Consider the following 57671-nt stretch of genomic DNA (forward strand, 5'->3'; position numbering starts at 1 on the left):
CGCGGTCCTGATTTCCGCCGGTGCGTTTCGGCCTTTCGGCTTCTGCGCGGTTCCAACCTTACCAGATCCGTTCGGCGTTTCCGCTTTCCGTTTCCGGCTTTTCCGACTCTATCAGATTCGATTCGCAGTCCGTTTCCGGATCGATTTCGTTTCCGATTCCCCGTCGGCGGGGTTTTGCCTTTCGGCTGATTCCGACTTTATCAGATTGCTCCGGGCCGGAATTCCGCACCGGTCGGGACCGGTCGGGTCCCCGCCGGACGCGTTGACGTACCGGGGTTCCCCTTCGAGCGGAGCCGTAAACGTACTGGAGCGGGGCGCCCGGATGCAAATCCGGTTGCCCCGCTCACCGTACGGGTGTACGCGCGCCGGTGAGGGTCAGACCTCGACGACGACCGGAAGGATCATCGGGCGCCGGCGGAAGTTGTCGGAGACCCACTTGCCGACCGCGCGGCGGACCAGCTGCTGGAGCTGGTGGGGCTCCGCCACGCCGTCCTGCGCGGCCTTCGCCAGGGACTCGTCGATCTTGGGGATCACGGCGGCGAAGTCCGAGTCGTCGATGCCGGAGCCGCGGGCCTGGATGTGCGGACCGCCGACGATCTTGCCCGTACTGGAGTCCACGACCAGGAACACCGAGATGATGCCCTCGTCGCCGAGGATGCGGCGGTCCTTGAGGGAGGACTCGGTGACATCGCCGACCGAGAGGCCGTCGACGTACACGTACCCCGCATGGACCTTGCCGACGATCTTGGCGACGCCGTCGACCAGGTCGACGACCACACCGTCCTCGGCGATGACGATCCGGTCCTTGGGCACGCCGGTCAGCGCGCCCAGCTCGGCGTTGGCGCGCAGATGGCGCCATTCGCCGTGCACCGGCATGAGGTTTTTCGGCTTGCAGATGTTGTAGAAGTACAGCAGCTCGCCGGCCGAGGCGTGGCCCGAGACGTGCACCTTGGCGTTGCCCTTGTGGACGACGTTGGCGCCCCAGCGGGTCAGGCCGTTGATCACCCGGTAGACCGCGTTCTCGTTGCCGGGGATGAGCGACGACGCCAGGATCACCGTGTCGCCCTGGACGATGCGGATCTGGTGGTCGCGGTTGGCCATCCGGGACAGCGCCGCCATCGGCTCGCCCTGGGAGCCCGTGCAGACCAGCACGATCTCGTCGTCCGGCAGGTCGTCGAGGGTCTTGACGTCGACGACGAGCCCGGCCGGAACCTTCAGGTATCCCAGGTCGCGGGCGATGCCCATGTTGCGGACCATGGAGCGGCCGACGAAGGCGACCCGGCGGCCGTACTCGTGCGCCGCGTCGAGGATCTGCTGGATGCGGTGCACATGGCTGGCGAAGCTGGCCACGATGATGCGCTTCTGCGCGCTCGCGAAGACCGTGCGCAGCACGTTGGAGATGTCGCGCTCGGGCGGTACGAAGCCCGGGACCTCGGCGTTCGTGGAGTCCGACAGCAGGAGGTCGATGCCCTCCTCGCCGAGCTTCGCGAACGTCGGCAGGTCGGTCAGGCGACGGTCCAGCGGGAGCTGGTCCATCTTGAAGTCGCCGGTGTGCACGACCATGCCCGCGGGGGTGCGGATCGCGACCGCGAGGGCGTCCGGGATGGAGTGGTTGACCGCGACGAATTCGCAGTCGAAGGGGCCGAGGGCCTCCCGGTCGCCTTCCTTGACCTCCAGCGTGTACGGCCGGATGCGGTGCTCCTGGAGCTTGGCCTCGATGAGGGCGAGGGTCAGCTTGGAGCCGATCAGCGGGATGTCCGGCTTCTCGCGCAGCAGGTAGGGGACGCCGCCGATGTGGTCCTCGTGGCCGTGCGTGAGCACGATGCCGTCGATGTCGTCGAGGCGGTCCCGGATGGACGAGAAGTCCGGCAGGATCAGGTCGATTCCGGGCTGCTCCTCCTCCGGGAAAAGCACTCCGCAGTCGACGATCAGCAGCCGGCCTCCGTACTCGAAGACCGTCATGTTGCGGCCGATCTCGCCCAGGCCGCCGAGGGGGGTGACGCGCAGGCCGCCCTTGGGGAGCTTCGGCGGCGCGCCGAGCTCAGGATGCGGATGACTCAAAAGACTCTCCTCACCACACGCGCCACGTCGCCCTGGGGCACACGTGGCGCGCATGACATTCGTGCACTTGCGGTTTGGCGGTTGTTTTCCGTATTCAGTTGTGAAGTCTGTGACTACAGATGTACCCCGCCGGCGGCGAGATCGCGCTTGAGCTGCTCCGTCTCGTCCGGGGACAGCTCCACGAGCGGCAGGCGCAGCGGACCGGCCGGCAGGCCCTGGAGTCCGAGCGCGGCCTTGGTCGTGATGACGCCCTGGGTGCGGAACATGCCGGTGAAGACCGGCAGCAGCTTCTGGTGGATCTCGGTGGCCTTGGTGACGTCACCGTGCAGATGGGCGTCGAGCAGCGCGCGCAGCTCCGGGGTGACGACATGACCCACGACCGAGACGAAGCCGACGGCACCTACGGACAGCAGCGGGAGGTTGAGCATGTCGTCGCCGCTGTACCAGGCGAGGCCGGAGCGGGCGATGGCCCAGCTGGCGCGGCCGAGGTCGCCCTTGGCGTCCTTGTTGGCGACGATGCGCGGGTGCTCGGCCAGGCGCACCATCGTCTCGGTGTTGATCGGGACGCCGCTGCGGCCGGGGATGTCGTAGAGCATGACCGGCAGGTCGGTGGCGTCCGCGATGGCGGTGAAGTGCCGGAAGAGACCTTCCTGCGGGGGCTTGCTGTAGTACGGCGTCACGGCGAGCAGGCCGTGCGCGCCGGCGTCGCGCGCGGCGCGGGCCAGCTCCAGGCTGTGGTCGGTGTCGTTGGTGCCGGCTCCGGCAACGACGAAGGCCCGGTCTCCGACCGCGTCCACCACGGCCCGGACCAGCTGGGCTTTTTCCGCATCGCTGGTGGTCGGGGACTCGCCGGTGGTGCCGTTGACGACGAGACCGTCGTTGCCGGAGTCCACCAGGTGCGCGGCGAGCTGCTGCGCGCCGTCGAGATCGAGAGCGCCATCCGCCGTGAACGGCGTGACCATGGCGGTCAGCACCCGCCCGAAGGGGGTCTGCGGTGTGGAAGTCGGAGCCATGGGTCCCACGCTACTCGTAGCGCACCTCGGGTCGCGCCCCTGGGGAGCCGGGATGTGGACTCCGGCACTGCTTGCTCGGGGGTTCAAGCAGTGCCGGGTCCGTTTCTTCAGCGTAGATGAACTTCTCAAAATGCCGCAATACGGACACTTGGTACGTCTGTGCGGTCCGGTACGGCTCCGGCGGACGGCGGCCGTCCCGCACAGCGGTCCGGCGGGCCGCCGCGGGGACCGGTGCCTTACGGGGCGATACGGCCGTTGGCGTTGAACGCGGCGTAAGTGAGCGGCATCAGGCGCGCCCAGTGGGCCTCCATCTGCTCGCCGACCATCTCGATCTCGCGCTGCGGGAAGGACGGCACGGCCGCCAGCTCGTGCTGCGTGCGCAGCCCCAGGAAGTGCATGAGCGAACGGGCGTTGCACGTCGCGTACATGGAGGAGAACAGGCCCACGGGCAGGACCGAGCGGGCGACCTCGCGGGCCACACCGGCGGCCAGCATCTCCTGGTATGCAGCGTACGCCTGGCGGTAGGAGTCCTCCATGGTCTTGGTGGTCAGCGCGTGCTGCTCGGGGGTGCCCTCGACGAACTCGTACTTGCCGGGGCGGCCCTGCTGGACCAGCTTGCGCGACTCGGAGGGGACGTAGAACGTCGGCTCCAGCTGGCGGTAGCGGCCGGACTCCTCGTTGTACGACCAGCCGACGCGGTGCCGCATGAACTCGCGGAAGACGAAGATCGGCGCGCTGATGAAGAAGGTCATCGAGTTGTGCTCGAAGGGGCTGCCGTGCCGGTCCCGCATCAGGAAGTTGATCAGGCCCTTGGAGCGCTCGGGGTCCTTCTGCAGCTCCTCCAGCGACTGCTCGCCGGCGGTGGAGACGCGGGCCGCCCACAGCACGTCGCTGTCCGCGGCGCTGTGCTTGACCAGCTCGACCGTCACCTCGCTCCGGAAGCTCGGGGCCGTGCTTTCGGAGCTTTCGACGCTCTCGGCGGGGGTAGGGGACACCAGCGGTTCCTTCCGTTCATTCCACGTGGCGCGCCCCAGCCTACGGCCCGCCACCGACAGTCCAGGGATTGCGGCGGGATACCGCGTAACGTACAAAAACGGACACTGTTCCGTCCGGCTCGAACCGCGCGCGATATTTTTCACAGAAGTTGCGGAAAACGGGCACCAAACGGACGCGACAGTCGTCTAACCCTGTGACAGTGCCCACTTCGAGGTTCCAAGGAGAGCCCGCTCATGTTCCGCCGGCGAGAGCCCGTGCCGTTCGCCTTCGTCGCCGAGGCCGACCGGTTCCGCAGCAATGTCGCGCCCCCGCCCCGAGAACGCGTCAGTCGTGCCCAGCTCGCGGGCCGCTCACTGATCGGCCTGACGGTCGTCGGCGGTCTCGCCGGCGCCCTGCTGTTCGGCGTTCCGGCTCTCCAGCAGGAGACCGCCGGTGTCGGCACCCACCAGTCCGAGGCGGCGCACGGCCGCTGATCCGGCCGGGCGGTCCACGCATGCACGTCGCGCGTGCCGCCCGGCACGAAGTGGTTCCGGCACGTAAGTCCCGATAACCTCACCGGTCACAGCCTTCGTCCGCGTGCCCTGGAGTGAGGACCCGCCGTGCCCCTGACCTTCCTGACGGCCGACCGCGACCTCGACGACCAGGCCGTCGATGCGGCACCGCTGCCCCATGCGGGGCCCGACCACTGGCGCCGTCCCTATCGTCCGGGCCCCGGGCGGGTGGGGACGGCGGCTCTGTTTCTGCTGCTGGCCTCGTTCGTCCTGCTGTCCGCCGTGATCATCGTCGCCGCGGGCGCGCTGCCCGCCGCCGCGGTCTGCACCGGTGTCGCGCTTGTGATCATCGCGCTGGCGGTGCGCTTCCTGCGGGTGGGCGTGTGGGTCAGCGCCCACGGCCTGCGGCAGGTGGAGCTGCTGCGCACCACGACGCTGCGCTGGAGCGAGGTGGCCGCCGTCCGTACCGTCCAGCGCCCGGTGCGCTGGCTGGGGCTGCCGCGGACGGTGCAGGGCCAGGCGCTGGTCGTCGAGCGGCGGGGCGGCGCCGCGCTGCGTACGCTCGTCACGGATCACAACGGGGACTTCATGGGGCGGCCCGAGGCGTTCGAGCGGGCCGCTGACGTGCTGGAGGCGTGGGCGGCGGAGTACTGCCGGTAGACGCGCGCCGGGGCCGGTCCCTGGCTCGGAACCGGCCCCCGGCCGACGGTCACGCCCGCACGCCTCGGGCCGCGCCTGTACGCCCCAGGCCGCACCCGTACGCCCCGGGCCGCGCCGTACGCCTCAGGCCCGTACCGGCTTGCCGTCGTGCAGCGCGATGGCCCGCTGCATCGCCTTGCGGGCCCGCGGTGTGTCCCGGGCGTCGTGGTAGGCGACCGCCAGCCGGAACCAGGCGCGCCAGTCGTCCGGCGCCTGCTCGGTCTCGGCGCGCCGCCGGTCGAAGACCTCGTCGGCGGAGTCCCGGTCGATACGGCCGCCCGGGGTGCGCTTCAGCTCGTCGACCGGCAGCCCGCCCTCGGCCTCCAGTTCGCGCGCCAGGCGGCCGGCCTTGCGCGCGAACTGGGTGGTGTGCCAGAGAAACCACAGCCCGATGAACGGCAGGATCAGGACGGCCACGCCGAACGCGACGGTCAGCACGGTGCCCTGCTCGATGAGCAGGACGCCGCGGCTGCCGACGAGGACGAAGTAGACGACCAGGACCGCCGCGAGGACGCAGTAGGTGATCTTTGCTCGCACCGTCGTGCCCCGTCAGTCCAGGTCGAGGAAGTTCTCCAGGCCCACGGTCAGGCCGGGAGTGGCCACCACGCGGCGCGCGCCGAGCAGGATGCCCGGCATGAAGCTGCTGTGGTGGAGCGAGTCGTGGCGGATGGTGAGGGTCTCCCCCACCCCGCCGAGCAGCACCTCCTGGTGGGCCAGGAGGCCGCGCAGCCGTACGGAGTGCACGGGGACGCCGTCCACGTCCGCGCCCCGTGCGCCGTCCAGCGCGCTGCTCGTGGCGTCCGGCTGCGGCGGGCAGTCCGCGGCGGCGCGGGCCTCGGCGATCAGCTTGGCCGTACGGGCCGCGGTGCCCGAGGGCGCGTCGGCCTTGTTCGGGTGGTGCAGCTCGATGACCTCGGCCGACTCGAAGAACCGGGCCGCCTGCTGGGCGAACCGCATGGTCAGCACCGCGCCGATGGAGAAGTTCGGGGCGATGAGCACGCCCGTACGGGGCGACGCGTCGAGCCACCCGCGCAGCCGCGCCAGGCGCTCGTCGGTCCAGCCCGTGGTGCCGACGACGCCGTGGATGCCGTTTTGGACGCAGAACTCCAGGTTGTCCATGACCGCGTCGGGGTGGGTCAGCTCGACCGCCACCTGCGCCCCGGCCCCGGTCAGGGTCTCCAGCGAGTCGCCCCGCCCGAGGGCGGCGACCAGCTCCATGTCCTCGGCGGCCTCGACCGCCCGTACGGCCTCGGAGCCGATGCGCCCCTTGGCACCGATGACCGCCACGCGCAGCTTGCTCATCGTTTCCCGCTCTCTTCCTCTTCGCCCTGGTACGCCTGATAAGGCAGGTCAGGCGACCGCGTCCTGCAGCCGCTGCGCCTGCCGGTCCTTCAGCGGGCCGATCACGGACAGCGAGGGACGCTGCCCCAGTACATCGCGTGCCAGCTCCCGGACCTCGTCCGGGGTGACCGCCGCTATCCGCGCCAGCATGTCGTCGACCGACATCTGGGCGCCCCAGCACAGCTCGCTCTTGCCGATGCGGTTCATCAGCGCGCCGGTGTCCTCCAGGCCCAGGACCGTCGAACCGCGCAGCTGTCCTATCGCGCGGCGGATCTCGTCGTCGGTCAGGCCCTCGGACGCCACCTGGTCGAGCTGGTCGCGGCAGATCTTCAGTACGTCGTCGACCTGGCTGGGGCGGCAGCCCGCGTACACGCCGAACAGGCCGCAGTCGGCGTAGCCGGAGGTGTACGAGTACACGCTGTAGGCCAGGCCGCGCTTCTCCCGTACCTCCTGGAAGAGGCGGGAGCTCATGCCGCCGCCGAGGGCCGTGTTCAGCACGCCCATCGCCCAGCGGCGCTCGTCGGTGCGGGCCAGGCCCGGCACGCCGAGGATCACATGGGCCTGCTCGGACTTGCGGTTGAGCAGTTCCACGCGGCCGGCCGTACGGATCCTGCGGGAGCCGTCGCGCGGGGCCGTCGGGGTGGCGTCCGTACGGTCGAGGGCGCCGGCCTTCTCGAAGGCGGCGCGCACCATGCGGACGACCTTGGCGTGGTCGACGTTGCCGGCGGCGGCGACGACCAGGCGGGTCGGGTCGTAGTGCTTCTTGTAGAAGCGGCGGATGCGCTCGGGGGTGAGGGCGTTGACCGTGTCCACGGAGCCGAGGACGGGGCGGCCGAGGGGGGTGTCGCCGAGCATGGTGTGCGCGAACAGGTCGTGCACGCAGTCGCCCGGGTCGTCCTCGGTCATGGCGATCTCTTCGAGGATCACGCCGCGCTCGGCCTCGACGTCCTCCGGCTCGATGAGCGAGCCGGTCAGCATGTCGCAGACCACGTCGATGGCGAGCGGCAGGTCGGTGTCCAGCACCCGCGCGTAGTAGCAGGTGTACTCCTTCGCCGTGAAGGCGTTCATCTCGCCGCCGACCTCGTCGATGGCGGCGGAGATGTCCAGCGCGCTGCGCTTCCTGGTGCCCTTGAAGAGCAGGTGCTCCAGGTAGTGGGTGGCGCCGTTCAGCGAAGGGGTCTCGTCGCGGGAGCCGACGTGCGCCCAGATGCCGAAGGTCACGGAGCGTACGGAGGGCAGGGTCTCGGTGACCACGCGCAGGCCGCCGGGCAGGACCGTCTTGCGGACCGTACCGGCGCCGGCGGTGCCCTTGAGAAGCGTTTGGGTACGGGCGACGGCCCGCCCCTCCGAAGAGGTGCGGGCCGTCGTCCGTGAGCTACGGGACGTCACTTGGCGGCGTCGTCCTTCGCCTCGTCCTCGCCCTCGATGACCGGGGCCAGCGACAGCTTGCCGCGCTGGTCGATCTCGGCGATCTCCACCTGGACCTTGGCGCCCACGGCGAGCACGTCCTCGACGTTCTCGACGCGCTTGCCGCCGGCCAGCTTGCGGATCTGCGAGATGTGCAGCAGACCGTCCTTGCCCGGGAGCAGGGAGACGAACGCACCGAAGGTGGTGGTCTTGACGACCGTGCCCAGGTAGCGCTCGCCGACCTCCGGCATGGTCGGGTTGGCGATGCCGTTGATCGTGGCGCGGGCGGCCTCGGCGGCCGGGCCGTCGGCGGCACCGATGTAGATGGTGCCGTCGTCCTCGATCGTGATGTCGGCGCCGGTGTCCTCCTGGATCTGGTTGATCATCTTGCCCTTGGGGCCGATGACCTCACCGATCTTGTCCACCGGGATCTTGACGGTGATGATGCGCGGCGCGTTCGGGGACATCTCGTCCGGAACGTCGATCGCCTCGTTCATCACGTCCAGGATGTGCAGACGCGCGTCGCGGGCCTGCTTGAGGGCCGCGGCCAGCACGGACGCCGGGATGCCGTCCAGCTTGGTGTCCAGCTGCAGGGCGGTGACGAACTGCTTCGTACCGGCGACCTTGAAGTCCATGTCGCCGAACGCGTCCTCCGCACCGAGGATGTCGGTGAGGGTGACGTAGTGGGTCTTGCCCTCGATCTCCTGGGAGATCAGGCCCATGGCGATACCGGCGACCGGGGCCTTCAGGGGCACACCGGCGTTCAGCAGCGACATGGTGGAGGCGCAGACCGAGCCCATGGAGGTGGAGCCGTTGGAGCCGAGCGCCTCGGAGACCTGGCGGATGGCGTACGGGAACTCCTCGCGGGTCGGCAGCACCGGCACCAGCGCGCGCTCGGCGAGCGCGCCGTGGCCGATCTCGCGGCGCTTGGGCGAGCCCACGCGGCCGGTCTCACCGGTGGAGTACGGCGGGAAGTTGTAGTTGTGCATGTAGCGCTTGCGGGTCACCGGGGAGAGGGTGTCCAGCTGCTGCTCCATGCGGAGCATGTTCAGGGTGGTGACGCCCAGGATCTGGGTCTCGCCACGCTCGAACAGGGCCGAGCCGTGCACCCGCGGGATGGCCTCGACCTCGGCGGCGAGCGTACGGATGTCCGTCACGCCACGGCCGTCGATGCGGACCTTCTCCTTGATGACGCGCTCGCGCACCAGGGTCTTGGTCAGCGCGCGGTAGGCGGCGGAGATCTCCTTCTCGCGGCCCTCGAACTCCGGCAACAGCTTCTCGGCGGCCAGCGCCTTGACGCGGTCGAGCTCGGCCTCGCGCTCCTGCTTGCCGGCGATGGTCAGGGCCTGGGCCAGCTCGCCCTTGACGGCCTTGGTCAGCGCCTCCAGGACGTCGTCCTGGAAGTCGAGGAAGATCGGGAACTCGCCGACCGGCTTCGCGGCCTTGGCGGCCAGGTCCGACTGGGCCCGGCACAGCACCTTGATGAAGGGCTTGGCGGCCTCCAGACCGGCGGCGACGACCTCCTCGGTGGGGGCCTCGGCGCCGTCCTTGACCAGCTGGATGGTCTTCTCGGTGGCCTCCGCCTCGACCATCATGATCGCGACGTCGCCGTCCGGCAGGACGCGGCCGGCCACGACCATGTCGAAGACGGCGTCCTCCAGCTCGCTGTGGGTCGGGAACGCCACCCACTGGCCGTTGATCAGGGCGACGCGGGTGCCGCCGATCGGGCCGGAGAAGGGCAGGCCGGCCAGCTGCGTGGAGCAGGAGGCGGCGTTGATGGCGACCACGTCGTAGAGGTGGTCGGGGTTGAGCGCCATGATCGTCTCGACGATCTGGATCTCGTTGCGCAGGCCCTTCTTGAAGGAGGGGCGCAGCGGCCGGTCGATCAGGCGGCAGGTGAGGATCGCGTCCTCGGAGGGCCGGCCCTCACGGCGGAAGAAGGAGCCGGGGATCTTCCCGGCGGCGTACATCCGCTCCTCGACGTCCACGGTCAGCGGGAAGAAGTCCAGCTGGTCCTTGGGGTTCTTCGAAGCGGTGGTGGCCGACAGCACCATGGTGTCGTCGTCCAGGTACGCGACGGCGGAGCCGGCGGCCTGCTTGGCCAGGCGGCCCGTCTCGAAGCGGATGGTGCGGGTGCCGAAGGAGCCGTTGTCGATGACGGCCTCGGCGTAGTGGGTCTCGTTCTCCACCAGGGATATCTCCTCGTCTGCGTCCGCCGCCCGTGTGGCGGCGGACCTTCGTCGGTGGAGCGCCGGAATTGCGGGCCGGTCTTCGATCGAAGCACCCGGATACGGGGCCGCGCGGTCGTCCGCGTGCCATCCGGGGGCCACTACCGAGGACCGGCGGCTGAAGGGCGCCCCACCTCGTTCGCTATGGCGTTATGGGACCAGACTACAAAGCCCGGGTCCACCGAGCAGTGGACCGGACGTCCGGTGCGTACGGCAAAGGGAGCGGCCCCCGGGTGTGGGAACCGCTCCCTTCACGTCGTCTTACTTGGCGCCCGCCGCGCCGCGGCGGATGCCCAGGCGCTCGACCAGCGCGCGGAAGCGCGTGATGTCCTTCTTCGCCAGGTACTGCAGCAGGCGGCGGCGCTGGCCGACGAGCAGCAGCAGACCACGGCGGGAGTGGTGGTCGTGCTTGTGGGTCTTCAGGTGCTCGGTCAGGTCCGAGATGCGGCGGGAGAGCAGCGCGACCTGGACCTCGGGGGAGCCGGTGTCGCCCTCCTTGGTGGCGAACTCGGCCATGATCTGCTTCTTCGTGGCGGCGTCGAGCGACACGCGTACTCCTTGGGGTGTTCCGGGCCTGCGAGCGCCCCTGGATCGTCTTCACAGGGAATCTTCGATTACTCGGTCTAGGCCATCACACAGAGTACCAGCTGCAGAGCGGCCCCCTGACCGTTCGGTCAGGGGGCCGTGCGGACGAGTGACCCCGCGTGGTGCGGGTGTCATCCGTACGAGGAGCTTTTCCGGGCCCCTACGAGAGTACGGGGCTACGAGGAACTGGTCAGGCCGCGCACGGTGCCGTACACGTCCAGTACCGCCAGGCACAGCGGCACCAGCGACAGCAGGACGACGCCGTCGAAGATGTCGAAGACGCGGCCCCAGAAGGGGGTGACGCCCTTCTTCGGGACGACCAGGCCCACACCGACCAGGACGGCGGCACCGGCCGCGATGCTGGCGGAGAACCAGACCGTACGGATGTTGAGCGGCCCGGAGTCACCGAAGCGCGCGAGGTCGGCGAGGATGTCGACCGGCGGGTGCAGCGAGATGCCCAGGATGAGCAGCACGACCGTCAGGATGCCGGCCACCGTCAGGCAGGCGACCTGCGCGGTGTAGTCGAAGAGCCGGGCACGCAGCATGATCGTGATGCCGGCGGCCAGCGCGAGCAGCTGCGCCCAGACGTTGTCGGAGAAGCCGAGGACGACGCCCGCCGCGCCGACGACCAGGGCGGAGCAGCCCGCGACCAGGCCGAGCAGCAGTTCGTGGCCGCGCTTGGCCTGGTTGCCGATCTTGATGAAGTCGACCGACTCGGTCATCGCGTCCTGGTCGCCGTCGTGCGGGCCCTTGGCGATCTGGTCGGGGGACTTGTAGCCGATGGGCAGCCGGGCGAAGCGCGAGGACAGACTGGGGAGCCAGGCGACGACGGCGATGGCGACGACGGCGGTGACCGCGGCGACCTCGCGCGGCTCGGCCTCGGTGAGGATGGACGCGAAGACCGCGAGGGTGCCGATGCTGGCCAGGAAGGCGGCGGCCACGAAAGGCGCGTCGCCGCGCGGCAGCAGCACCACCAGGAGGACGGACGCGATCAGTACGGTCACGCAGCCGACCAGGAACTGCAGGCGCCCCGGGCCCTCGCCGTCGGCCACCGGCATGATGCCGGAGCCGGCGAGCAGCAGGTGCGGCAGCGCGGCCAGGCTCAGCGCGATGGAGGAGGCGTGGTCGTCGTAGACCCGGGCCCGTACGCCGGACAGGGCGACCAGGACGATGCCGGTGACACCCGCGATGATGCCGGGCAGGCGGTGCATGTCGCGGTCGACCGGGTTCGAGAACCACAGCGCGAACGCCATCATGACGAGCAGCAGTACGCCGGCGGTGAGGCCGACGATGTTCATCAGGTCGTCGCTCCAGCGGTTGCGGTTGCGCTTGACCGCGGAGGCGACGGCGTCCGAGACGTCGTCGAAGACGGGCAGCGGCAGCGATTCGGCGAACGGCCGCAGCAGGAGCAGGTCGCCGTCGAGGATGCGCTGCTGCGCGAGGGACTGGCCGGCGTCCAGGACCGTGCCGTCCCGGCGCACCAGGTGGTAACCGGTGGGGGCGCCCTCCGCCTGGGACTGGCCGGAGAGCCGCAGGATCTCCGGATAAATATCGACGAGTGCGACATCCTCGGGCAGTGCCACGTCGATCCGTGCGTCCGGCGCGGCGACTGTGACCCGGCAGAAGCCGGTGCCTGTAGTCGTGCTCACCTGGCGGTTCCCCCTATCCGTTGGGCAGTTTGTCGCGTGCGTGCCTTATATATAGGGGCGCCGCCACCGTGCCTTATATATCGGGACGTCGTTACGGGGCCTTGGGCGCGCTCGCGAGGCGTCAGCGTACCCCCCAATTAGGCCGCCGCCCCACCCGCCCCGGCACTTGACCGTTAACAGTAGGATCAACGCCTGCGTCGGGCCATGTACTTGGTCCGGGGGACCGTCGAACCAACGGGGGCGGTCCGAGACTGCGAGATGCATGAAGGACTGATGCCTCGGTGAGCGTTGTCATCGTCAAGCGCCCGCCCCGCGCGCTTCCACCCGAAATCCCCAGTGAGGAGTTGACGCTCGAAGCTCCCCCGGAGCTGCCTCGCGAGGGCGAGGACAACATGCTGATGAACCTGATGCCGATGATGGGCATGGCGGGTTCGGCGGGATTCTTGTTCATGGGCACCCAGCCGTTCATGAAGATCATGGGCGGCGTGATGGTGGTTTCCACCCTCGCGATGGCTATTGTCCAGATCGTCAAGGCCCGGCAAGGGCCTTCCGGGCAAATGCTCCAGGAGCGTCAGGATTACCTCAAATACCTGGCGCAGAAGCGAAAGGAAGTACGGCGCACCGCACGCAAACAGCGTGACGCGCAGCTTTTCGTCCATCCCGATCCGGGCCAATTGTGGTCGATCGTGGCCGAGGGCAAACGCGTTTGGGAACGCCGGGCTTCGGATGCCGACTTCGCACAGGTACGGATGGGACTCGGCCCGCAGCAGCTGGCGACGCCCCTGAAGGCCCCGGAGACCGCGCCGGTCGACGAGCTGGAACCGCTCACCGCGCACGCGATGAAGGAATTCCTCGACAAGCACGGGCATTTGGACTCGCTGCCGCTCGCGGTCTCGCTGCGCGCCTTCTACCACCTGACGATCTCGGGCGATCCGGACACCGTGTACGGCTCCGCGCGCGCCATCGTCGCGCAGCTGTGCACGCTGCACTCGCCGGAGGACCTGGTGGTGGCCGTGGTGGCCGCGCCGGGCGCGCAGGCCGAGTGGGAGTGGACCAAGTGGCTGCCGCACGTCCAGGACAAGACCACCGACGGCGCCGGCACCCGGCGGCTGGTGGTCGGTGACCTCGGCGAGATCGAGGAACTGCTGGCCGACGAGCTGGAGGGCCGCGGCCGGTTCAACCCGCAGGGCACGCCGGTCACCGACACCCCGCACGTCGTGGTCGTGCTGGACGCCGGTGACGTGCCGGTGGACTCGGTGATCGCCGGGGCCGAGGGCCTGCAGGGCGTGACGATCCTGGAGATCGTGCCGGGCGAGCTGGACGAGATCCGCGGCGGCCTGGCCGTACAGGTGTGGCCGGGCAAGCTGGTGCTGGAGTCGGCGAGCGGCGCGGTCTACAACGGCACCGTGGACACCCTGTCGGTCGCCGAGGCGGAGTCGCTGGCGCGCCAGCTCGCGCCGCTGCGGGCCGGTTCGGGCGCCGACGGCGAGGAGCCGCTGCTGTCCAACCTGGACTTCACGGACCTGATGAACATCGGCGACGCCGGTGCGGTGGACGTCTCGCGCACCTGGCGCCCGCGCACGCTGCACGAGCGGCTGCGCGTGCCGATCGGTGTCGACCGGGACGGCCAGCCCGTCATGCTGGACATCAAGGAGGCGTCGCAGGAGGGCATGGGGCCGCACGGCCTGTGCGTCGGCGCGACCGGTTCCGGCAAGTCCGAGGTGCTGCGCACCCTGGTGCTCGCGCTGGCGGTCACCCACTCCTCGGAGACGCTCAACTTCATCCTCGCGGACTTCAAGGGCGGCGCCACCTTCACCGGTATGTCCGACATGCCGCACGTGGCGGCGGTCATCACCAACCTGGCCGACGACGTCAGCCTGATCGACCGCATGCGCGACTCGATCACCGGTGAGCTGCAGCGCCGTCAGGAGCTGCTGCGCTCGGCGGGCAACTACGCCAACATCACCGACTACGAGAAGGCCCGCGCGGCCGGCGCCCCGCTGGACCCGCTGCCCTCGCTGGTGATGGTGCTCGACGAGTTCTCCGAGCTGCTGACCGCCAAGCCGGACTTCATCGACATGTTCATCCAGATCGGCCGGATCGGCCGTTCGATGGGTGTGCACATGCTGCTCGCCTCGCAGCGCCTGGAAGAGGGCAAGCTGCGCGGCCTGGACACGTTCCTGTCGTACCGGCTGGGTCTGCGGACGTTCTCCGCGGCCGAGTCCCGTACGGCGATCGGCGTCCCGGACGCCTACCACCTGCCCAACGTTCCGGGTTCCGGCATCCTGAAGTACGACACCGAAACGATGGTGCAGTTCAAGGCCGCGTACGTCTCCGGCCCGTACCGCGGGCCCGGGGCCACCGGAGGCGGCGGGGGCGGCCGGACGAACCGGATGCCGGTGCCGTTCACCGCGTCGCCGGTGCTGGCGCCGATCGTCGAGGAGATCGTCGCCGAGGAGCCGTCGCTCGCCGACCAGCAGGACGACGCGCTCGCCGACACCGTCCTGGACGTGATCGTCCAGCGGATGCAGGGCCAGGGTCCGCCGGCGCACCAGGTGTGGCTGCCGCCGCTGGACGAGTCCCCCACCGTCAACCAGCTGCTGCCGGCGCTCGCGGTCACGCCCGAGCGGGGCGTGCACGCCCCGGAGTACACGGCGCTCGGCAAGCTGGTCGTGCCGGTCGCGCTCGTGGACAAGCCGTTCGAGCAGCGGCGCGACGTGATGTACCTGGACTTCTCCGCGGGCGCCGGTCACGGCCTGGTCGTCGGTGGTCCGCAGTCCGGCAAGTCGACGCTGATCCGGTCCGCCATGGCGGGCTTCGCGCTCACCCACACCCCGGCCGAGGTGCAGTTCTACTGCCTCGACTTCGGTGGCGGCGGCATGCTGGCCATGGAGGAGCTGCCGCACGTCGGCGGAGTCGCCTCCCGCCTGGACGCCGAGAAGGTGCGCCGTACGGTCGCCGAGGTCGTCGGCATCCTCAACGAGCGCGAGGAGTTCTTCCGCGCGAACAGCATCGACTCCATGGGGACGTACCGCCAGCGGCGCGCCGCCGGTTCCTACCCGGACCAGAAGTGGGGCGACGTCTTCCTCATCATCGACGGCTGGGGCACGTTCAAGACCGACTACGAACAGCTCGACCCGGTCATCCTGGACATCGCCAGCCGCGGTCTGGGCTTCGGCATCCACCTGATCCTCGGCGCCTCCCGGTACACCGAGGTGCGGCCGGCGCTGCGCGACCAGCTGCTCAACCGCGTCGAGCTGCGGCTCGGCGACCCGATGGAGTCGGAGTTCGACCGCAAGCGCGCGGAGAACGTGCCGATGGGCCGGCCGGGCCGTGGCCTGTCCCCGGAGAAGCTCGACTACCTGGCCGCGCTGCCGCGTATCGACGGCAACTGCGAGCCGGAGAGCCTCAGCGAGGGCATGGCGCACCTGGTGGCCACCGTCAAGGAGCACTGGCAGGGCGAGCCCGCCCCGAAGGTGCGGATGCTGCCGACGCTGCTCCCGGCGAGCGACCTGCCCAAGGGCGGCGACTACCCGGAGCACGGCATCGCGATCGGTGTCGACGAAACCACGCTGTCCCCGGCGTTCGTCGACTTCGAGACCGACCCGCTGCTGGTCATCTACGGCGAGAGCGAGTCCGGCAAGTCCTCGCTGCTGCGTCTGATCGCCAAGCAGATCTCGGAGCGCTACTCCTCCGACAAGGCGCTCATGGTGGTCTCCGACTACCGGCGCGCGCTGCTCGGTGAGATCCCCGAGAGCCACATGTACAAGTACTGCGCCGCGGGACCGCAGCTCCAGGAGGTCATCACCGGGCTCGCCGGTTCCCTGGGCCGCCGGATGCCGGGGCCGGACGTCACGCCGGAGCAGCTGCGCAACCGCAGCTGGTACGACCTGCCGGACGCGTTCGTGATCGTGGACGACTACGACCTGGTGGCGACCAGCAGCGGCAACCCGCTGCAGCCGCTGCTGGAGTACCTGCCGTTCGCCCGCGACCTGGGCCTGCGCCTGATCCTGGCGCGCAGCTCGTCGGGTGCGGGACGGTCCTCGTTCGAGCCGGTGATGCAGCGTACGAAGGAGCTGGGCGCCCAGGGCCTGATCCTTTCGGGCGACCCGGGCGAGGGTCCGCTGATGGGCAACATCAAGGCGACCAGCCTGACGCCGGGCCGCGCGCAGTTCATCACGCGCAAGCGCGGGGCCCAGCTGGTGCAGACCGGGTGGCTGCCGACGAACAGCGGCTGACGGGGGCATGGGGCGGCTGGACGGGCCGCCCCGTGCACGAAAGACGGTGGGGCGCCTCTCCTTCGGGAGGGGCGCCCCACCGGCGTTCCGGGGCCGCTACGGGGCCGGGTGACGGCGCAGAGCGGATGGCTGACGGGGGCGTGGGGCGGGATGGACGGGGCGCCCCACGCGCAAAGCCTGACGGAGACGTGAGGCGGCTGCACGGGCCGCCCCACGCGCAAAGGACGATGCGCCGCCTCTCCCTCGGGGGGGCGCCCCACCGCCGTTGCAGGGCCGCTACAGGCCCGGGTGACGGCGCGCCGGGCTCAGCCGAAGGCGCCGTGGCGGCGGACGTCGGGTTCCTTGGCCGCCTTGTCGGGCTGTTTGCCGGCGTCGCCCCCGGGGGCGGGCTGCGGGGCGTCCGTAGCCTTGCCCGCCGCTCCGGTTCCGCTGGGCTTCTCGCCGGAAGCCTTGGTGGGCTTGACGCCCGGAGCTGCCGGATCGGCAGGGGCCGCGGACCCGGCCGGCTTGGCCGCCGTCCCCGGCGTGGCGCCGGAGGCGCCCTCGTCGGCCGCGGGCTCTCCCGTACGTACGCCCTTGGCCACGCCCGCGCCGCCCCGTGCGCTCTTCGCGTCACCGTCCCGCGGCGGGCCGAAGGGGTCGGGCCCCGCGGGCGCGTGGGAGGTCTCCCACCGGGCCGTGACTGGGGGCCGCTGCCCCTGGCCGCCGCCCTTGCCGCCCTTACCGCGGAAGGCGCCGCCGAGCGACGTGGCGAGCTGGCCCAGGGCCATGAAGCCGTACGCGGTCTGCGTACCGGACGACTGGGCGCCGTCGTCCTGAGAAGGAGCCGGCGCGGACTCGTGAGCGCCGGAGCCCGCGCCCGCGTGCGCCTCCTTGTCCTGGGAGGCGGCGTTCTCCAGGTCGGCGGCGGCCAGTTCGAAGACCGGCAGCGTCTCGTCGACGGACCGCTTGAGGCGGTGCCACTCCGCCGCGAACGCCTCGCCCGCCGGCCCCTGCCAATTGGCCGCCGCGGCCTCGCCCACGTGCCGGTCCAGGCCCCGTACGAGGCCGTCCAAGTGCTTGCCCATGTCCCGCCAGCCCGCCGCCGCCTCGTGCAGGGCCTGGGGGTTGCGCCGCTCGGTCACCGGACCTCCCGGATCGTCTCGACCAGCTCCGTCTCGGCCGCGTCGGTGGCCACGGCAGTCTCCCTGATGCCGCCGGCCACCTCCGCCAGCCGCTCCCGCAACTGTTCGAGGGCGCGCTCGGCCTGCTCGTACAGCTCCAGGTACGGACCGGCCGCCGCCCGCGAGCCGAACCCGTCGCTCAGCGCCTCGGCGTCGGTGCGCCGTCTGAAAGCGGTCAGCTGCCGGCCCAGGTCGTCCGCGGATATCTCGAACTGCGTACCGAGCTTGTGCAGCTCCCCGGTACTGATCCGGACCTCGTCTGACATCTTTTCTCCCCGAATTGTTTGGCGCAGCTCGAATGACGCGGCTCGAATGGCGCGGCGACCTGCCGGACAAGGCCCCAGGTCTAGCACACCCGATAGCGGCCGACCGCCGCGGCCGAAGCGGCGGGACGGCGGCACGGTGGAAGGAAAAAGGGACCAATATCCCGCAATGCCAACAACCCTCCTTGACGAGCCGTTCGGATCCGTCATTAGACTCTTGACGCCGGTGCAGCACACGCGGTTGCTGTACCACCGAGTTCACCGGGGGCAGAAGACATGAGCGGTATGAGCGGCGCGGGCAATGAGCGGCAGATCCAGGAAGAGGATCTGATGGACGTGGCCCAGGATCGCGAGCAGGCGCACCGGCTGCGCAAGGCCCTGCAGACGCTGGCCACCAACCCCAATGTCGGCGGAAAGCTCCAGGAGATGGCCCAGGAGGTGCTCTCCGGGCGGATCGGCATGAAGGACGCCATCCAGTCCGAGGAGTACATGGGCGCGATCGGCGACCGCATGAACGAAATGCGGCGGGCGGCCGAGAACCAGACCCAGGCCGAGCGGGAGGCGTCCCGCGAGCAGTTCGCGAAGTGGCAGAAGGAGCAGGAGGAACAGGAGGCCCGGGAGCGCGCCGAGCGCGACGGGCCCTCGGGCGCCATCGTGACCGGACGGCGGGGCGGCCGGGGCGGCACCAGCCACCGCAACTGAGCGGCGGTTCCCGGCTGTTCAAAGCCGGGCGCGCGTCTTTTCGCTCCCGTGCACGGCGGACCGTACGCCATGCACGGGATTCCTCTCGGGTACGGGCCTGCGGCACCTTCGACGGCTTCGGCCCCGATTCACACCTTGTATTCCCGCTCGTCCGCCGCCCGGCCGACGATTGATCACGTACGCCGGTATCCGATCGACTCTGAACGGCACTTGCCGGTTCGCATCGAGTTCTCGACCGGCATTGCTATCGTGCGCGGTCGCGTGCCGGAGAAGCGCACGCGGGAGAGAGCGGAGCAAAATGCCACAAATTCGGGTGCTCAGTAAGGGCGCGCGGATCACGGCGGGCGCCTTGTGCCTGCTTTTCCTTCTGCACACCCTGTACTGGCTGGGACACGATCTTGTATCGACCGGTCCTGGCCTCCTGTGGAATTTGTGGACCGGCGGCACTTCGGTGGGCGGCGGCCGTGGTCCGGGTTCCGGTGGCCTTACGGACGACGGCTATCCGGTCTCGACTCCGTACGAGGTGGGTCTCGCCCTGGTGCAGGGAGCCGCCGTGGTCACCGCGTTCGCCGGGAGGCGGGTGGCCGGCGGCCTGCTGGCGGTGGCGACGGTGCTGACGCTCTCCCTGCGCGTACAGGCCATCGTCAGCACCGGCAGCCACACCTCGACCAACCGCTGGTTCATCGGCCTGGAGGGCGGCTACAGCAGCGACTCGACCCTCGGGGCAGTCTTCCTCTCCTCGGGTGCGCTGGTGCCGCTGACGCTCATCGCGGCCGTCGTGCTGCTGGCCGGCATGCGCACCTGGCCGCGGCCCGGCGCGGACGCCGGTCCGCCTCCGACGCGCCCCGCCGCGCCGGCGGGCCCCGTGTCCGCCATCGCGCTGGGCGCGTCCGCGCTGCTCTGGCTGATCTGGATCTGTTATGTCATGGCGCAGGCCCTCGGCAGCGGGGACGGAGTCCCGCTGGACGTCATATTCACCGGCCGTGGCCTGCTCGTCGGCTTGCTGGGACTGGCGCCCGGCTGGGCCTGGGCGACCTTCCTGCCGCTGGCCGCGGTCGGCGCACTGCTGGCCGCCACCCGCCGGGTCTCCGCGCGCGGCTTCGCCATCGGCACGGCGCTGGTGGTGCTGCCGGTCAGCTTCCTGAGCATGTGCGCCTACCTCCGTACGGGAACGCTCTTCGACCTGGGTGACCTCGCGCCCTTCGGGGCACTGCTGAGCCGGGCGCAGATGCTGGTGCATCTGGCCGGTTCGATCGCGGTGCTCGCGCTGATGGGGCGGCGCGGCGAGCCGGCCCAGCCGGGAATGCCCGGGATGCCGGGTGCGGGCCTGCCGGGCTACGCGGTGCCCGGGGCGCCGGGGTTCATGGGTGCTCCCGCGTACGGGAATCCGGGCGGGCCGGTGCCTGGTGCGCCGGGGCCTGGCGCACCGATGCCCGGCGCACCAGGGCCTGGTGGATACGGCGGGTACCAGCAGCCTCCGATCGGCCCGGCGCCAGGCGGCTACCCGGGGCCCGCAGGACCTCCGCCCGCAGGCCCTCCGGCACCCGGCGGGTATCCGCCGCCGCAGGGCGGTTTCGGTCCGCCGCCCACCGGCTGACCTGGGGCTCCGCGGGCGACGGCGGCGGTGTCAGTGCCGGATCGTAGGATCGGCCCGAGTCGGAGAACCGAGGACGGGGCACGGGGAGCAACGGGGCACGGGAAGCACGGAACGCACGGGCGTCCGAAGCGGCGCGGGAAGCACGGAACGCGCGGGCGACGGACGCGGCGCGGACAACGGGAACAGCACGATCGGCGAAGATCGGCACAGCAGGACGGTCAGTCGGCACATACGCCGATCCACGACGGTAAAGGGCGAAGGATTCATGGGGGACGAGGAATTCATGAACGCCTCGGACGAGGAGCGCGGCGGTGCGGTGGGGTATGCGCCCCACCCGCACATCGGCGGCCGCACCGCCGTGCTGCGCGCGCTCGCCGCGTGGCGCATGCAGTGGCCCGGCGCGCCGCGCGTCGTCGTGCTCACCGGAAGCCCCGGCAGCGGCCGTTCGCGCCTGATGACCGGCTTCCTCATGCTGTGCGACCCGGAGTACCGCAAGCGGCTGCCGCTGGACGACCTGGACCCGACGATCGTGCCGCCCGACCTGCCCGCGCCCGCCGTGCCGGATCCCCGGGGGCTCACCTCGGACCAGCTCCTGTGGACCCTCGCCGACCACTACGGCCTGGGCGCCGCCCGCACCGCCGACATCGTTCCCGAACTCGCCGCCGCTGACCCGGTGATGGTCGTCGTTCCGGACGTCGACCGGGCCGGACCGGTGCGTGCCGCCGACGAACCCGCCCGTCTGGTGCGGGAGGTACTGAAGCCGCTCGCGGCGACCGGGACCGTCCATCTGCTCGCCGACGTGCCGCGGGAGCTGGCCGCCGAGGTGATCGAGTCGCTGCCGGCCGGGCAGGGCCAGGTCATCGACCTGGACGAGCCGCGCTGGGCCGACCCGGCGGGGCTGGTCCTCCAGGTGGAGACGTCGCTCGACCCGAGGTTCGGGGCCCCGGCACTGCCGTACACCGAAGATCCAAGCGCGCGCCGGGCGCTGTCCGAGGCCATCGCGGAGCGCGCCGGCGGCAGCCGGCTGACCGCGCAGCTCGCCGTGCAGTGCATCCTCATGCGGCCCGAGGGCTTCGACCCGGCCGACACCTCCCTGCTGCCGGGCAGCGCGGGCGAGGCCCTGGACTGGCACGCGCGGCGGCTCGGCGCCGATCCGCAGACGCTGCGGCTGATGCTGACCCCGCCGGCGCTCGCCGAGGGGGACGGGCTGCCCATCGAGCTGTGGGGCGCCCTGGCGAACGCCGTCGCCGGGCGCGACATGAGCCGTGAGATCGCGGAGGGGATGCTGCTCGCAGGCCCGTTCGTCGAACCGGTGGAGGTGCCGGTGGAGGAGCCGATGGAGGTGCCGGCGGAAGGCGCGTCTGCGGAGCAGGACGGTGAGGCCGCCGGCAGCCGTACGCTGCTGCGCCTCGTCCACCCCGGTGTCGCCGACGCCATACGGGCAGGTTTGGCCGACGTTCGGGACGCGCAGACCCGTATCGCCATGGCGCTGCTGGAAGCCGTACCGCAGCAGGACTGGTCCCGGGCCGACCCGTACGTCCGCGACCACCTCGCCGCGCACACCCTGGCCGCCGGTCTGCTGCCGCAACTGCTCACCGACCCGGCCCTGTTCGCGCACGCCGACCCGGTGACGCTGCGGGCGGCGGTCGAGGCCGTCCCGTACGACGCCCTGGGCGCTCCGGCGCGTACGTACCTGCGCACGGCCCCGCTCCTCACCCGCTCCCAGGCACCGGTCGGCATGCGCGCCGCGCTCCTGGAGACGGCTTTCGTCGAGGACGGCCTCGGGCCGTACGCCGACGCGCTGCACGCCCTCGACCTGGACCTGCCGTGGCGCACCCTGTGGAGCGAGCCACTGCCCGGCGCCACCGACGTCACGGTCGGCAGCCTGCCGCAGGCTCCGGCCGACGGGGCACCGTCCGCGGGCCCCACGGACGGCGGCCCGGAGAGCGATGCGGGTGCGCCGGCCTCCGGCGCGCTGCCGGTCGCCGTCGTCCTCGTCCCCGAGGACACCCCTGGCTCGCGTACGGTCCCGGCCGGTGACGCGGGGACGGGCGGCACCGCCGTGCTCGTCCACCCGCTGCTGAGCCCGGGGTACGTGGACGCCGACCCGGCGCTGATCCTGCGCCCCTCGGAGGACGCACGGGCCGCCGCACCGCTCGCGCTGAGCCGCGGCGCCGACTACCTCCGGGTGTGGGACCGGCGGCGCCGGACGGTGGTGGCCGCCCTGATCAGCGACACTCCCTTCACGGGAGCCGACCTGTCGCCCGACGGCGTGCTCGTCGTCGCCACGGCGCGCGGCGTGAAGGCGTTGCAGATACCGCTGCCGGAGCCGGTACCCCTGCCGGAACCGGCAGGGGACGCCTCCGCGCCCGGCGACTCCGTACCGGCTCCCGCCGCCCCCACAGGCCCCACCGCTCCCTCCGACCCCGCCCATCCAGCCGACACCCCCGCCGGCCCGCACGGCCGCGAAGGAGACCGCTCGTGATCACCCAGGCGCAGGCCCAGGCCACCGCCGACCGCTGGCTCAACCCCGAGGGGCACCAGGGCCCGCCGCGCCAGGTCGGCATGCAGGAGTTCGACCTCGGCTGGGTGGTGTGGGCCGTTCCGCCGCCGCCCGAGGTCGATCCGGTGACCGGTCAGCGCCGGCCGCCGGCCGAGGTGGGCGCCGCCTGCGGCGTCGTCGACCGGGCCAGCGGCGAGCTGACGGTCTGGCCGTCCGTACCGGTCGACGAGGTCGTACGGATGTACCAGCAGAAGCACGGCGCGGGCGGCGCTCCCGCCCCGGCCCCCGCCGAGCCGCCGGTCACCGGCCCCGGCAATACCGCCGTCGCCACCTACCGCGACCCGGCGAGCGGCGAGGAGACCAACCTCGTGCGGGTCTCCGGCCCCGGCCTGCCGCCCGCCGAGTACCAACTCGCGGACGAGCTGCGGCGCATCGGCGTACGCGGCGAGGACGTGAGCGCCGTCCACACCGACCTCCGCCCGGCGCTGCTCCCCGGCGGCTACACGGGCGACTTCGTCTTCCGCGCCTTCCCGAACGCCCGGTTCTCCTGCACCGAGGGCTACGGCATGGCGTCCGAGCAGCGCGCCGAGGGTGTCGCCGGGCTGCTCCGGCACGTCGAGATGATGCACCAGCTCGCCGGTCAGCAGCCGCCGCCGCGCCCGCACCGCCTGCCGGTCCCGTCGCCCGACAGCGTGCCGCGCGCCGAGCCCGTACGCGACGTGGCGCTCGGCAAGCAGCTCGCCGAGGTGTTCGGCCCGCAGGGCGTGCTGCGTCCGGACGCCGACGACATCGCGAACACCCGGCTGCCCGAGGCCGCCAAGAAGACGCTGACCTGGGCCGGGCTGCCCGTGGAGGTGCCGTACTTCTTCACTGCCGACCAGGCGGACCGGGCACCGGCCGGCGGCCTGTTCACGGACGCGGCGACGCATCTGCGCGCGATCGGCACCGAGGCCACCGAGGAGACGCTCGGCAATCTGGCGGGCCATGTCCGCATCGGCACGGACGGCAGCTATGTGGTCACCGTCCAGTGCACGGCACCGGAGGAGAGCCAGGCGCTGATCGGCGCCGTGTGGGCGGTCCAGCCGTCCACGGGCGGCGGCCGGTTCGTCAACGCCTCCCTCGCGGCGTTCCTGCAGTCGCTGGCCCTGCTGACGACCACCCGGCAGCAGATGCGGGGCATGGACCCGCGCGCGGCGGGGGCGGCGGTCGCCGCCTTCCAGGAGCAGCTGGTCGCGATCGACGCGTGGTCCCTGGACAGCGACAAGAACTGGTGGTCCCTGATCGTCGAGCAGATGTGGCACGGCCTGTTCTGATCATTCACGGCCCGCCCTGACCGCTTTCGATCACCGCCGACCGGAACACTACGCGTGCGTTCCGGTCGGCGGCCGTCCGTTCAGGGCAGCAGCAGCCAGTCCGCGGCGAGGGCCGCCGCCAGCCCGACACCCAGCAGCCAGCTGCCCAGCCGCGTACGCCCGTTCCGGCTCAGCTCGATCACGATCCCGCACAGGATCAGTGCGGCCCCGTACACCCCCACGACCAGGACCGACGTGCGGCTCGCGAGACGCACCACGAGCACCACGGCCATCGCCGCCATGAGCACGGAGGCCAGGACGACGCGCACCCGGCGGGCCTGACGAGGCGTCAGGCTTCCGAGGCGGCCGGGCAGGGGCTGTTCATCGGCGGGTGCGTCCATGAGCGGGAATGGTACGGGACGATTGTTCGGGGGCGCAGGGGCTCCCGAGCGGCACACGTGGCGCCGCCGTACGGAACTTTCCCGATCGCTACGGAACACCCCGTACCGCTTCGGAACAGTTCACTTCGCTCGGAACAGTTCACTTTGGTCCGGAGGCGTTCGCTCCGCTACGGAGGAGTTCGCTCCGTTACGTGAAGAAGAGCACCGCCCCGGACAGCACCGCGCCGATCAGCCCCGCGGCCATCACTCCCACCATCAGCGTGCGCAGCACCCCGGCACCGACCGACCGCCAGGCGTCGTCGAAGGACGGGGCGCCCCGGAACCGGTAGCCGGTCACGGTGCAGAGCACGCCGAGGACCAGGACGACCAGGCCGCCGCAGAGGCACAGCACCCCGTTGGCGAGCCGGTTCCAGCTGTGCTGCACATAGCTGGAGCGGCCGACCTGGCGGACCTCGATCAGGTCGCCCTCCTTGAACTTGTGCCAGGAGTCGACGCTGGCGTTCAGGTCCTTGGTCCGGCCGTCGTCGGACCGGAACGTGCCGTAGCACTGGATGTCGCGCGTACGGTTCCCGGAGTGCTGCTTGTTCGCGTAGTGGTAGTCGGTGGCGCACGCCTCCACCGTGATCTTGCCGGGGCTGCCGTCCACCCACACCGAATACGGGCCCACGTAGACGCCGACCGCGATCAGCAGGAGCCCGGCCAGGAGAACACCGACACCGATCAGTCGCCCCAGACCACGGTTCACCCCGTCCCGCACACCCGGCGCGTTGTTCCCACTGGACGCATGGGACGCGCCTGACCTGGTGTGTTCCGACTGTGCTGCCATGGTCAGCGATCCTTTCCAGGGGCGTGCGGAGGAGCGGGACGAGCAAAGCGCGCAGCGGCATGCGGAACATGCCGACGCGTGCCGGGTGTACGGGCTTCTGCGACGTGCCCGAGCCTACGGCCCGTACGCACCCGCCCGGTCGGCCAGGCGGCCCGCAGTGTCACCCGTAATGCTGCAAAAAGAGAAAGACGGCTGCACCAAGGATGCCCATCCCGGCGACGGACAGCAGCAGCGGGCGCAGCACGAACCCGCCGGGCAGCCCGTCCCAGCTGTCCGCGAACGACCGCCCCCAGCGCGCGCCGAAGCCGGTCAGCAGGCAGAACACGCCCGCCGCGAGCATCGGCAGCGCGACCCCCACCCCGGCGAGGTTGCCCCAGGCATGCTTCCATCCGGCGGCCACGTACGTTCCGCCGTTCCCGGTCTGGACGGGGACCCGGGTACCCGGCGGGTACACCGCGTCGGGGTGGAAGGTACCGAACGGATTGACACCGCCGGTACCGGAGGCGCTGCCGCCACCACCGCGGTCACCGCTGTCGCCGTCCCGGGCGGGGCGGAAGGCGCCGGTGCAACTGATCGTTCTGCCCGAGCGGCGGCTGCCGGCGGCCGGGTAGTGCTCGTGGCACTCCTCGACCGTGTACGTGCCGTGGGTACCCGTAATCCCGGCAGCGAGAGCCGCCTCCTTGGCAGAGATCGCACCGGCCATCACCCCCAGTACCAGCAGGACGAGCCCGACGGCGCGCCCCAGCACGTAGCGGGCGGCGTTACGGCGGCTGGTCACCGCCGCCAGCCCCCGGCGCAGCGCCCCGACCGTAGCCAGCGGCCCGCGGTGATCTGTCGCAGACCTCATCGGACGATCCCGTCCACGAGCAACGCGGCTCCCACGCCGAGAGCAGCCAGCCCGCCGACCCCGGCCAGGACGTAGCGGACCACCACTCCCCCAGGCACGCGGCGCCATGCTTCTCGGACCCCCGGACCGCGGCGACTGCCGAATCCGGTCAGCAGGCAGAACAGACCCGCCACGACCGCACACACCGCGACACAGACGATCGCCAGGCTCCGCCAGATCCACTGCTCGTCGATCACGACGAACCTGTGGTCCGTCTTCTGGACCCCCAGTTCCGTGCCCGGCTCGAACTTGGCCGGGGTCTCGACCGTCGCGTCCTCCACGGCGGCGCCGCCCCGGTCGGCGCGGAAGGTGCCCGTACAGGTGTCGACGGGCCGCGCGTGCCGATGCCGGGACGAGCCGACGCGCTCGAACTGCGTACGGCACTCCTGGACGATCAGCGTGCCGGCGTCGCCCTTATGGCCGTTGGGGTAACTCATGTCCGCGGCAGTCACCCCGCCGAAGAACACCCCGGCGAGAACGAGACCGGCACCGACGACCCTGCCCGCGGAAGAGTGCCGTCGGGCCGGGGAGCGCGGGCGTATGAAGGGCTGCGTTGGCATGAGGCACCGTGTTGCTGTGGAGGACAGTTCATGAGTGCGGGGCGGTTGGGGCGGCTGCTCGGTGTTGGTACGGCCGGAGCCGCGTGACCGGACGATGGGCCGGGCCGGGCCGTACGACCGGACGGATGCATGGCCGGGGCGGCCGGATCGGCTGCGAAGCCGAGGCGACCGGGCGGAACGCGAGGCCGGGTGGGCCGGTGATCCGCGCCATCCGTACGACCGGGCAGGGCGCACGGTGGCCGCCCCATGCGGTCTGTGCACCGCGTACTTCCGAGGCGCACAACCGCTTGACCGGGCAGGTACCGAAACTTAACCACCTCTTTCCCCGTCCGCACCACTCCCCTCCCGCCCTGCATTCCTACGGCCATCCACACCCCACCCCGGGCAATCCCCCAATTTTCGATCCGCATTCGACCGGATTCACCGAACCCCTTACCCCTCAACCGCCTCTCATCAACGCCCTGTTGTCCCCACTTTCGCCACCACTGTCCCCTCGCTGAGCACCGCCGCCAACCCGGTGGCCGCCCTCATGGGCCGCCTTGACATGCCTGCGTTAAGAGCGCATAAAGTGGCCACGCTGGACGTGTCGAGAGCGAAACGCGCCAAGCACGAATGACAGGGCAATGACGGGGGCCGTGATGGCGGACAAGGCATTCGACGTAGATCCCGACGTGCTGCGCACACAGGGTCATGCGTTCGTGAACATCGGCACGGAGTTCACCAAGGCGGCCAAGAAACTGAAGGACGACCTGGAGGGCCTTGGAAAGCCCTGGGAGGACGCGGACTTCGGCGCCGTCTTCGACACCATCTACACACCGATCCGCGACGGCATGTTCGAATCCATGGATTCCCTGGGCGAACGCCTCGAAGACATCGGCGACAAACTCCAGGGCATGGCCCGAACGTACACAGCGTCCGACGAACAGGGCGTCCACGTCGTCAGCTCGGTCCAGCGCCCCGCCATTTGAGGCACCCGGCGGCGGGCAGCCCACACCGTACGGACCGCCGCACGGACCACACCAGGCCGCCGGCCCGGCCCACCTGGCCAACCGCCCCTGGCGCCCGCCCCACCCTGCGGCCCGCCGCCTACCCCCGCCCCCTCTCCACGCTCTGATCAGCACCAACACCAAGCCCAAGAACGACACTCCAGCCGCGCACGGCTGCTACCGCAGGGGGGACGATCACTGTGTCACTGACACTGCCGAGCGAGGTCGCCTGGGTCCTCGGGCTCCTCGGGTACGACTGGCCGGAGGCCGACGAGGACGCGCTCTTCAAATGCGCCGAAACCTGGCGCACCTTCGCCGCCCAGGTAGAGCAGGCGGCTTCGCAGGGCGGGTCAGCAGCAAATGAGGTGGTCGCGGCCAATACGGGCGAAGCGGTCGAAGGATTCACCAAGGAGTGGGGCGCTTTCTCCGGCGGCTCCGGATCCGACCATTATCTGCGCGACGCCCAACTGGCCGCCGAAGTCATCGCCCTGGCCTTCGATACGGCGGCCATCGCCGTACTCACCGGCAAGATCGCGATCATCGCCCAGCTCGTCATCCTCGCCGTGGAACTCATTGCCGCGCAGGCCGCCGCCCCGTTCACGTTCGGCCTTTCCGAAGCCGGCGCGGCGGGCGCCACACAGCTCACCCGCGTCGCCGTCCGTGAAATCCTGAACAAGATCAAACAAGAGGTCGTCCAGGCAGCCACCAAGGCCATGGAACACGCGACGATGGACGCCATCAAGAAGATGGCGAAGAAGGCCGTGTCCAAGGAAGCCCGGCAGCTGGCGATGGACTACGCCAAGAAGACGGTCAAGGACACGGTCAAGGAGACCGTCAAGGACAAGGTCGTCGAAGAGGGCAAGGCGAAGGCCACCGAAGCCGCCACGGAAATGGGGCAGAACGTCGCCCAGCAGGGCATCGAGAACCATTTCGGCGCCCGCGACGGCATGGACTGGGGCGAAACCGCCGACATCGGCAAGGAAAAGGCCGGCGAATACGTCGACGGCCTCAAGGAAGGCGCCCAGAGCCTGGCCGACCCCCAGACCTACGTCGACCACACCAAGGAAGACCTCACCAACCGCGGCCTCGACTCGGCCCAGAAACACGTCGACAACCGAACCGGCGGCGCCGCCACGCGCCATCAAGACGTCACGGACGGTGCGAAGGATTCCGTGCGGGCTGTGTTTGGGTGAGAGTGCTGGGCTGAGGGTTCGAGCGGGGTCACCCGACTGTGGGACGTCGCCGCGGCGATCCGGGTCGGCCGACGCCAGCCGTTCGCATGGGCCGGGCGTTACCCGTAGAACTAGCGGCGCAACCCAACCCGCGGCCGTGTAGCCAGTGCCGCCGTACCGGCCGCAATCACTCAGTCATCAGCCGTGCGGGAACTCGGAGCGAGGACTCGGAGGGGGCGGCCTGGGCGGCGAGCGCCGCAGCACGCCCCGCGCCCGCCACTCCATACCCCGCCCGTCACCCTCGCCTTTCGCTCTTCGCCTCGCCCATCCCCCCTCATGCCGCCGTTCGCACGACAGACGGGCTTGAGCAGCCGGCCCCGCGGGCACTGCCGCGCACCCTCAACGAGCCCCGCCCGTACGCCCGCCAATCGCACTCGAACCGGCCTGAGCGACCGAAGCACGAGCGCCGCGCGCCGTCACCCCACCCGCCATGCCAATGCCGCGCGATCAGCCAAAGACAGCGCGCACGTCCTCAGCATCACGACCTCCCGCACCTCCAGCCCTTTCCACCCCTCTCCCCTCCCTCACCCCCTCAACATCTCCCGCTCCCTCTTCCGCCTCTCCCCTCCCACGCCGAAGGCCGTCCCTCGCCTTCGTCGCCAGCGCATCGTTGCCCGCCTCCGTCGCCCCGTCGACCAGCCGATCCCGATGCATTGCAGGGTCGAGAAGTCCGGCCAAGCCGCCCTCCCTCTCCCCTCCGCCGCTCGGCGCTCCGACCACATACTCACCAGGCTTGAACGCCCCGCCTTCGACCGCACCGAACTGCTTCCCGAATTCCTCCTTGGCGCCGTCCAGCGTGTCCCCCAGGTCGACGCCATCACGAGCACCGAAGTGGCTCTCGACACCTTGCTGGACGATGTCCTGCCCGGCCCCGGTCACGATGTCCGTGGCCTTCTCCTTGGCGGGATCGACAACGACGTCCCTGACGGCCTTCTTCGCATAATCCGTCGCGAAGTCCTTGACCTGCTTCCTCACAAAGTCCGAGGCGATCTTCTTCACACCCTTCTCCGCGGCTTCCGCCATCGCCTTGGTGATCGCCTCGACTACCTCCCGCCTCAGCGTGTCCAAGAGCCGTCTCACCGCGAGACGGGTGGCCTGAGTCACCCCCAGTGCGCCCACCTCGGAAAGCCCGAGCGTGAACGGAGCGGCAGCCTGCGCCGAGATGAGCTCGACAGCCAGCACGACGAGCTGCACAATCACCTCGACCTTGGCCGCGAAAACCGCAGCGGCCGCCACTTCGAAAGCCACCCCGATCACACTGGCCGCGACCTGCGCGTCGGGCAGGTAAGCGCCCGCCCCGCCGGAGAAGTCTTCCCAAGTCTCCGAAAAGCGGCTCACCGCCTCACCCGAGTTGGCGGAAGCAACCTCTCGTACGACTGATTCACCCTGCCCATCGGTCCGCCCGACCTGAGCCGCGAACTCCAGCCAGGCCCGCCCGCACTCCATGAGCTTGTCCTCGTCCGCCTCGGGCCAGGAGTACCCGAGCAGATCGAGCACCCACACGACCTCACCGGGCAATGTCAGCGCCACGGTCACCGCCCTTCGGGACGCGTCCCGCCACCACTACCCCCAAGGCGAAGAGTACGAACGCGACACCTGCCCGACGCAATGCACCCCGCCCCGCTCCGCCGTCTCATACCTCCTAGCCATTTCCTGCAGTTTCTCCCCCACCCCCTCCATCCGTTTCCCGAGCGAGTCCATGGACTTGAACATGCCGTCCCGAACCGGCTCATAAATCATCGCGAAGGTCTCGGCGAATTCCGCACCACACCACGGCTCCCCCAGCCCCTGCAAAGTCGTCTGCAACCGTTTTGATGCAACCCCGAACTCCACCCCGATCTCAGCGAACTCCCGCCCCTGACGCCGAAGCCCATCCGAATCGACATCGAACGCGTCACTCATCACAAACCCCCATTCGCGATCCGCCTCGCCGCATCGACGAACATCACGCCCGCCAGCGGCTCAAGATGCCGCGAGCCTTCCACGTCCCCACCCCGGCAGCAATCGCTCCCCTCTCACCCCCGCCGCTTCATCCACACACCCCGAAGAAACCTTTATCGCCCACACTCACGCGCCACCGAAACAGGCCCCTATCCCACCCCCTCCACAAACCGAACACTCCCGCCCACCTACCACCCACCATCTGATCCCCACCCCCAACAAACCCATCATCAACAGAACCAGTACCAACAAAAACCGCCATTGCTCATCCGAGTGAACGACTATCACACCACTGACAAGACACACCTACCTCCGTGTCGCTCCACCCCGCCCCGCCCCAAACAAGCCAAAGGGGCCCGCACCAGGCTGCGGGCCCCTTCTCGTTGGCTTCTCCAGCCGCGGCTACTGCCCCGGAGGCTGAGCGGGCGGAGCCGACGGGTATGAACCGTAGGGGTTCGGCTGCTGCTGGTACGGGCCGGGCTGGTGCGGCGGGTAGCCGACGTTGCCACCGGGACCGCCGTAACCACCAGGACCACCGGACGGCGGACCACCGTTGTTCTTCTTCCGCCGAACCACAACGATGACGACCACGAGCAGCGCCACGATCACGACCAGCACAAGACCGATGATCACGATAGGCGGAACCCCGATACCGCTGCTCCCACTCGCCTTCTGCTCACCGGCTTTGCCGGCAGCGGCCCCGTCATTACCCGCCGACGTCGGGTCCTGCACCTCAGGAGCCTTGAGCGGCCCGTACTTGGAACCAGCCGGAATGTTCTCGGTCAACGCGCGGTACGGGCGGATGGTGCCATAGCCGTACTTGGGACTCGGCGTACTGATACCGGACTTGCCGTCAGGAGTGATCGCCGTCTTCGTCAGACGATTGGCCACCTGGCCGGCAGTAAGGTCCGGAAACTTGGAGCGAACGAGCGCAGCGGCAGCGGACACGTATGCCGTGGCGTCGGACGTCCCGTCGGCCTGGCGGTACTTGGACCCGAGGCCAGCGGAGTAGATGCCTTCCCCGGGGGCGAGAAGGCGAACATGCGGCCCGTAGTTCGAGTCCTTCCAGACTTGCCCGTTCTTCGCCACAGCACCGACCGCGAGAACTCCGGGAGCGGCAGCAGGGTACTGAGGGGTCCCGGTGCCGTCATTACCCATACCGGCGACGATCAGCACGTCCTTTTCCAGTGCGTAACTGATCGCGGATTTCTCCTCCTCATCGGCACGCGCTTGAACGAAGGACATGTTGACGACTTTCGCACCATGATCGACTGCGTAACGCAACGGCGCCGCAAAACCATTGCCGTGGAATGTGTCGTCGTAGTCCTTTGTGCGGATCGGGAGAATCTTGGCGTCCGGCGCCAAGCCCATGATTCCGTCCGCATTGTTGGGACCATGTCCATGAGCAGCGATCAACGCTGCCATCGCGGTTCCGTGATCGTCTTCGCTCTCCTGGTCGGCCGGCCCACCCTTGACAGCGAAGCTCTTGCCCGGAAGGACGCTCCCCCTGAGGTCAGGGTGGTTGCCGTTGACTCCGGAATCGATGACCGCCACGGTGATGTTCTTACCCGTGGATTCTTGACGGACCTTGTCGGAGCCGAAGGCACCGAGGGCCCACTGTCCGTCTCTAATGTAGTCCGCCGAAGCAGCCGGCGCGGTGCCGATGACCAGCGCTCCCGCCAAGACCGCGCCGCTCACCGCACGCAGCGTCCGCGTGAAGCTCATGCCGTACACCTCTCCTGAAACAGGACGGGGCCCACAGCCCGAGGACTGCGGGCCCCGTCTCGTCTTCGCCGGCTGTCTAGACCGACTGGTCCCTACTCGATGACCTTGGGCGCCACATTACGCTCCGGCGTCCAGGTCTCCTCGTCCTCGACGAGGTAGTCGGGGCGCTGTCCGTTCTCGCCCTTGTCCTTGCCCTTGGCGCCGTGTGCGCCCGGCGCACCGGCCATACCCGCAGGGCGGCGACCGTTCGCTCCGGCACCCGCCTGCGCGCCACCACGGCTGCGATGCAGACCGGAACCGCCCTGTGCGCCGCCACCGGTCTTGCTGCCGCCAGCGCCTCCGACCACGCCGCCCTTCTGGCGGGCCAGCGCACCGCCACGGCCGGCTCCGGTTCCGCCACGTGCTCCGGCGCCAGCACCTGCCCCGCCGCCCATACCGGGCATGCCAGGCCGACCGCTCCGGGCGCCCGTGCCGCCAGGAGCGCCGGGGGTGCCGCCCCCGATGCGGCTGGCGGACGTACCACCAGGACGTCCGCCGGACTTACCGCCTCCGGCGATACCAGGCATTCCCGGCGGGGCACCGACGTGTCCGCCGCCACCGGGACCGCCGCTGTTGAGACCGCCACCGGGAGTACCCAGACCTGGGCCACCGCCGGAAGGACCAGTGCTACTCAAGCCACCGCCAGGTCCCGACGGGCTGGGCGGGTTGAAGCTGTCGAGGCCTGTGCCGATGTTTGACGGCGCCATGCCCTTGCCGGGCTGTACAGAACCCATCCCGCCATGGATGCCGTCCGTCTTAGGAGTCTTGAGCCCGTCAGAGGAGAAGCCAGGGCCCTTACCCAGGGAACCTCCGGGGCCGCCAACGAGGGGTTTAGGCTTCTTGGCCACCGCGGCAGGCAACGGCAGAACAGGGGGGACGGTAGGGCCGGTCTCCGGGGGCGGAATGTCATTCGGGTCGTCGACACCGACCCCCCTCGCCCTACCGATCGCGGCGGCGTTGGTCCGGTAAGCGGCTCCCAGGTACTCCATGGTCGCCGCAGCCTTCAGCTGCGTTTCCTTACCGGCGGAAAGCGAATCCTCCTGGTCTTCGACGACCTGGGCTGCGCTCTTGCCCCCCGACAGGGCTGCGTCCGCCTTGGAGTCATCGCGACCACTGTCAGTCGCCCAGTCCCAGGCCCGGTCGCCCCAGCTCGGCCACTCCATCCCATCGAGGTGCTTCTTGTACTCGCTCAGCGCTTCACTCGAACGCTTCATGCCTTCACCAGCGAGCTTGGCGTACTGAGCACCGTTCTCGATGTTCTTGCTGATCTTCTCAGCGCGCTCCCGGAAAGCCTTCGCGGCGTCGCCTTCCCAGTGTTCGAGAACTTCGTTGATTGCCTTGTCGAAGAACGCCTTGATGCCGCCGCCGTTGTCACTGACAAGGCGGTTGTGCACCTGCTCCCAGGCGTGCCCGACGCCAGCCACGACCTCCGGCTTAGCATTGGCCACCATGGCCTTCAAGACTTCGAAGTCCACCTTGTGGAACTTCGTGGTGTTTTCGATCGCATAGCACTTGTCCTGCGGCGCGTACTTGCTGTCCGCGTAGCTACCCACGGCTCTGCCCCCTTTTCTGCTCAGCCTTCACAGTATTCACAGTCACAGCTCACTGATACTGGCGATTGGACGGAGTCTGGCCATGCTGCATCGCATTGCTCGTGTCCTGCTCGCGGTCCTGGTACGCGCCATGCGTCCGGGAGGTCTTCTTCGTCAGATCTTCGATCAAGTCCTCAAGCTTCTTGAGAACTTTGGTTTCAATGTGGTTCTTCAGTTCGGTGTGAGCATTCCGAAGCTCCCCCTCCTCCGAGAACCCCTTCCCCAACGCCCCCTCCGGCAGATGCGTCCCGCTCTTCGCCTTGCCCGAAGCTCCTTGCATGTCCTTGAGGACTGCGTTGAGCTTCTTCACCACTTCATCCAACCGATCGAGATCGACGCGGTAGGAATCGTTAGCCATGATTGGCCTCCCCGTTCGAGTTGTAACCGGTCTTGCGGCGCCAGTCGCGCAGTGCGATCGAGGTGCCGACGACCGTGGCGACGGCCAGTGCGCCGCCGCCGATGATGTAGATGGCGATGCGGGTCTGCCGTTCCTCGGGGCTTTCGCCGATGGTGAGGACGGCAGGCTGGATGTTGGCGCCGGTGGCGGCGGAGTCGGAGTTGGTGTCCGGCTTGGGCTCTTCGGTCGGCTTGGTGTTGTCGTTGAGGGCCGCTACGGGGTCGACGATGCCCCAGCCGATGTTGTGGTCGCGGTTCTTGCGTACGCGTTCGGCGGTCTTCTCCAGGTGCCAGATGATCTCGCGCGGCTTCCACTCCTGGTGTTCGGCCTTGTTGCGGCCGATGAGGAGGGCCGCGGCGCCGGCCGCGTAGGGGGCGGCGAAGCTGGTGCCCTGGTCGACGCAGTTGCCGCCCTTGGGGACGGTGGAGACCATGTCCACACCGGGGGCGGCGATGTCGACGAAGGAGCCGGCCTGGGAGAACGGGGCGCGCTCGTTGTTGCGGTCGGAGGCGCCGACGGCCAGGACATTGGAGTTCTCGAAGGCGGCGGGATACATGCTCTGCTCGGCGCCGCTCGCGCCGCCGTTGCCCGCCGAGGCGACGATGAGGACGTCTTTGGCCTCGGCGTTCGTGATCGCTGCGCGCAGCGGGCCCAGGAGCGCGGGATTGGCGTTGGTGCCCTGCGAGATGTTGATGATGTCGACGCCTGCGGCGACCGCGTCGTTGACGGCTTTGGCCAGGCTGTCGGCCGTACCGCCCTTTTCCTTGTCCGTCTGTTGGAAGGGGATGATCGTCGCGCCCGGGGCGATGCCGTAGAAGCCGGAGCCGCTCTTCGCCCGGGCGGCGATGATGCCCGCGACCTTGGTGCCGTGACCGACCTGGTCCACGGTGGGCTTGCCCTTGGGGACGTAGCTTTTGCCGCCGCTGATGGCGTCGCGCAGCTGCGCGTTGCCGGAGTCGACACCGGTGTCGATGACCGCGACCTTGACACCCTCACCCTTGCCGTGGGCCCACATCTGCTGTGTTATCAGGCGTTGCAGCGACCACGGGGTCTCTTTGATGTCGTCGGTGCCGAACGTGCACTGGCCACTGTTCAACGGCACGTTCGGGTCCGCGATCGCCGGGGCTGCGGTCACGCAGGACAGTCCGACGGCGCAGGCCGTTCCGGCCAGTGCTGCCGCCACGCGTCGGCGGCGGCCGGCTCGGTGACCATAGGCGCGAGATCCCACGAGGTGTCTGCTCTCCGTGTGTGGCGGATTCGGGAAGATGAGGGGGAGGAACCAGGGAGGCGTGGAGAACGTGGCCGGACCGCGTAAGGGCGGGCGCACTGGTGCAGCGCGCCCGCCCTCATTCACCACTGTGCGAGCCTTCGTGGCTGCTCAGCCGTTGTGCCGTGGCTGTCCGTGGACAGCGACGGGTCAGCTCCAGATCTGAGCGTTCTTGGACTCGGTGCTCTGGTAGTTCTGAGCGGCCTGGTCCAGGGCCTTGGCGATGGCTTCCAAGGTCGAGTGCAGGGAAGCGGCGCGCTGGTCCCACTCGCGCTGCCGGGCCTGGTAGCCCTCCTGCGCGGAACCTTCCCAGCTGGCGGCGATCTTCTTGACGCCCGACTCGAGGTCGTCGAGCTGGGTACGGATGTTGTTGGCCGTTCCGCGCACGTCGGAGGCGGCCTGGGAGATCGTCGCGAAATTGACGAGGATCTGGCCGGACATTGGGTCTCCTCAGGGAGTTGATCTGGTCGATTCACACGCCGCGGCACAACGGCCGGCCCAGGGCCGCCGAGGCGGTGGGCCGGGGTGCGCCACGGCGAAGTGGGCGCGCCGCGGCGGGCGGCGCGGTCCCGTCATCCGAAGGGCGAAGCCTGCGCGGAGACGTGGGACATCGACTGGGCCTGCTCCTCTTCCGAGGCCACGTAGTTCTTCGTGGTGGCGTCGATCGCTTCCTTGATCTCGTTCAGCAGCTGGTTCAGGCGCTTGGCGTCGTCGTTGACCTGAGACTGCAGCTGGTGGTACGAGGAGGCCGCAGCACCCTTCCACCCAGACGTGATGCCCTCGACGACCCCGTTCAGACGAGTGATCTCGCCCTGGATCGACTGGTTGACGGAGGCGATACGGCCGCTGAATGCGACCATCTCCTCCTCAGTGGTTGTGAACTGCTGACCTGCCATAAGTCAACGTCCCCCATGAGACTCGTACGTCGTGCCCGGGGTCGTCGGTGAAGAGGCCCCCCGGTCGGCATCTCCTGCTGACGCCTTCCGCCACTTTAACCACTCCATACTCCTGTTCCCAACAGCGGGTGGGAGGTTGTGACGGGATCACAACAATGCCAACTGGCCGGTCCGGAATGCCGATTCGATGGAAACGGACAGAAGTATTTCTTTCGGTCAGAGGGAGGAGGGAAGGGGCATGAGATCAAGAAGAGAGCAAGGGGCGGGAGGACGCGAAGGGGAGATGGTGCGGGGATCTGGGGAGAGAGCTGTGGAGGAGCGAGGAGCAAGGGCCTGACGCCGGTCCGTGGTGACCGGCGTCAGGCAGCGGGCGGCTTTAGCGCCGGAGGGCCGCTTCCGTCCCGATCAGGAGCTCTGCGGCTTCTTCGCGCTCTGCGTGTTCAGCTCGGGGCCTTCGGAGAGCAGTTGCGACCACGCCTTGTTGACCGTCGGCGGGTGGACGCTTTCGTACCCGAGGTGGACCTGCGCCTGGTCCTGTTCCTTCTCCGCGTTGCCCGCCTTGTTGGCGCTGTCGTTGTTCCGCGGAATCGAGTAGCGCAGGCCGGTGTCGGTCACCAGGAACAGCGAGCCGGTTTTCGCGGTGCCGGACACCTGCTGGTAGAGCAGACCGCTGCCGGGGGTGACATACGAGGACGAACCCGCGGCGATGTTGGCCGGGTAGTCCTTGCCGACCCAGGTCGACATCTTGGGCACGCCGCCTTCGAAGCCCAGTCGCTTGCCCGCCCCGTTGGCGTACTCGACGTTGCTGCCGTGGTAGACGCTGCAGGCGACGTCGGCGCCGGACTTCTGGTCGCCGAGGCCGGAGTTCTGCTTGGTGGCGGCCGCGTTCGCCATGGTGACCGCCTCGGAGGGCCACAGGTCGGTGCCCGGCTGGTCGGACAGGTACTGGACGACCTGTCCGTTCTCGTCGCGCTTGGGGTCGATGGCGGACGTGGAGACCGTGTGCGGCGTCAGCTTCGAGCCGTCCTTGTTGACGTCCGTGGCGTTCGGCCCCTCCAGCAGGAGCTTGGCCATGAAGTTCGACACCTTCACCAGGCCGTCGGGGAGGACGACGTACTTGTCGCCGGCGTTGGTCTGGAGGATGTTGCCGATGACGCTGTACTTGGCGGGCACGCCCTTGACCGGCGCGGGGCGGCCGGCGCCGGGGATGCGGGGCATGACGAGCGGCAGCGGGCTCTTGATGAGGGTGTTCATCCATTCGGACGACACCTTCTGCGGCTGCGCGTCCCCGAAGATGACCTGGCGCAGCTTGGCGTTCGCCTGTTCCTTCAGCGCCGGTGTGACGCCCGGCTGGCCCTTGGTCGCGTCGAAGGCGAAGGCCACTCCGTTGTTGTCGACCAGGAACTTCTCGCCGTCCGGGTTCTCCACGTACAGCGCCTGGTGCAGATCCAGCTTCCCCTGGTTCTCCACCCGTGCCTTGTCCTTGCCGCCCAGGACGAACACCGCCTGCTGCGACTTGCTGTTCTCGCCGCTGCCGGGACGGTCGCAGACCGCCCAGACCTTCGGGGTGCCGGCCTCCTTCTCGGTGGGGAGGCGGTCGGGGGCGTACGGGATTCCGATCGCGGGGCCGTGCGGGATTTTTCCGTCGAGTTCCTCTTCCTTCACCTTTACGACCTGAAACTTCTTCGGGTCCAGAAGGAGTTTGGCGGAGGCCAGGTTGAGGATCGGGTGCAGGAGTTTCTGGGTGCTGCCGTTTTCGGCCTTGCTGTTCAGAACGACATACCGGGTGGTGGACTTGTCGCCGACGATGACGTTTTGTGCGGGCGTGTCCCAGCCCTTCGGGGCGACCGGCTTGAGGATGCCGCAGGCGCCGAAGCCCACGGTGACGACCAGGCCGAGCAGGATGCTCGGGAGCACGGCCTTGAGCGGTCGCGGCGCACTCTCGATCGAGCCGTTCGGCAGCGGCTTCAGAAATGCCGCAGTCGTCCGCTTTCGAGCGAACGAATACGCATTCAGCTCGTCCCGACGTGATGCCATTGTTGCTTTCTCTCCCCGCCTGTCGGATCCACCGTGGACCGCCCCCGGCACTGAAGGCCGCAGCGCCCTCTACTATGCCGTGTGTCGATCGACCCGTACGGTACGGGTGCCACCTTCCGGCGCACCAGTCTCGACAACGGTACTGAGGCCGGGAAGACATACCGCTCAGAGGCACAATGCTCGGAGCCACATCATCAGTAGAGGAGCAGGCCGGGGGATGTCCAGCGCCACCAGGGCTCGACGCCGCAATGGACGGCAACAGCAGCAACAGCCTTCCGCCGCGCCGCAATACGCGGGAAATGCGGGCCAAAACGGTATAGCTCCGGGCAATGGAGGAAATGGGAGCCGGGGTGGTGGCACGGACCGGCCGGCCGGCCCGGTGGTACCCCGGCTGCGCGCGCAGGCCGGCAGTATCGGCGGCGTCCGGGTGCAGCAGCTCGCGATCATCGAGATCGCCGCGGCACTGGTGCTGGTGGGCTGGGCGATCCATCCGGTCGCCCTGACCGTCGCCGCGGTGCTGGCGGCCGTCCTCGTCGTCTTCGCCCTCGGCCGGCGCCGGCGCATTCCGCTGCCGGAGTGGATCACGACGGTGCGTGCGATGAAGCGCCGCGCCAAGCAGGGCGGTTCGGCCGGCGGCACCGCTGGTGTCGACCCGGCGTTCGCGCCGCTCGTGGAGTGCGACCCCGCGCTGCGTACGTACGAGTACACCGACGCGGAGCAGCGGGCGATCGGCTTTGTCGGTGACGGTACGTTCCTGACCGCGATCGTCCAGGTGGAGGGCCGCGACGAGCCGCTGCGCCCGCAGAGCGGCAGCCGTCCGCTGCCGATGGACGTGCTGCACACCGCGCTGGACGTGGAGGACATCCACCTCGAATCGGTGCAGTTCGTGCAGTACACCCAGCCCGCGCCCGCCCCGCACCTGCCCGAACAGGCCGTCGCCGCCCGCTCCTACGCGCCGCTCCAGGCGCAGACGAAGACGCCGGCCCTGCAGCTGACCTGGATCGCGCTCAAGCTGGACCCGGAGCTGTGCGCGGAGGCCATCGAGGCGCGCGGCGGCGGGATCGACGGGGCCCAGCGGTCGCTGCTGCGCGCCGCCGACCAGCTCGTCAGCCGGCTCTCCGCGCACGGTGTACGGGCCAAGGTGCTCGCCGAGCGCGAGGTGGTGGCCGCGGTCGGCACCGCGGTGTGCGTCAGCCCGCGGGCCGCGAACGGCGCCATGGGCCGCGACGGCCGCGCCGCGCGCCGCACCCAGGAGACGGTCCGCGCCATGCGCTGCGACGACCGCTGGCACACCACGTACTGGATCGGCCGCTGGCCCCAGCTCGGCCAGGGCGGCACGCCGCTGGCGGGTATCGTCCAGTTGCTCGGCAGCACCCCGGCGATGGCGAGCACCTTCGCGCTGACCGCCTCGCACGGCAGTGGCCGGGCACCCGCCATCTCGGGCTACGTCCGCCTCTCGACCCGCAGCGAGAACGAACTGAACGCCGCGCAGAACGAGTTGGAGCGCCGTTCCGGCTCCGTGAAGGTCGGTCTCGTACGGCTGGACCGTGAGCAGCTCCCCGGCCTGCTGGCCACGCTCCCCCTCGGAGGTACCCGCTGATGGCGACGCCCACCTACCAGCCCCGCGCCACCCCGAGCAGCGACGGCTGGCGCAATCCCCCCATCGGCGGCGCGCCCGCGGGGGGCGGGCCGCGGCTCTCGCACGAGCCCCGTCCCGACGAGCGGCAGGCGGCGCCCACGGGGCCGCGCCCGCAGCCCGGTTTCGGCCTGCGCGGCCCGCGGCGCAGCCCGCACGTGCTCACCGCCGAGTCGCTGGGGTCGCTGACCCTGCCGGTCGCCGAGGACGGCGTCATCGTCGGCATCGACCCGCAGAACCGGCCCGCGGTGCTGAGCCTGCTGCGGCCCAACCCGCTCGAGGTGGCGCTGGTGGGCAGCATGTGGCTGGCGCAGGTGCTGGCGCTGCGTACGGTCGCCACCGGCGCGCGGGTCGCCGTCGAGACCGCGCGGCCGTCGGCCTGGGGCCAGATGGCGCAGGCCGCGGGCGGCGGGCAGCAGTGCGTCTCGGTCCACGACGTACGGCAGATCGCGCCGCAGGGGCCGTCGGTCTCCAGCCCGGTCCTGGTCGTACGGGACATGGGCGCGCGCCCGCCGCGCAACCAGCTGGCGCCGAGCCCCTGGCAGACCGTCCTGACCGTGCTGCCGTTCCTGGGGCCGCGCTCGCCGCAGATGCTGGCCCGCGCCGACCTGGTGTGCCTGCAGCGGCTGTCGCCCGAGGAGGCCGAGGTGGTGACGCGCACCATGCGGCTGCCCGCGCAGATAGGACAGGTGCTGCCGACGCTCAGCGACAACGCGATGCTCTGGTGCACGCGGGACAGCCACGAGTTCGTGATGACGCAGCCCACCGAAGCGGAGACGCAGCTGCTCGGCCAGCCGCGGCGAATGGACTGACGGCCCGGCACGACGCACGCACGGCGCGGGTGTCCGCGGGCCCCGCACGGGGCGCCGCGGGCCCGCGCCCCGTGCGTTGTCGTACGTACGGCCACGTGACCGAGCCGGTTCGGACCGGCAGCGGGCGGCGTGCCGGCGGGTGCGCCCGGCGGCACTCCGGTGGGTTGCCAAGACGAGATGACATCGACTGCCGTTCGAGGCCGACTGTTGATTAGGCTGTATTGGAGAGCCGCAGGGGCACACCGACGGCTGCCGATACGGGGATGGAGACAGTTAGTGTTGGCGCAACCCGGGGTGGTGTGTTCCGACGTCCGCTACATCCGATTGATCCGCCTGTATCCGGTCCTGCCGTTCAGGTGCGTTTCAGTACACCAGGAGGCACAGTGAGGGAGCAGGAGGCTTTCCGTCCGGACGGGAACGATCCTGACGACGACCAGTCCGAGTTCGATCTGACGGGTGAATTCAAGATCGATTTTGCGGCTCCGGCCTGGTACGCGAGCAACGACACCAGCGGCGGTGCCACGACGGCGCCCGCCGCTTCGACACCTCCTGCCGCCACGCCTGCCCCGCCGCCCACCGGCGCGCCGCTGACCGGGCCGCCCCAGGCGGGGCCCGCCCAGGGCGCCCCGCAGCAGCCCCAGCAGGGCGCCTCCGCGCCGCCTGCCGCGCCGCCCGGGTTCCCGACGCTGCGGCCCGACGGCGCCACCGACGCCCCCACGGCGCCCGCGCCCACCACGCCGCCGGTCGCGCCCGCTCTCGTAGCGCCGGCGCCCGAGCCGACGGCTCCGGTGGCTCCCCCGGCGCCGCCCGCGCCCGTGGCCGAAGCGGCGCCGGAGGCGCCCGCCGAGTCCCCGGAGCCCGCCGAGGCGCCGTCGTCCGACGCGCCTTCCTCCGGGAACGTACGATCCGGCGTCGGCGTCGACCCGTCGGCGTCGCTGTGGGACGACGACCCGGAGCCCGAACCGGCCCCCGCGCCCGCCCCGGTGGAGGCCGCCCCGGTCGAGGAAGCACCGGCCGCCGACGAGCCGCAGGCGGACGCCGCGGCGCAGTCCGGCGTGCCCGCCGAAGCCGAAGCCGCCCCCGCGGAGTTCACGCCTCAGCCCGCTCAGGAGCCCGAAGCGCCGGTCGCCGCACAGCAGATGCCCGTACAGCAGGCGCCTGTACAGCAGGTACCTGCACAGCAGCAGTCCTCGCCGGATGGGCAGCCGCCGGCTCCTCAGCAGCCGGAAGTCCAGCCGCAGCCGGAGGCCGCGCCCCAGCAGGACGCCCCCCAGCAGCCCCCATACGCACAGCAGACACAGCAGCCGCAGGCACAGCCGCAGCAGGGTGCGCCTTGGGGCGCTGCTGCCGGGCAGCAGGCAGGTGCGCCTGCGAACCTGCCGCCGCTGCCTCCGGAGTACCAGCCTGCGGATCCGCATACGGCTCAGGCTCAGCAGCAGCCGTACCAGCAGCAGGCTCCGCAGACCCAGCAGCAGGGGTATGCGCAAGCACAGCCCCAGCAGCAGTACCAGCAGCAGGCCGGCTACCCGCAGCAGCAGGCACAGCAACAGGCCCAACAGCCGCAGCCGCCGCAGCAGGCACCGCACCAGGCCCAGCAGGCCCAGCAGGCCGCTTACGGCTACCCGCAGCCCGCGTACGGGTATCCGCAGCAGCCTCAGCAGGGCGCCCCGGTGCCGCAGCAGGCCGACCCCAATTCCGCTGCCGCGCAAGGCGGTTACGGCTACCCGCAAGCCCAGCCTCAGCAGCAGGCACCGCAGCAGGCTCAGCCGCAGCCCGCGTACGGCTATCCGCAGCAGCAGGGCGGTTACGGCTACCCGCAGGCCGCCCAGGGCTACCCGCAGCAGGGCGCTCCCGCCCAGCAGCAACAGCAGTACCCCGGCTACCCCCAGCAGCAGGCACAGCCCCAGCCGCCCCAACAAGCCCAACAGCCGCAGGCACAGCAGCCGCAGGCCCCACAGCCTCAGGCCCCACAGCCCCAGCAAGCTCAGCCCCAGGCCCCGCAACAACAGCAGCCGCAGCAGCAGCCGCAACCCCCAACCCCCGTCCAGGGCACCGACCCCAACGCCGCTGCCAACTACGCCCAGTACTCACCGCCGGGCCAGCAGCAGACGCAGCAGCGGGCCGCTCCCGGCGCGCCCCTGGGCTACAGCGCGGCCGTCGAGCTGACCTCTGACCGGCTGCTGCGCAACCAGCCCAAGAAGAAGTCGAGCGCCAAGGCGCAGCCCTCGCGCTTCAAGCTGGGCGCGAAGAAGGAGGAGCAGGAGCGCCAGCGCAAGCTGGAGCTGATCCGTACGCCGGTGCTCTCCTGCTACCGCATCGCGGTCATCAGCCTCAAGGGCGGCGTCGGCAAGACCACGACGACGACCTCGCTGGGCGCCACGCTCGCCGCCGAACGGCAGGACAAGATCCTGGCCATCGACGCGAACCCGGACGCCGGCACGCTCGGCCGCCGGGTCCGCCGCGAGACCGGCGCGACCATCCGTGACCTGGTGCAGGCGATCCCGCAGCTGCACAGCTACATGGACATCCGCCGGTTCACCTCGCAGGCGCCGTCCGGCCTGGAGATCCTGGCCAACGACGTGGACCCGGCCGTCTCGACGACGTTCAACGACGACGACTACCGGCGGGCGATCGACGTCCTCGGCAAGCAGTACCCGATCATCCTCACCGACTCGGGTACGGGCCTGCTCTACAGCGCCATGCGCGGGGTGCTGGACCTCGCCGACCAGCTGATCATCATCTCCACGCCGTCGGTGGACGGCGCGAGCAGCGCCAGCACCACGCTGGACTGGCTGTCCGCGCACGGCTACGCCGACCTGGTCCAGCGCGGCATCACGGTGATCTCCGGGGTCCGCGAGACCGGCAAGATGATCAAGATCGACGACATCGTGTCGCACTTTGAGACCCGGTGCCGCGGTGTGGTCGTGGTCCCCTTCGACGAGCACCTGGCCGCCGGTGCCGAGGTCGACCTGGACATGATGCGCCCGAAGACCCGCGAGGCGTACTTCAACCTGGCCGCGCTGGTCGCCGAGGACTTCTCCCGGGCCCAGCAGGCGCAGGGCGTATGGAACGACCCCGCCGCCCAGCAGCAGATGCCGGGCGACCCGAACGCCCAGCAGTACGGGCAGCAGCAGTACGGCCAGCAGGGTTACGCGCAGCCGGGCCAGGAAGCGCAGGGCCAGCCGCCCGTCGGGTACCCGCCGCAGCAGGGCGGATGGACCCAGCAGCCTCAGCAGCAGCCCCAGCAACCACAGGCCCAGCAGCCGCCGGCCGGCTGGCAGCAACCGCCTCCGGACGCGCCGCAGATGCCCGGTCAGCCCGGTCTCCAGCCCGGCTGGACGCAGCAGCCTCCGCCCCAGTAGCAGCGCCTGCCGCGGGGCCCCGGCCGTCCGGGGCCCCGCGGCGCACGCAACGAGGCCCGGCACTTTCCCAAGTGCCGGGCCTCGTCCCGTATGTCCAGGTGCCCGCGCGAGCGGACGCCACAGCCTGTCGCCCGTCAGCCCTCCGCCGAAGCGATCAGCTCGCGCGCTTCCTTCACGTCCACCGCCATCCGCTCCAGCAGCCCGTCGAGCGTCTCGAACTTCTCCTGGCCGCGGATGTACGCGGTGAAGTCGACCGCGACGTGCAGGCCGTACAGGTCCAGCCCGACGCGGTCGATGGCGTACGCCTCGACGGTGCGGGCGGTGCCGTCGAACTGCGGGTTGGTGCCGACGGAGATGGCGGCGGGCATCTTCTCGCCGGCCGCGTGCAGATAGCCCGCGTACACGCCGTCCGCCGGGATGGCGGTGTGCGGCAGGGTCTCCACGTTCGCCGTCGGGTAGCCGAGCTCCCGGCCACGCTGGGCGCCGCGTACCACCACGCCCTCGACACGGTGCGGCCGCCCCAGGACCTCCGCCGCGCCCGCGACGTCGCCCTCGGCGACCAGCCGGCGGGTCAGCGTCGAGGAGAACGGCTCGCCGCCGCCCGCCGTGCCCCGCTCGAACAGGTCCACCACCTCGACCTGGTAGTCGTAGGTGCCGCCCAGTTCGGCGAGCGTGTCCACGGTGCCCGCCGCCTTGTGCCCGAAGCGGAAGTTCGGCCCCTCCACGACCAGCTTCGCGTGCAGCTTGTCGACCAGGACCTTGACCACGAAGTCGGCCGGGGCCAGCTTCGAGAACTCCTTGGTGAACGGCAGGATCAGCACGGCGTCCACGCCGAGGCCCGCCATCAGCTCCGCGCGCCGCTCGTGCGGGGCCAGCAGCGGCGGGTGGGTGCCCGGCCGCACCACCTCGCTGGGGTGCGGGTCGAAGGTCACCACCACGGCCGGTACGCCCAGCTCCCGGGCGCGTGCCACCGTCTTCCCGATGATCAGCTGGTGCCCGCGGTGCACGCCGTCGTAGGAGCCGATGGTGACGACGCTGCGTCCCCAGCCCTCGGGGATGTCCTCCAAGCCACGCCAGCGCTGCACTGTGCCCGCTCCTCGCCAGAACTCTCGTCCGTCACTGCGCCGGAAGAACCCGGTCGGATCCGGGCACCCTCGGCCTTACGCAGGTCTAAGACTGCCATGCCGCGTGCACCGGTTCGCGGGAAGGGTCGCCTCGCTTCTGTGGAGTGCGGCACCCGGCGGCGCCCGTCCGGCCGCCACGACCGCCGTTTCACCCGTGCGCCGGAGCACGGCGCCACCGCCCGCGCCCCGGGGCCCCGCCGCGGTGGTACGGCGACGGGCGGCGCCATGCGGGCATGGCGCCGCCCGTCGTACTGCCCCGTGCTCCCGTTACGGTGCGAAGACCGCCAGGCTCTTCGCCCGGCCGCCCTGGTTCTCCAGCAGCGCCAGGAACGTCCCGTCCGGCGCGAACGCCGCGGCGGGCCGGCCCGCCGCCCCGTCGAACCGCGGCATCGGGATGCGCACCCCGTTGGTGAGCAGCCGCGCCTGGTCCACCGTGACGTCCCAGCGCGGGAAGGCCGCGGCCGCCGCCTCGCCGATCGGCATGACCGGCAGCCCGCCGCCCGCCTCGTCGTCAACGGATTCCTGCAGCTGCTCCAGGGTGCGGGCCCGGTCGAGCTTGTACGGGCCGACCCGGGTGCGCCGCAGGGCGGTCAGGTGGCCGCCGACGCCCAGCGCCTCCCCCAGGTCGCGGGCGAGCGCCCGGATGTACGTACCGGAGGAGCACTCCACCGAGACCAGCAGGTCGGTGACGGGCGTGCCGTCCTCGGCCTCGGTCTCCTCGGCGGAGTACACCACGAACGAGGAGACCGTCACCGGCCGGGCCGGTATCTCCACGTCCTCGCCCTTGCGCACCCGCGCGTAGGACCGCTTCCCGTCGATCTTGATGGCGCTGACCTTGGACGGGACCTGCATGATCTCGCCGGTCAGCGTGGCCACGCCCGCGTCGATCGCCGCCCGGTCCAGGCCGTGCGCCGCCTTGGACGCGGTGATCTCGCCCTCGGCGTCGTCGGTGACCGAGGTCTGCCCCAGGCGGATGGTGCCGACGTACTCCTTCTCGGTCAGCGCGAGGTGACCGAGCAGCTTCGTGGCGCGCTCGATGCCCAGGACGAGCACGCCGGTCGCCATCGGGTCGAGCGTGCCGGCGTGCCCCACGCGGCGGGTGCGGGCCATGCCCCGCATCTTGGCCACCACGTCGTGCGAGGTGAAGCCGGCCGGCTTGTCGACGATGACCAGGCCGTCCGGCGCCCCCTGCTTGGCGCGGGTGCGCTCCACGCGCCGCGCGCCGGTGTTCTCACGCTTCATTACGCCGTGGTGTCCTCGTCCTCGTCGCCCGGCTTGCGGTACGGGTCCGCCTCGCCCGCGTACGTGGCGCCCGAGGACGCCTCGCGCACCTTGGCGTCCGAGGCCCGCGCCTTGTCGAGCAGGTCCTCGATCGTCTTGGCGTTCTCCGGCAGCGCGTCCGCGACGAACGTCAGGGTCGGCGTGAACTTCACGCCCGCCGCCCGGCCGACCTCGGAGCGCAGGATGCCCTTGGCGCTCTCCAGTCCGGCCGCCGCGCTGGCCCGGTCCTCGTCGTCGCCGTAGACCGTGTAGAAGACCGTCGCCTCCCGCAGGTCGCCGGTGACCCGGGTGTCCGTGATGGTCACGTGCGACCCCAGGCGCGGGTCCTTGATGCCGCGCTGCAGCTTCTGGGCGACCACCTCCCGGATGAGGTCCGCCAGCTTCTTCGCCCGCGCATTGTCGGCCACTGGTCCGTCTCCTTCTGTGTCTTTCACCATGGTGCTCGTGGCGCCGACGACCCGCTCAGTCGTCATCGTCGCCGTGGAGCCGCCGGCGTACCGACAGCAGCTCCACTTCGGGCCGTGCGGCGACCATGCGCTCGCAGCGGTCCAGTACGTCTGTGAGGTGCCCCGGGTCCCCGGACACCATCGCCAGCCCGATCCGGGCCCGGCGGTGGAGGTCCTGGTCGCCGACCTCCGCCACGCTGACCGCGTACTTGCGGTGCAGTTCGGCGACGATCGGGCGGACGACGGAGCGCTTCTCCTTCAGCGACCGTACGTCGCCGAGGAGGAGGTCGAAGGACAGCGTCCCTACGTACATGCGGTGCGGGTAAGGCCACCCGTGGGGCACTAGATGCCAGATGTACGAGCCATTCGAACCGTACATGCAACGGCCGGGGCCGATCGACGGAAATATCCGCCGACCGGCCCCGGCCCGCCCGTCACCCGGCCACCACCCCTGGTGGACCGCGCTACGCGCGGACAGTTCCACCCGTCGCCCGGCCGCCATTCCTGGCGGACCGGGCTTCGCGGGCAGTGATGCCTGCGATCAGCCGCGCGGCTTCTCGCGCATCTCGTACGTCGCGATGACGTCGTCGACCTTGATGTCGTTGAAGTTGCCGAGGTTGATACCGCCCTCGAAGCCTTCGCGGATCTCGGTGACGTCGTCCTTGAAGCGGCGCAGACCCTCGATGTTGAGGTTCTCCGCGATGACCTTGCCGTCGCGGACCAGGCGGGCCTTGGTGTTGCGCTTGACCTCGCCGGAGCGGATGAGAACACCCGCGATGTTGCCCAGCTTGGACGACTTGAAGACCTCGCGGATCTCCGCCGTACCGAGCTCGACCTCTTCGTACTCCGGCTTGAGCATGCCCTTGAGGGCCGCCTCGATCTCCTCGATCGCCTGGTAGATGACCGAGTAGTAGCGCACGTCCACGCCCTCGCGCTCGGCCATCTGCGTCGCGCGGCCCTCGGCCCGGACGTTGAAGCCGATCACGATCGCGTCGGAGCCGGACGCCAGGTTGATGTCGGACTCCGTGACCGCACCGACGCCGCGGTGCAGGACCCGGATGTCGACCTCTTCGCCGACGTCGAGCTGGAGCAGCGAGGACTCCAGGGCCTCGACCGAACCGGACGCGTCGCCCTTGATGATGAGGTTGAGCTGCTGGACCTCGCCGGCCTTGAGCACCTTGTCCAGGTCCTCCAGCGACACCCGGCGGGTGCGCTTGGCGAACGCGGCGTTGCGCTCACGGGCGGCGCGCTTCTCGGCGATCTGGCGGGCCGTACGGTCCTCGTCGACGACCAGGAAGTTGTCGCCGGCGCCCGGGACGTTGGTCAGACCCAGGACCAGGACGGGGGTCGACGGACCCGCTTCCTCGACGTTGTTGCCCTTGTCGTCGAGCATCGCCCGGACACGGCCGTACGCGTCGCCGGCCACCATCGTGTCACCGACGCGCAGCGTGCCGCGCTGGACCAGGACGGTCGCCACGGCGCCGCGGCCGCGGTCGAGGTGGGCCTCGATCGCGATGCCCTGGGCGTCCTGCTCCGGGTTGGCGCGCAGGTCCAGAGCGGCGTCCGCGGTCAGGACCACGGCCTCCAGCAGCTGGTCGATGTTCTGGCCCTGGCGGGCGGAGATGTCGACGAACATCGTGTCGCCGCCGTACTCCTCGGCCACCAGGCCGTACTCGGTCAGCTGACCGCGCACCTTGGTCGGGTCGGCGCCCTCGACGTCGATCTTGTTGACCGCGACCACGATCGGCACGTCGGCCGCCTTGGCGTGGTTCAGGGCCTCGATCGTCTGCGGCATCACACCGTCGTTGGCCGCCACCACGAGGATCGCGATGTCGGTCGACTTGGCACCGCGGGCACGCATGGCGGTGAACGCCTCGTGACCCGGGGTGTCGATGAAGGTGATGCGCCGCTCTTCGTCGTTGACCTCGGTCGCGACCTGGTAGGCACCGATGTGCTGGGTGATGCCGCCGGCCTCGCCCGCGATGACGTTCGTCTTGCGGATCGCGTCGAGCAGCCGGGTCTTACCGTGGTCGACGTGACCCATGACGGTCACCACCGGCGGACGGGAGACGAGCATCTCCTCGCCGCCCTCGTTCTCGCCGAACTCGATGTCGAAGGACTCGAGCAGCTCGCGGTCCTCCTCCTCCGGGCTGACGATCTCGACGACGTAGTTCATCTCCTCGCCGAGGAGGTGCAGCGTCTCGTCGGAGACGGACTGCGTCGCGGTGACCATCTCACCCAGGTTCAGCATGACCTGGACGAGCGACGCCGGGTTGGCGTTGATCTTCTCGGCGAAGTCGGTCAGCGAGGCACCGCGCGACAGGCGGACCGTCGCACCGTTGCCGCGGGGCAGCATGACGCCGCCCACCGACGGGGCCTGCATGGCCTCGTACTCCTGACGGCGCTGCCGCTTCGACTTGCGGCCGCGGCGCGCGGGGCCGCCGGGGCGGCCGAAGGCACCCTGCGTGCCGCCACGGCCACCGGGACCACCCGGACGGCCGCCGAAGCCGGGACGGCCGCCGAAGCCGCCGCCACCACCGGGACCGCCGCCACCGGGACGGCCGCCGAAGCCGCCGCCACCGCCCGGACGGCCACCGCCGCCGGGACGGCCGGCGAAGCCGCCGCCGCCACCCGGGCGACCGCCGCCACCGGGACGACCGGCACCGCCGGGACGACCGCCGCCGGGGCCCGGACGCGGGCCGGCGGCCGGGCTCTTCGGCATCATGCCCGGGTTGGGGCGGTTACCGCCGCCGGGACGCGGGCCGCCCTGGCCCGCACCCTGCGGACGGGGCATGCCGCCCGGGGTCGGACGGGCGCCGCCGGGAGCCTGCGGACGGGGACCGCCCTGGCCACCCTGGCCGCCCTGCGGGCGCGGGCCGCCCGGGGCACCCTGGCCGCCGGGGCGCGGCGCGCCGCCGGGACGGGGGGCCTGCGGGCGGGCCATGCCGGTCGAGCCGCCGGAGGTGAAGGGGTTGTTGCCCGGACGCGGACCGGACGGACGGTTGCCGCCGGGGCGCGGGCCGGGACGCTCGGCGCCGGGGCGCGGCGCGTTGCCACGGCCCTGGCCGCCCTGGCCGCCCTGCGGGCGGGCCGGACGCGGGCCGGGGGTGCCGGGCTTCGGGGCCGGCGCCGACGGCGGGGCCTGGAACTCGGGCTGCGCGGGCGCGGCCGGGGCCGGCTTGGGCGCCGGGGCCTTCGGGCCCGGCGTCGGGCGCGGACCCGGGGTCGGTGCCGACTTCGGGGCCTCGGCGGGAGCCGCCGGGGACTGGGACTTGGGCGCCTCGGGGGCGGCCGGCGCCGGAGCCGCGGGGCCCGGCTTGGGGGCGCCACCCGGCTTCGGGGCGGCGGGACGCTCCCCCGCTGCCTGAGCGGCGCGGGAGGGGCCCCCGGCCTGCGCCGGGGACGGCGCGGCCGGCTTCGCGGCGGCCTTGCGCGGCGCCGCGGGCTTGCCGGCGGCACGGCCGTTGCCGTTGCCCGCCTGGAAAGCGTCGGTCAGCTTACGAACAACCGGCGCCTCGATCGTCGAGGACGCCGAACGGACGAATTCACCAAGTTCTTGGAGCTTGGCCATGACGACCTTGCTCTCCACTCCGAACTCCTTGGCGAGTTCGTATACCCGGACCTTAGCCACTTCGCTCCTTCTAGGTCCGGGTGTCCACCGGACCGTCGCTACTTCATGGGCGTACTCATCGCGTACTCATCGAGTGCTCATCGCAATCTCGACCTACTTCCGACTCGCGAGGTACCTGACCGCACGGTTTTCCGTGCGCTGTGCTTTCTTACGGTGTTGCCTGATCAACCGGTGCGGCTTGATCAACATGCGCCCGTTCGACGAAGCGGCGCAAGGCCGTCGCATCGAACGGTCCCCGGCCCCGGAAGGCCCGGGGGAAGACCCGGCGGCGGACCGCCAGGTCGAGACAGACCCGTGTCGGGTGCACATAAGCACCCCGGCCGGGCAGCGTACCGCGAGGATCGGGGACGCACTCGCCCTCGATCGCCACGATGCGCAGCAGATCACCCTTGGCCGCTCGCTCCCGGCACCCCACACAGGTGCGCTCAGGGCATGCGCGGGCATGCGTCCGGCCAGACACTGCTTAAGTCTACCTCCCCGTGACGGACTCACCCCTACGGGGTAATGCCCGAACGGTCGCTCAAAATTCCGGTGGGCCGCCACCGATTTTCGGCTGCGGCCGCACCCTGACGTGCTCCGGACCGCCGGTGGGCGCGGGTGGCGCCCCGTGCCCGCCGACGGGTCGGGATCACCCCTGGTCGCCGCCCTGGTCGGTGTCCGGGCGGATGTCGATCCGCCAGCCGGTGAGCCGGGCGGCGAGGCGGGCGTTCTGCCCCTCCTTGCCGATGGCCAGCGACAGCTGGTAGTCGGGGACGGTCACCCGGGCGGAGCGCGCCGCCAGGTCGATCACCTCGACCTTGCTGACCCGGGCGGGCGACAGGGCGTGCGCCACCAGCTCGGCCGGGTCGTCCGACCAGTCGACGATGTCGATCTTCTCGCCGTGCAGCTCGGCCATGACCGCGCGCACCCGGCCGCCCATCGGGCCGATGCAGGCGCCCTTGGCGTTCAGCCCGGAGCGGGTGGACCGTACGGCGATCTTGGTGCGGTGACCCGCCTCACGGGCGATGGCCGCGATCTCCACCGAACCGTCGGCGATCTCCGGCACCTCCATGGCGAAGAGCTTCTTCACCAGATTGGGGTGGGTGCGCGAGAGCGTCACGGACGGGCCGCGCACGCCCTTGACGACCCGGACCACGTACGAGCGCAGGCGTGTGCCGTGCGCGTACTCCTCGCCGGGGACCTGCTCCTGCACCGGCAGGATGGCCTCCAGCTTGCCGATGTCGACCAGGACGTTCTTCGGGTCCCGGCCCTGCTGGACGACGCCCATCACGACGTCGCCCTCCCGTCCGGCGTACTCGCCGAAGGTGATCTCCTCCTCGGCGTCCCGCAGCCGCTGCAGGATGACCTGCTTGGCGGTGGTCGCCGCGATCCGGCCGAAACCCGACGGGGTGTCGTCGAACTCGCGGGGCTCGGCGCCCTCTTCGAGGTCGGCCGGGTCCTCCTTGGCCCACACCGTCACATGGCCGGTGTCGCGGTCGAGCTCCACCCGCGCGTGGCGGCGGCTTCCCTCGGTGCGGTGGTACGCGATGAGGAGGGCCGACTCGATCGCGGCGACCAGCAGGTCGAACGAGATCTCCTTCTCCCGTACCAGACCCCGCAGGGCACTCATGTCGATGTCCACGGCTACGCCTCCTCCTGGCTCTCGTCGTTCTGCTCGGCGCGGTCGTCGCGCCCCTTGTCCTGCTTGCGGTTGAACTCGATCTCCACGCGCGCCTTGGCGATCTCGGCGAAGGCGACCCGGCGGGCGGTGGGCTTGCGTCCCTTGACGCCCGGGACCTCCAGGTCCAGGCCCTCGTCGTCCACGGCGATGATGCGGGCCACCAGCTCGCCGCCCTCGTGGAGTTGAGCCTTGACGAGGCGGCCGACGGCGCGGCGGTAGTGCCGCGGCTCGGTCAGCGGGCGGTCGGCTCCGGGGGAGGTGACCTCCAGCGTGTACGGGGCGCCGCCCATGGCGTCGGTGTCGTCCAGCACCTGCGACGCCTCGCGGCTGAGCTCGGCGCACTCGTCGAGCTGCACGCCGTCGTCGGAGTCGACCACGATCCTCAGCACACGCCGCTTTCCGGCCGGTGTCACCTCGATCTCTTCCAGATCCAGGTCTCGCGCGGCGACCAGCGGTTCAAGCAGTCCGCGCAGCCTCTCGCTCTGGGTGGTGCTCATCCGGGTGACTCCTCGGCCGCGTGTGCTGTTGTGGGAAGGTCGCGTGTCGGGTCAAAGCCTAGCTGTTCCGGCGGGGTACTGACGATTCGGTGGCGGAGCACGGATACGCTCGCCTGCGGTGATCACTACGGACGCCCCCACCGAAGACCCCGGGAAGTCACACGTGCACAACGTCGCGCTCACGCGCAGGAGGACCTTGCTGGCCGGCTCCGTGCTCGGCGGGGCGGCACTGCTGCTCACCGGCTGCTCGGAGGATTCCGGGCCCGGCGGGAGCAGGAAGGAGGCGGACGCGGCGGCGGACGCCCGGCTGCGCGGGCAGGCCGCACGCGACAGCGCCGCGCTGCTCGCCCACTACGACGCGACGCTCGCCGCGCATCCCGGGCTGGGCGAGCGCCTGCGGCCGCTGCGCGCCGAAGTGGCGCGCCACGCGGCGGCGTTCGGCGGGGCCTCCCCCGCCCCGTCCGCCCCGTCCACGGCGCCCCGTGCGGGCGCCTCGGCCGCACCGTCCGCTTCGGCCACGGCCTCCGCTCCCGCCTCCCCCGCCGTGCCGCCGGACGAGAAGCAGGCGCGCGCGGACCTCGCGGCGGCGGAGCGGCGCACCGCCGACGCCCGGGCCGCGGCCCTGGTGAGCGCGCCGCCCGAGCTGGCCAGGCTGCTGGCGTCGGTGGCGGCGGCGGGCGCGGCGCACGCGTACCTGCTCACAGAGGACGGCGCATGAGGCGCGCCGCGGCGACGGTGGCACTCTTCACGGGCGACAGGCCGGGCCCGGACCCGGCCTCGGAAGGGGTACGGCGATGCTGACATCCAGGGCGGCGCGCGCGGAGGCAACGGCCGACGGCGCGCACGGCGCCGAGCTGAAGGCGCTCCAGGCGGCGCTGGCGGCCGAGCACGCCGCCGTCTACGGCTACGGCGTGGTCGGCGGCCGGATCGGCGCCGACCGGCGCAAGGAAGCTCGGGAGGGGTACGACGCCCACCGCGCGCGCCGGGACGAGCTCCGGCGCGGCGTGCGGGATCTGGGCGGCACGCCGCAGGCCGCCGCGGCGGCGTACGAGCTGCCCTTCCCGGTGCCTGACGCGGCGGCCGCCGTGCGGCTGGCGGCGGAGCTGGAGGACCGGGTGGCGGCCGTGTACGCCGATCTCGTACGGGCCGGTGGCGCGGCGCGGCGCCGGGACGCGGCCGGGGCGCTGCGCGAGGCGGCGGTGCGGGCGGTGCGCTGGCGCGGCACCGGCGTAGCCTTCCCTGGGCTCCCGGAGCGGGCCCGGGGCACCGGCGCCCCGTCCGGCGCCGCAGCGGCCGGGCACTGACCACACCGCCCGCGCCCGGGGCCTGCCGTCGGATTCTCGTCCTTCGGGCGGACAGCAGGCTCCGGGCCCACCGCATTCAGCCTCCACCGAAAGGGACAGCACAGGCATGGCTACGGCACCCATCGAACCGCCGCAACGGCTGGTGAGCGCGCTCGGCGGCGATCCGGACGGCCCGGCCGGTGCCTGGCTCGACGCGCTGCCCGGCCTCGTACAGCAGCGGCTGGACGCCTGGGAGCTGACGCTGGAGCGGGTGCACGAGCCGGGTGGGCGCAGCAGCCTGCTCGCGTACGTACAGCAGGCCGACGGCACCCCGGCGGCGCTGAAACTCCCGGCACCATGCCGGGCGACGGCGCACGAGGGCGCGGCGCTGGAGCAGTGGGACGGCTGGGGCGCGGCCCGGCTGCTGCGCGCCGACGCGGACAGCGGTGCGCTGCTCCTGGAGCGGCTGCGGGGCTCCGTGACCCTGCGTTCGCTCCCGGAGGCGAAGGCTCTGCTGGAGGCGGCGGGCACGGTGCGGCGGCTGTGGGTGGCTCCGGCCGAGGGCCATCCCTTCGCGTCGCTGGCGGGCCGCACGGAGGAGGCCGCCGAGGAACTGCGGACCCTTGGGGCCACGACGCAGGCCGCGGGGCCGCTGCTGGACGAGTGCCTGGAGCTGCGCCGGGCGCTGCCCGCCGACGCGCCCGAGGAAGTGCTGCTGCACGGCGCGTTCCGGCAGGGCAAGGTGCTGGCCGGGGAGCGGGCGCCGTGGCTGGCGGTCGGCCCGTCGCCGGTGGTCGGCGAGCGGGCGTACGACCTGGCCTGGCTGGTGCTGGACCGCTTCGAGGACCTGGCGGCCGGTTCGGGGGCCGCGTCGGCGGCCCGCCGCCGGGTGGCCAAACTGGCGGACTCCCTGGACGTGGACCGGGACCGGCTGCGCAGTTGGACGCTGTACCGCGCGGTGGACTCGGGGGTGCGCGAACTGACGGCGCCGGGCGGGGACGAGCAGCGCGGCGAGCTGCTGCTGGAGTTCGCCACCTGGCTGTAGGGCGGCATGGCGCCGTCTCGGGGCGGCACGGCCGGCCTCTGGGGAGCGGCACGGCTGCTGCCTGGGGGGCTCAGCTGCCGTCTGGAAGCGGCACCGCTGTCTCTGGGGGCGGTGCCGACAGCCATCCGGGAGCGGCACGGCGCCCCCTGGGGGCGGCACGGCTGCCGTACGGAATCGGCGCTGCTCTCTGGGGGCGGCCGACAGCTATCCGGGAGCGGCACGGCGCCCCCTGGGGCGCGGCACGGCTGCCCTCTGGGGGCGCACGGCTGCTGCCTGGGGCGGCACAGCCTGCCGTCCAGGAGCGACGCCGATGCCCTCTGGGCGCGGCATGGCTGCCATCCGGGGCAGCACGGCGCCCTCTGGAAGCGGCACCGCGCCCATCCAGGAGCAGCACAGCCGCCGTCCCGGAAACGACCGGGGCCGGGCGGTACCGGCTTCCCGGTACCGCCCGGCCCCGTGGCCGTTCCTCGTCCGTCAGGCGCTCAGCCGGGCCACGGCCTCCTCGACCGTCAGCTCCTCGCGCTCGCCCGTACGGCGGTCCTTCAGCTCGACGACGCCCTCGCCGGCGCGGCGGCCCGCGACCAGGATCGTCGGGACGCCCAGCAGCTCGGCGTCGGTGAACTTCACGCCCGGCGAGACGCCGGCCCGGTCGTCCACCAGGACGCGCAGGCCCGCGGCGCCCAGCTTCTCGCCGACCTCCAGGGCCAGCTCGGTCTGCTTGGCCTTGCCCGCGGCGACCACGTGCACGTCGGCGGGGGCCACCTCGCGCGGCCAGCACAGGCCGGACTCGTCGTGGGTCTGCTCGGCGAGGGCCGCGACGGCGCGGGAGACGCCGATGCCGTACGAGCCCATCGTGACCCGCACCGGCTTGCCGTTCTGGCCGAGCACGTCCAGCTCGAAGGCGTCCGCGTACTTGCGGCCCAGCTGGAAGATGTGGCCGATTTCGATCGCCCGGTCGATGCGCAGGCCGGCGCCGCACCGGGGGCAGGGGTCGCCCGGCTCGACCACGACGACGTCCAGGTACTCGTCGACCTCGAAGTCCCGGCCCGCGACGACGTTGCGGGTGTGCTTGCCGTCCTTGTTGGCGCCGGTCACCCAGACGGTGCCGGGGGCGACGCGCGGGTCGGCGAGGTACTTGAAGGACTTGCCCGCCAGGCCCTGCGGACCGACGTAGCCGCGGACCAGGTCCGGGCGGTCGGTGAAGTCCTCGGCGGTGACCAGCTCGACCGTGGCCGGGGCCAGGTGCTCGCCCAGCTTGCCGAGGTCCACCTCGCGGTCGCCGGGGACGCCCACCGCGACGATCTCGCCGTCCACCTTGACGAGGAGGTTCTTGAGGGTGGCGGAGGCGGGGATGCCCAGGTGCTCGGCCAGCGTCTCGATGGTCGGGGTGTCCGGGGTGTCCAGCTCCTCCATGGCGCCGGCGCCGGAGGCGTCCGAGGGCTCGACCTTGACCGTGACGGCCTCGGTGTTGGCCGCGTAGTCGCAGGCCGGGCAGTCCACGAAGGTGTCCTCGCCGGCCGCGGCGGGGGCCAGGAACTCCTCGGAGGCCGAGCCGCCCATGGCGCCGGAGACGGCGGAGACGATGCGGTAGTCCAGGCCGAGGCGCTGGAAGATCTTCTGGTACGCCTCGCGGTGCAGGCGGTAGGACTCCGCCAGACCCTCGTCGCTGGTGTCGAAGCTGTACGAATCCTTCATCTGGAACTCGCGGCCGCGCAGCACGCCGGAGCGGGGGCGCGCCTCGTCCCGGTACTTGGTCTGGATCTGGTACAGCATCACCGGCAGGTCCTTGTAGGACGTGCACTGGTCCTTGACGGTGAGGGTGAAGATCTCCTCGTGGGTGGGCCCGAGCAGGTACTCGGCGCCCTTGCGGTCCTTGAGGCG

At 70.9% G+C, this 57671-nt stretch carries 48 protein-coding genes (1 of these 48 running past the window's edge); 15 read left to right on the forward strand and 33 right to left on the reverse strand.

The annotated features are described in order from the left end of the window. Positions 1-375: 375 nt before the first annotated feature. The 3 genes from ADK86_RS19535 to thyX form a co-directional block, all read right to left on the reverse strand. Positions 376-2061, reverse strand: a complete 1686-nt coding sequence (locus ADK86_RS19535; RefSeq protein ID WP_030599949.1) for a ribonuclease J — start codon at positions 2059-2061, stop codon at positions 376-378. Positions 2062-2174: 113 nt separating this feature from the next. After that, on the reverse strand, positions 2175-3074 hold the full coding sequence (gene dapA / locus ADK86_RS19540) for a 4-hydroxy-tetrahydrodipicolinate synthase (protein ID WP_053697712.1): 900 nt from the start codon (positions 3072-3074) through the stop codon (positions 2175-2177). 236 nt (positions 3075-3310) lie between these two features. Next, positions 3311-4069 (reverse strand): FAD-dependent thymidylate synthase, encoded by a 759-nt coding sequence (thyX, locus tag ADK86_RS19545; protein ID WP_053697713.1) that lies wholly within the window; start codon positions 4067-4069, stop codon positions 3311-3313. Positions 4070-4303: 234 nt separating this feature from the next. Here thyX and ADK86_RS19550 point away from each other — a divergent pair, with 234 nt between their 5' ends. Next, on the forward strand, positions 4304-4543 hold the full coding sequence (locus tag ADK86_RS19550; RefSeq protein ID WP_003982657.1) for a hypothetical protein: 240 nt from the start codon (positions 4304-4306) through the stop codon (positions 4541-4543). A gap of 126 nt (positions 4544-4669) precedes the next feature. After that, entirely contained in the window at positions 4670-5221 is a 552-nt protein-coding gene (locus ADK86_RS19555; protein ID WP_053697714.1) for a PH domain-containing protein, read from the forward strand. Between the two features lie 123 nt (positions 5222-5344). On the opposite strand, the gene ADK86_RS19560 is transcribed toward ADK86_RS19555, so the two are convergent. The 6 genes from ADK86_RS19560 to eccD form a co-directional block, all read right to left on the reverse strand. After that, the gene (locus ADK86_RS19560) at positions 5345-5797 is read right to left on the reverse strand and encodes a tetratricopeptide repeat protein (RefSeq protein ID WP_053697715.1); all 453 of its coding nucleotides are present in this window, start codon (positions 5795-5797) and stop codon (positions 5345-5347) included. Positions 5798-5809: 12 nt separating this feature from the next. Next, positions 5810-6562, reverse strand: a complete 753-nt coding sequence (dapB, locus tag ADK86_RS19565; protein ID WP_053697716.1) for a 4-hydroxy-tetrahydrodipicolinate reductase — start codon at positions 6560-6562, stop codon at positions 5810-5812. Positions 6563-6610: 48 nt separating this feature from the next. Beyond that, positions 6611-7990: a M16 family metallopeptidase gene (locus ADK86_RS19570; protein ID WP_053697717.1), complete on the reverse strand. Its 1380-nt coding sequence runs from the start codon at positions 7988-7990 to the stop codon at positions 6611-6613. Then, positions 7987-10197 carry a polyribonucleotide nucleotidyltransferase gene (locus ADK86_RS19575; RefSeq protein ID WP_053697718.1) on the reverse strand — a complete coding sequence of 737 codons (2211 nt, stop codon included), beginning with the start codon at positions 10195-10197 and terminating at the stop codon, positions 7987-7989. The genes ADK86_RS19570 and ADK86_RS19575 overlap by 4 nt, the downstream gene beginning before the upstream one ends. 300 nt (positions 10198-10497) lie before the next feature. Beyond that, the gene (gene rpsO, locus ADK86_RS19580) at positions 10498-10785 is read right to left on the reverse strand and encodes a 30S ribosomal protein S15 (RefSeq protein WP_030414166.1); all 288 of its coding nucleotides are present in this window, start codon (positions 10783-10785) and stop codon (positions 10498-10500) included. 212 nt (positions 10786-10997) lie between these two features. Beyond that, positions 10998-12470 (reverse strand): type VII secretion integral membrane protein EccD, encoded by a 1473-nt coding sequence (eccD, locus tag ADK86_RS19585; protein WP_053697719.1) that lies wholly within the window; start codon positions 12468-12470, stop codon positions 10998-11000. 281 nt (positions 12471-12751) lie between these two features. Here eccD and eccCa point away from each other — a divergent pair, with 281 nt between their 5' ends. Further along, positions 12752-16708: a type VII secretion protein EccCa gene (gene eccCa, locus ADK86_RS19590; RefSeq protein ID WP_053697720.1), complete on the forward strand. Its 3957-nt coding sequence runs from the start codon at positions 12752-12754 to the stop codon at positions 16706-16708. A 305-nt stretch (positions 16709-17013) separates the two neighbouring features. Here the strand turns inward: eccCa and ADK86_RS19595 are convergent, their stop codons facing one another. Further along, positions 17014-17832: a WXG100 family type VII secretion target gene (locus ADK86_RS19595; RefSeq protein ID WP_053697721.1), complete on the reverse strand. Its 819-nt coding sequence runs from the start codon at positions 17830-17832 to the stop codon at positions 17014-17016. Next, positions 17829-18137 carry a hypothetical protein gene (locus tag ADK86_RS19600; RefSeq protein ID WP_053697722.1) on the reverse strand — a complete coding sequence of 103 codons (309 nt, stop codon included), beginning with the start codon at positions 18135-18137 and terminating at the stop codon, positions 17829-17831. Before ADK86_RS19600 ends, ADK86_RS19595 begins: the two co-directional genes overlap by 4 nt. Positions 18138-18410: 273 nt before the next feature. Here ADK86_RS19600 and ADK86_RS19605 point away from each other — a divergent pair, with 273 nt between their 5' ends. The 4 genes from ADK86_RS19605 to ADK86_RS19620 all read left to right on the forward strand — a co-directional run bounded on the left by ADK86_RS19605 (position 18411) and on the right by ADK86_RS19620 (position 24249). Further along, positions 18411-18836, forward strand: a complete 426-nt coding sequence (locus tag ADK86_RS19605; RefSeq protein WP_234345935.1) for a hypothetical protein — start codon at positions 18411-18413, stop codon at positions 18834-18836. A gap of 313 nt (positions 18837-19149) precedes the next feature. After that, positions 19150-20433 carry a collagen-like triple helix repeat-containing protein gene (locus ADK86_RS43195; RefSeq protein WP_159393895.1) on the forward strand — a complete coding sequence of 428 codons (1284 nt, stop codon included), beginning with the start codon at positions 19150-19152 and terminating at the stop codon, positions 20431-20433. A 265-nt stretch (positions 20434-20698) separates the two neighbouring features. Further along, positions 20699-22918 carry a hypothetical protein gene (locus ADK86_RS19615; protein ID WP_053697725.1) on the forward strand — a complete coding sequence of 740 codons (2220 nt, stop codon included), beginning with the start codon at positions 20699-20701 and terminating at the stop codon, positions 22916-22918. Then, entirely contained in the window at positions 22915-24249 is a 1335-nt protein-coding gene (locus ADK86_RS19620; RefSeq protein ID WP_053697726.1) for an SUKH-4 family immunity protein, read from the forward strand. The genes ADK86_RS19615 and ADK86_RS19620 overlap by 4 nt, the downstream gene beginning before the upstream one ends. A gap of 80 nt (positions 24250-24329) precedes the next feature. Here the strand turns inward: ADK86_RS19620 and ADK86_RS19625 are convergent, their stop codons facing one another. From ADK86_RS19625 to ADK86_RS19640, 4 genes are all read right to left on the reverse strand, one after another. Further along, positions 24330-24629 carry a hypothetical protein gene (locus ADK86_RS19625; RefSeq protein ID WP_053697727.1) on the reverse strand — a complete coding sequence of 100 codons (300 nt, stop codon included), beginning with the start codon at positions 24627-24629 and terminating at the stop codon, positions 24330-24332. Between the two features lie 187 nt (positions 24630-24816). Next, on the reverse strand, positions 24817-25455 hold the full coding sequence (locus ADK86_RS19630; RefSeq protein WP_159393896.1) for a hypothetical protein: 639 nt from the start codon (positions 25453-25455) through the stop codon (positions 24817-24819). Between the two features lie 160 nt (positions 25456-25615). Continuing rightward, positions 25616-26302 (reverse strand): hypothetical protein, encoded by a 687-nt coding sequence (locus tag ADK86_RS19635; protein WP_159393897.1) that lies wholly within the window; start codon positions 26300-26302, stop codon positions 25616-25618. Further along, complete coding sequence (locus ADK86_RS19640; RefSeq protein WP_159393898.1) at positions 26299-26778, reverse strand: hypothetical protein; 480 nt, start codon at positions 26776-26778, stop codon at positions 26299-26301. The genes ADK86_RS19635 and ADK86_RS19640 overlap by 4 nt, the downstream gene beginning before the upstream one ends. Positions 26779-27539: 761 nt before the next feature. On the opposite strand from ADK86_RS19640, the gene ADK86_RS19645 reads away from it, so the two are divergent. Next, a complete protein-coding gene (locus ADK86_RS19645) occupies positions 27540-27869 on the forward strand; it encodes a WXG100 family type VII secretion target (RefSeq protein WP_053697750.1) in 330 nt (109 codons plus the stop codon). 218 nt (positions 27870-28087) lie between these two features. Then, entirely contained in the window at positions 28088-29080 is a 993-nt protein-coding gene (locus tag ADK86_RS19650) for a hypothetical protein (RefSeq protein WP_053697730.1), read from the forward strand. Between the two features lie 486 nt (positions 29081-29566). On the opposite strand, the gene ADK86_RS19655 is transcribed toward ADK86_RS19650, so the two are convergent. The 9 genes from ADK86_RS19655 to eccB form a co-directional block, all read right to left on the reverse strand. Then, the gene (locus ADK86_RS19655) at positions 29567-30616 is read right to left on the reverse strand and encodes a PE-PGRS family protein (RefSeq protein WP_199834435.1); all 1050 of its coding nucleotides are present in this window, start codon (positions 30614-30616) and stop codon (positions 29567-29569) included. 66 nt (positions 30617-30682) lie between these two features. After that, positions 30683-31021: a WXG100 family type VII secretion target gene (locus ADK86_RS19660; RefSeq protein WP_053697751.1), complete on the reverse strand. Its 339-nt coding sequence runs from the start codon at positions 31019-31021 to the stop codon at positions 30683-30685. 441 nt (positions 31022-31462) lie between these two features. Beyond that, positions 31463-32785 (reverse strand): S8 family serine peptidase, encoded by a 1323-nt coding sequence (locus ADK86_RS19665; protein WP_053697752.1) that lies wholly within the window; start codon positions 32783-32785, stop codon positions 31463-31465. A 92-nt stretch (positions 32786-32877) separates the two neighbouring features. After that, entirely contained in the window at positions 32878-34377 is a 1500-nt protein-coding gene (locus ADK86_RS43200; protein WP_159393899.1) for a hypothetical protein, read from the reverse strand. A gap of 49 nt (positions 34378-34426) precedes the next feature. Further along, positions 34427-34774, reverse strand: a complete 348-nt coding sequence (locus ADK86_RS19675) for a hypothetical protein (RefSeq protein ID WP_053697733.1) — start codon at positions 34772-34774, stop codon at positions 34427-34429. Beyond that, entirely contained in the window at positions 34767-36041 is a 1275-nt protein-coding gene (mycP, locus tag ADK86_RS19680) for a type VII secretion-associated serine protease mycosin (protein ID WP_053697734.1), read from the reverse strand. Before mycP ends, ADK86_RS19675 begins: the two co-directional genes overlap by 8 nt. A gap of 189 nt (positions 36042-36230) precedes the next feature. After that, positions 36231-36521, reverse strand: a complete 291-nt coding sequence (locus tag ADK86_RS19685; RefSeq protein ID WP_003982686.1) for a WXG100 family type VII secretion target — start codon at positions 36519-36521, stop codon at positions 36231-36233. A gap of 131 nt (positions 36522-36652) precedes the next feature. After that, entirely contained in the window at positions 36653-36976 is a 324-nt protein-coding gene (locus ADK86_RS19690) for a WXG100 family type VII secretion target (RefSeq protein ID WP_030182276.1), read from the reverse strand. A 405-nt stretch (positions 36977-37381) separates the two neighbouring features. After that, on the reverse strand, positions 37382-39013 hold the full coding sequence (gene eccB, locus ADK86_RS19695) for a type VII secretion protein EccB (RefSeq protein ID WP_063789040.1): 1632 nt from the start codon (positions 39011-39013) through the stop codon (positions 37382-37384). Positions 39014-39392: 379 nt separating this feature from the next. Here eccB and eccE point away from each other — a divergent pair, with 379 nt between their 5' ends. From eccE to ADK86_RS19710, 3 genes are all read left to right on the forward strand, one after another. Beyond that, positions 39393-40613 carry a type VII secretion protein EccE gene (gene eccE / locus ADK86_RS19700; RefSeq protein WP_053697736.1) on the forward strand — a complete coding sequence of 407 codons (1221 nt, stop codon included), beginning with the start codon at positions 39393-39395 and terminating at the stop codon, positions 40611-40613. Further along, positions 40613-41461: a hypothetical protein gene (locus tag ADK86_RS19705; protein ID WP_053697737.1), complete on the forward strand. Its 849-nt coding sequence runs from the start codon at positions 40613-40615 to the stop codon at positions 41459-41461. The genes eccE and ADK86_RS19705 overlap by 1 nt, the downstream gene beginning before the upstream one ends. A gap of 383 nt (positions 41462-41844) precedes the next feature. Then, on the forward strand, positions 41845-44823 hold the full coding sequence (locus ADK86_RS19710; protein ID WP_053697738.1) for an SCO5717 family growth-regulating ATPase: 2979 nt from the start codon (positions 41845-41847) through the stop codon (positions 44821-44823). Between the two features lie 134 nt (positions 44824-44957). On the opposite strand, the gene ADK86_RS19715 is transcribed toward ADK86_RS19710, so the two are convergent. The 8 genes from ADK86_RS19715 to rimP form a co-directional block, all read right to left on the reverse strand. Then, entirely contained in the window at positions 44958-45908 is a 951-nt protein-coding gene (locus ADK86_RS19715) for a bifunctional riboflavin kinase/FAD synthetase (protein ID WP_030600003.1), read from the reverse strand. 306 nt (positions 45909-46214) lie between these two features. After that, positions 46215-47189 carry a tRNA pseudouridine(55) synthase TruB gene (gene truB, locus ADK86_RS19720; protein ID WP_050504249.1) on the reverse strand — a complete coding sequence of 325 codons (975 nt, stop codon included), beginning with the start codon at positions 47187-47189 and terminating at the stop codon, positions 46215-46217. Next, on the reverse strand, positions 47189-47635 hold the full coding sequence (rbfA, locus tag ADK86_RS19725) for a 30S ribosome-binding factor RbfA (protein WP_030373876.1): 447 nt from the start codon (positions 47633-47635) through the stop codon (positions 47189-47191). The genes truB and rbfA overlap by 1 nt, the downstream gene beginning before the upstream one ends. A gap of 55 nt (positions 47636-47690) precedes the next feature. Beyond that, complete coding sequence (locus ADK86_RS19730; protein ID WP_003986978.1) at positions 47691-47987, reverse strand: DUF503 domain-containing protein; 297 nt, start codon at positions 47985-47987, stop codon at positions 47691-47693. Positions 47988-48215: 228 nt separating this feature from the next. Further along, positions 48216-51305, reverse strand: a complete 3090-nt coding sequence (infB, locus tag ADK86_RS19735; protein ID WP_053697739.1) for a translation initiation factor IF-2 — start codon at positions 51303-51305, stop codon at positions 48216-48218. A 148-nt stretch (positions 51306-51453) separates the two neighbouring features. After that, positions 51454-51765, reverse strand: a complete 312-nt coding sequence (locus ADK86_RS41095) for a YlxR family protein (protein WP_003987416.1) — start codon at positions 51763-51765, stop codon at positions 51454-51456. A 168-nt stretch (positions 51766-51933) separates the two neighbouring features. Next, entirely contained in the window at positions 51934-52926 is a 993-nt protein-coding gene (gene nusA / locus ADK86_RS19740) for a transcription termination factor NusA (RefSeq protein ID WP_053697740.1), read from the reverse strand. A gap of 2 nt (positions 52927-52928) precedes the next feature. Continuing rightward, positions 52929-53462 (reverse strand): ribosome maturation factor RimP, encoded by a 534-nt coding sequence (gene rimP / locus ADK86_RS19745; protein WP_053697741.1) that lies wholly within the window; start codon positions 53460-53462, stop codon positions 52929-52931. Between the two features lie 118 nt (positions 53463-53580). Here rimP and ADK86_RS19750 point away from each other — a divergent pair, with 118 nt between their 5' ends. The 3 genes from ADK86_RS19750 (at position 53581) to ADK86_RS19760 (ending at position 55790) form a co-directional block, all read left to right on the forward strand. After that, complete coding sequence (locus ADK86_RS19750) at positions 53581-54180, forward strand: hypothetical protein (RefSeq protein WP_234345937.1); 600 nt, start codon at positions 53581-53583, stop codon at positions 54178-54180. 76 nt (positions 54181-54256) lie between these two features. Beyond that, positions 54257-54766: a ferritin-like domain-containing protein gene (locus ADK86_RS19755; protein WP_053697742.1), complete on the forward strand. Its 510-nt coding sequence runs from the start codon at positions 54257-54259 to the stop codon at positions 54764-54766. A gap of 106 nt (positions 54767-54872) precedes the next feature. Then, entirely contained in the window at positions 54873-55790 is a 918-nt protein-coding gene (locus ADK86_RS19760) for an aminoglycoside phosphotransferase family protein (protein WP_053697743.1), read from the forward strand. A 474-nt stretch (positions 55791-56264) separates the two neighbouring features. Here the strand turns inward: ADK86_RS19760 and ADK86_RS19765 are convergent, their stop codons facing one another. Next, positions 56265-57671, reverse strand: partial view of a proline--tRNA ligase gene (locus ADK86_RS19765; RefSeq protein ID WP_030600021.1) — the 3' portion only. The gene runs 294 nt beyond the window's last position; the window shows 1407 of its 1701 coding nt (coding positions 295-1701); its start codon lies beyond the right edge, outside the window; it ends in the stop codon at positions 56265-56267.

The organism is Streptomyces sp. NRRL F-5755 (assembly GCF_001279365.1).
In the GTDB taxonomy this organism is placed as follows: Bacteria; Actinomycetota; Actinomycetes; order Streptomycetales; family Streptomycetaceae; genus Streptomyces; species Streptomyces rimosus.

Coding starts and splice junctions, on each gene's coding strand:
- dapA (WP_053697712.1), bottom strand. CDS start 3,074: ATGGCTCCGACTTCCACACCGCAGACCCCCTTCGGGCGGGTGCTGACC.
- ADK86_RS19550 (WP_003982657.1), top strand. CDS start 4,304: ATGTTCCGCCGGCGAGAGCCCGTGCCGTTCGCCTTCGTCGCCGAGGCC.
- dapB (WP_053697716.1), bottom strand. CDS start 6,562: ATGAGCAAGCTGCGCGTGGCGGTCATCGGTGCCAAGGGGCGCATCGGC.
- ADK86_RS19600 (WP_053697722.1), bottom strand. CDS start 18,137: ATGTCAGACGAGGTCCGGATCAGTACCGGGGAGCTGCACAAGCTCGGT.
- ADK86_RS19605 (WP_234345935.1), top strand. CDS start 18,411: ATGAGCGGTATGAGCGGCGCGGGCAATGAGCGGCAGATCCAGGAAGAG.
- ADK86_RS19615 (WP_053697725.1), top strand. CDS start 20,699: ATGGGGGACGAGGAATTCATGAACGCCTCGGACGAGGAGCGCGGCGGT.
- ADK86_RS19625 (WP_053697727.1), bottom strand. CDS start 24,629: ATGGACGCACCCGCCGATGAACAGCCCCTGCCCGGCCGCCTCGGAAGC.
- ADK86_RS19630 (WP_159393896.1), bottom strand. CDS start 25,455: ATGGCAGCACAGTCGGAACACACCAGGTCAGGCGCGTCCCATGCGTCC.
- ADK86_RS19635 (WP_159393897.1), bottom strand. CDS start 26,302: ATGAGGTCTGCGACAGATCACCGCGGGCCGCTGGCTACGGTCGGGGCG.
- ADK86_RS19640 (WP_159393898.1), bottom strand. CDS start 26,778: ATGAGTTACCCCAACGGCCATAAGGGCGACGCCGGCACGCTGATCGTC.
- ADK86_RS19645 (WP_053697750.1), top strand. CDS start 27,540: ATGGCGGACAAGGCATTCGACGTAGATCCCGACGTGCTGCGCACACAG.
- ADK86_RS19660 (WP_053697751.1), bottom strand. CDS start 31,021: ATGAGTGACGCGTTCGATGTCGATTCGGATGGGCTTCGGCGTCAGGGG.
- ADK86_RS19665 (WP_053697752.1), bottom strand. CDS start 32,785: ATGAGCTTCACGCGGACGCTGCGTGCGGTGAGCGGCGCGGTCTTGGCG.
- ADK86_RS19675 (WP_053697733.1), bottom strand. CDS start 34,774: ATGGCTAACGATTCCTACCGCGTCGATCTCGATCGGTTGGATGAAGTG.
- ADK86_RS19685 (WP_003982686.1), bottom strand. CDS start 36,521: ATGTCCGGCCAGATCCTCGTCAATTTCGCGACGATCTCCCAGGCCGCC.
- ADK86_RS19690 (WP_030182276.1), bottom strand. CDS start 36,976: ATGGCAGGTCAGCAGTTCACAACCACTGAGGAGGAGATGGTCGCATTC.
- eccB (WP_063789040.1), bottom strand. CDS start 39,013: ATGGCATCACGTCGGGACGAGCTGAATGCGTATTCGTTCGCTCGAAAG.
- ADK86_RS19705 (WP_053697737.1), top strand. CDS start 40,613: ATGGCGACGCCCACCTACCAGCCCCGCGCCACCCCGAGCAGCGACGGC.
- truB (WP_050504249.1), bottom strand. CDS start 47,189: ATGAAGCGTGAGAACACCGGCGCGCGGCGCGTGGAGCGCACCCGCGCC.
- ADK86_RS19730 (WP_003986978.1), bottom strand. CDS start 47,987: ATGTACGTAGGGACGCTGTCCTTCGACCTCCTCCTCGGCGACGTACGG.
- rimP (WP_053697741.1), bottom strand. CDS start 53,462: ATGAGCACCACCCAGAGCGAGAGGCTGCGCGGACTGCTTGAACCGCTG.
- ADK86_RS19755 (WP_053697742.1), top strand. CDS start 54,257: ATGCTGACATCCAGGGCGGCGCGCGCGGAGGCAACGGCCGACGGCGCG.
- ADK86_RS19760 (WP_053697743.1), top strand. CDS start 54,873: ATGGCTACGGCACCCATCGAACCGCCGCAACGGCTGGTGAGCGCGCTC.